Genomic DNA, 56,723 nt, shown 5'->3' on the forward strand with positions numbered 1-56,723 from the left:
CCTCATTCAAAACTCCTGTAGTTGTAGATTCTTACCGGAATCTTACACGTAAAATTTAAAGCCCCACGACTTTACTAGGTTATTACCGTAGCGGCCAAGCAAGCCCGCCGGATGCGGCTTGCGCGCTGAAGAGATCACGCCGGCGCGGTAAAATAGCGGCTCTTTAGAAAAAGGGAATCATGTCCGAAGTCTGGAAACCATCCGTCACCGTTGCCGCCATCATCGAACGCGATGGCCGTTTTTTGATGGTCGAGGAACATAGCGGCGGAGCGCTGCGCATCAATCAGCCCGCCGGCCATCTGGATCCGGGGGAGTCCTTGCTGCAGGCGGTGACGCGCGAGGCGCTGGAAGAATCAGCGTATGAATTCACACCGACGGCGCTGGTCGGCACTTATTTGTCACGCAATGTTTCGTCTTCGCGCGGCGGCATGAGCGTGACTTATCTGCGCTTCGCCTTTGCCGGCCGGCTCGGCGAAAAGCATGAACGCGAACTCGATGCGGGTATTGTGCGCACGATCTGGATGTCGCGCGACGAACTCGCCGCTTGTCAGGATCGCCATCGCAGCCCGCTGGTGCTGCAATGCGTGGAAGACTTCCTGCGCGGCCAGCGCGCGCCGCTGGAGCTGGTGCATACCGATCCCAGCGCAGTCGGGCCATTGAATGACGCGGGCAACATGTCTGCGCAGTGAGTCCGGCCCCTGATTGCTGAAAAAATATCGAATCACCTGTGCGCCGGATCCAACGGCGCACAATTTACAAAGAATTGACCATGAGCAAGAAAAAAGTTGTCATTGGCATGTCGGGCGGCGTGGATTCGTCGGTGTCGGCATGGCTGCTGAAGGAACAGGGTTATGAAGTGATCGGCCTGTTCATGAAGAACTGGGAAGACGACGATGATTCGGAATATTGCTCGACGCGTGAAGACTGGATAGACGCCGTCAGCGTGGCCGACGTGGTGGGCGTGGATATCGAGGCGGTGAATTTCGCCTCCGAATATAAAGACCGCGTGTTTGCAGAATTCCTGCGTGAATATCAGGCCGGCCGTACACCCAATCCGGACGTATTATGCAATGCCGAGATCAAGTTCAAGGCCTTCCTCGACCATGCCATGAAACTCGGCGCGGACTGGATTGCCACCGGGCACTATGCCCGCGTGCGGCAAAATCCGGCCGGCGCATTCGAATTGCTGAAGGCCATGGATGCCAGCAAGGATCAGAGCTACTTCCTGCACAGGCTGAATCAGGCGCAATTGTCCAAGACCCTGTTTCCCCTCGGAGAAATTCACAAGACAGAGGTGCGCAAGATCGCCGAAAAACTGAAGTTGCCCAATGCCACAAAAAAGGACTCGACCGGCATCTGCTTCATCGGTGAGCGGCCATTCCGTGAGTTTTTGAATCGTTACCTCTCTTACCAGCCGGGCCCGATCAAGACGGCCGAAGGCGATACAGTGGGCGAGCATCTGGGCCTGAGTTTCTATACGTTGGGGCAACGCAAGGGCATCGGCATCGGTGGCCTGAAATCGCATCAGAATGCCGACGGCAACAGTGAAGCCTGGTATGTGGCGCGCAAGGATGTGGCAAATAACACACTCTATATCGTCCAAGGCCATGACCACCCTTGGCTGCTGACGCCGAGCCTGAGCGCCGGACAAATGAGCTGGGTGGCAGGTCAGGCGCCGGCCGATTCGGCCTTGTCCGCCAAAACCCGTTATCGGCAGGCAGATGTACCTTGCACCATTACCTCTGGCTCAAATGACTTCTCGCTGCAATTTATAGACCCGCAGTGGGCCGTAACGCCCGGGCAGTCGGCCGTCTTATACGATGGGGACATCTGCCTCGGCGGCGGGATTATCGAAAGTGGCGCGATACCTGACTGATCCTTCGCGCAAGACATCCTGCGCAAATAGTTATTTTTGAACAACGCTCCTGACCGAATCTGCGGCAGGAGCGTTTTCTTTTTCGGGCTCCGATTTCGGGTGTCGCAATCCAATTCGCGGAATCGATAGAAATAATCAATTCTTCCAATTAAAAAGAACTTGCATTCTTCCCTCAAATGACAAATAATCTAAATAAGAATTGTTCGCATTTAATAGGAGGTTATAATGAACCAACTGAACGAACACGGCGTTGAGCGCCGCAACAAGCCAGGCACTACCGCCAATGGCACCCCGATCACTCGCATCAAGAGCCAGGATCTGTTCCGTCAGATGCGTGAGCTTGAAATCGATCATGGCGGTCGGATCTACAAGCTGCGCCTGACGCAACTGAACAAATTGATTCTGACTGCCTGATAAAGGCATTCAGATGACCGTGGATGAATAGATAGGCCAGCCAACGTTGACCGCGCGTTACGTTAGCCAGCAAAGCTAGCCAATTGAGGAGAGTTTGATGGTTACCGACAAGATGAATTCCGCTTTCATGGAACCCAATAGCGCGCCGGCCCAACCAGAATTACTGGTCTCTGCTGTGCTGCATTTGATGTCTCACTACACGGCCAACAATCAGGAAACCCAAAGCTGCGTCAAACTGGCGTCAGTCATTGAGCGACACCTGAAAGCCTTGGCCGATTTGCCTAATCTGGCGCCGGTACTGCGGGCAACTTGCCAGCAACTGTCGGAACAGTGGGCAAACGTGGTGGAACGGACGATGCCGCAGCCTGAGAAATTCAACTTCTTCTCCCGCATAGTCTCTGGCGCGAGATCGATTTAAGGCCTGATAAAGCAGGCGGCAAGGCGTACAATGATCGTATGTGTTTGTAACAACATCTCTGAAGGCAAGATTCATCAGGCGGTAGATGCAGGCATGACTTCCATGGCCGAGTTGCGCAAGCAACTCGGCGTTGGCACTTGCTGCGGCAAATGCCATTCTTGCGCCAAGCACGTTCTCCGCGAATGCCTGAGCAATGCTAACCAAACACATCCAGTCGCTCGACCGATGGTCTTTACACCATCAATGGCCGCAGCGTAATAAATCATGAACGCAATCTCCCCGCCTGTTATGAGTAACAGTAATTTCGCTATTTGGCGTCAGGTCAGGAAAATAGGGCCACTTGGCTTTATCATCATCCTACACCTTGCTTTCTTTTACGCTCTTCAAAGCGGCCTGATCCATCAGGTCGCCAATGCGATCCCGAAAGAAGTGATCGCGACGTTCATTACGCCTGAAAAGGCGCCTGAGCCGGCCCCGCCAAAGGCAGAACCAACACCACCCAAGGTAGTGAAGACAGTGAAGAAGGTGGTAACACCTCCGCCGCCAATTCCTGTAACACAAGCCCCAGCGCCTACCGCAATCAGCGCACCGCCTCAGCCACAGCAACCGCCCGCTGAACCAACACCGCCTGCCGCGCCAGCGCCTGCGCCTGCGGCATCACCGCCGGGTCCGATTCTGCCCAAACAGATCACCTCAGGCATCGAATACATTGAACCTCCTCGCGTAAATTACCCGGCCGTCTCCAAGCGCATGGGCGAAGAAGGCGTGGTTCAGTTCAAGGTGACGGTAAATACCAGCGGCAAAGCCGAAAAGGTAGATATCGTGAAATCGTCCGGTTTCCCGCGACTGGATGAAGAGGCTCGCCGCGCCGTCATGCGCGCGGTCTATAAACCTTACATCGAAGATGGCAAGGCAATCGTTGTTGCGACGACGGGCAGCATTGCATTCAAATTAAACAATTCATAACAGTAGTAAAGGAAGTCATCATGGAAGTTAGTCCGTACGGATTGGAGAGCCTTTGGGCTCAAGGGGATTTCGTCACCAAGGGCGTCGCCGTTCTGCTGGTCGCAATGTCTATCGCATCCTGGTATGTGATCGTCACCAAGGCAATTCAACTGCTGCGTTTCCGCGGCGCGTCGAATGCTGCCGGCCATCAGTTCTGGGATACCACCAGCCTGCCGGAAGGCGTGGCCACACTGGGCACCGACAACCCGTTCGCGGAAGTGGCCAAGGCGGGTGTTACCGCGATGAGCCACCACACTGCGCACAAGGGCCACCTGCACGATCAGCTGTCGGTCAGCGACTGGGTCACCCTGTCTCTGCGCCAGGCAATCGATGAAGCTTCCGGCAAGCTGCAAACCGGCATGGCGGTTCTGGCGTCGGTCGGTTCGACCGCACCGTTCGTGGGTCTGTTCGGTACTGTGTGGGGCATCTATCACGCACTGGTTTCCATCGGCACCTCCGGTCAGGCCAGCATCGACAAGGTTGCAGGTCCGGTCGGCGAAGCACTGATCATGACTGCACTGGGTCTGGCAGTGGCGATTCCTGCGACCTTCGGCTACAACGCTCTGGTTCGCGGCAACAAGACCACCATCGCCAAGTTGAACAAGTTCGGCTTCGACCTGCACGCATTGTTCGTGACCGGTTCGCGCTCGGCGTCGGAAGAGTCGGAGAAAAACGCTAACAAAGCCAAGCTGACAGCTGTTGGGAGAGCGTAATGGCAATGGGATCATTGTCCGATTCGGACGACGACTTCAATCCGGAAATCAATACCACGCCCCTCGTGGACGTGATGCTGGTACTGCTGATCATTTTCATCATCACCATTCCGGTGATGAACCACGCGGTGAAAATCGATCTGCCACGCGCCAGCAATCAGCCTGATGAAGTGAAGCCTGAAAGCGTCAATCTTTCGATTGATGCACAAGGCAAGGTGTTCTGGAATGAAGAAGAAATCGATAGCAACCAACTGAGCCTGCGTATTGCTGCAGCAGCACAGAAGCAACCGCAACCGGAACTGCATCTGCGCGCAGAGCGTACGACTCAGTATGAGAAAGTCGCTCAGGTCATGGCGGCGGCTCAATCCGGTGGACTGTCGAAGATCGGCTTCGTCACCGATCCTGAAAAGAAGTAAAGTAGATCAAGGCAAACGTTTGAGCATCGCTGGCCTTCGTGCCTCCCGGTGAATGCAATGAAACTTCAGCGTTTCATTCGGTGATCAACTTCAAACGCGTGCCTATGAACTACGCGTCTGAAAGCGGCGCTGCAGCGTTATTTCAACCAGCCCTTGAATAAACGCCCAGTCGCCGGAAGACATAAAAAGCCCTCACCTTCGAGTGAGGGCTTTTTGCATTTGATATCCCTTCTTTGTACATTCCGTGCGCGGGAGTCTGGGCGGCCAACATCTGTTTGTCGCATGAGTGAGCAGCGAAATCAAACAATGACAAGAATGATTCGCGCTAATTTATGCTGAAGAAACAAAATGCCTGCGCTATGATGCGTCCGTTCTTGCTTCCGCAAGCTGCCACCACGCTGTGGACGGGCTTCGGCAAGCTTCCCGCATCTTCAAATTCAAATATCAGAGGTTCCTATGAAAGGCGATCCAGCAGTCATCAAGTTGCTCAATGCACAATTGACCAACGAGCTCACCGCGATCAATCAGTATTTCCTGCACGCCCGCATGTACAAGCATTGGGGCTTCGACAAAATTGCGAAGAAGGAATACGAGGAATCCATCGGCGAAATGAAACACGCCGACAAGCTGATCGACCGCATCCTGATGCTCGACGGCCTGCCTAATCTGCAAGCCCTGCACAAGATCATGATCGGTGAAAATACCGAAGAAATGCTGGACTGCGATCTGAAGCTGGAAAAAGCGGCGCACAAGACTGTGAAAGAAGGCGTCGCCACCTGCGAACAACAGGGCGATTATGTGTCGCGTGAATTGTTCCAACTGATTCTGGACGATACGGAAGAGCACATCGATTGGCTGGAAACGCAGCAAGACATTATCAAGAAGATCGGCATCCAGAATTACCTGCAAACTCAGATCACCGGCGAATAATTTCTGCACGCCGCTCGCTGTCGTGACCAAGCTTGAAGAGGTCGCTCTGACCAATCAGGGATGGCCGCAGATAAGCGCCCCTGAATCAGGCAAGTCTGCAAGGCAAACAAAAAAACGCACTCTTATGAGTGCGTTTTTTTATTCCGGAAGCCAATTGCAGACGCATGAACAAGCGAGCATCAGCACCCATCCCCTCAAGCAATCAGAAATCAACGAGCGTCATGCCATTTGGCGGCACGTTGACGACAGATCACAGCTTGGGGGAGGAATCCTTGAACGACGGGCGCTCCATGATCTTTTCGTACAAGCGCAGCAACTCAGGATAGTCCTCACGCCATGATTGATCTGGAAAACGAAACGCCAGCCAGCCCAGCGCACAGCCCACCGCCACATCGGCCAGCGTGTATTGCTTGCCGACGCAGTACGGTTTATCGCCCAAGCCGTTGGCCATCGCCTTCAGCGAAGCTTCGACCTTGCCCCATTGGCGCTTGATCCATTCAGGGCTTTGCTGCTTGGTCGGACGCTGGGTCTTTTCGAGACGCACCAGCACGGCCGCGTCCAGCAAGCCGTCAGCCAGCGCTTCCCAGCATTTCACTTCGGCGCGCTCGCGGCTGTTTTGCGGGATCAGCTTGCCGACCGGGGTCAGCGTGTCAAGATATTCGGAAATCACGCGCGAATCAAACATCGCACCGCCATCGTCCATCATCAGGCAAGGCACTTTGCCCAGAGGATTTGACTGCTGAATCGTGGTCTCGCTACTCCAGACGTCTTCCAGCACGAATTCATAGTCGATTTTTTTCTCCGCCATGACGACGCGTACCTTGCGTACATAGGGGCTAGCGAGTGATCCGATGAGTTTCATAGTATTTATAGTAATAATCCGCGACGATTATAGCATTCAGGAAATTGAGCCCAGACGGTGCGATGCCATAATCCAACGCCGCGCCAATAGCGCGCGATAAGGGCCGCCACAGCCTTATCCTCTGCCGATCCGCTCAGCGGAATCCGAATCAGGGCGCGGCGAATGGTAAAATCTCGCTTCTTACGCAATCCGGGAGTTTTCCGACAAATTCCCGCCTATCTTCAATCACGTTTTTTCCCGCTCCGATCATGTCCCTCTCCGCCCTGTCCGCTCTGTCGCCACTCGATGGCCGCTACGCTTCCAAAACCGACAAACTGCGTCCGATCTTGTCTGAAGCCGGCTTCATGCATCATCGCGTGAAGGTTGAAATCGCCTGGCTGCAAGCGCTGTCGGCAGCTGGCTTTGCTGAAATCAAGCCATTCTCCGCTAATGCCATCGCGCTGCTGGACAAGCTGGCGAGCGACTTCACCGAAGCCGATGCCGCCCGCATCAAGGAAATCGAAGCGGTCACCAATCACGACGTCAAGGCGGTCGAATACTGGCTCAAGGAGCAGGTCAAGGACGTGCCGGAGCTGGTCGCAGCCTCGGAGTTCATTCACTTTGCCTGCACCTCCGAAGACATCAACAATACCTCGCACGGCATGATGCTCAAGGCCGCGCGCGACAGCGTCATGCTGCCGGCGCTGCAAGGCCTGATCAGCAAGCTGACCGAACTGGCGCACGAAAACGCGGCCTTGCCGATGATGTCGCGCACGCACGGCCAGCCGGCCAGCCCGACCACGCTGGGCAAGGAAATCGCCAACGTCGTCGCGCGCCTGCAGCGCTCCGTCAAGCGTATCGCTGCGGTTGAAATTCTGGGCAAGATGAACGGCGCGGTCGGCAATTACAACGCACACCTGTCGGCCTATCCGGAAACCGACTGGGCCGCGTTCTCCAAAGAAGTGGTGGAGCAGCGCCTGGGCCTGGTGTTCAACCCCTACACGATTCAGATCGAACCGCACGATTACATGGCGGAGTTGTTCGACGCCTTCGCACGCGCCAACACCATTCTGCTGGATCTGAACCGTGATATCTGGGGCTACATCTCGCTGGGCTATTTCAAGCAGCGCACCAAGGCCGGCGAAATCGGCTCCTCGACCATGCCGCACAAGGTCAATCCGATCGACTTCGAAAACTCCGAAGGCAATCTGGGCATGGCCAATGCTGTGCTGAAGCATCTGTCGGAAAAGCTGCCGGTCTCGCGCTGGCAGCGTGATCTGACCGACTCCACCGTACTGCGCAACATCGGCGTCGGCTTCGGCTATACACTGCTGGCCTATGACAGCTGCCTGCGCGGACTGAACAAGCTGGAAGTCAATCCGCAACGCCTGGCGGCCGACCTGGACGCGACCTGGGAAGTGCTGGCCGAGCCGGTGCAAACCGTGATGCGGCGCTACGGCATCGAAAATCCCTACGAGCAGTTGAAGGAACTGACGCGCGGCAAGGGCATTTCCAAGGATGCGCTGCGTGACTTCATCAATGGCCTGGCGATTCCGCAGGAAGCCAAGGATCATCTGCTGGCGATGACCCCCTCCAATTACATCGGTACTGCGGTGGAATTGGCCAAGGCAATCTGAACGGACTGACAGCAGATGCCCGGCTGGCGCGAGACAGCACGGGCAAAAACAATCACGCACGAGATAAAACTCGCGTCTGAATAAAACGGTGGAAGAAGCGGCGGAAGCCGCGTCTTCTGCCGTTTTCCATATCCAAGCCTGGAAATTGATGACAGAAACAAGAAAGTAGGCAAAAAATCGCGAAAAAAAGCAAGATTGGATCGAAAAACGGAACAGTGAAATACGGTTTTCGACACTATCTCAGGACACAAAAGCTATCTATACTCGCCTCTTGGCGGAAGAGATATCTTGACGCGCCCTTGACGCAGTACCGCAGCCACCAGCCACGCATGTGCAAGCAAGTCGCGCACAATTGTTCCAACCGCAACAATAAAATCATCACGCTCATGGATCGCTACACCAAACCCGCCGTGCTGCTGCACTGGCTGATCGCCCTCTTGATCATCGCCGCCTTCGCGCTCGGCCTGACGATGGTCAACATTCCAGGCCTGACGCCGACCAAGCTCAAATACTTCTCCTACCATAAATGGATAGGGGTAACCGTGCTGGCGCTGGCTTGCCTGCGCTTGCTCTGGCGCCTCACGCACAAGGCCCCGGCCTACCCTTCGCACATGCCCGCCTGGCAGCAAGCCGTGGCGCACTGGATGCATGTGGTGTTGTATGTGCTCATGTTCGGCATTCCGGTTTCCGGCTATTTTTACAGCCTCTCGGCCGGCGTGCCGGTGGTGTATCTGGGACTGTTTCCGCTGCCGGTGCTGATGGCGCCGAACCCTGAATGGAAGCCGCTGCTCAAAGACATTCATTACTATCTGAACATGGCGCTGCTGGCTTCGTTCTGCCTGCACGTGCTGGCGGCATTGAAGCACCAGTTCATCGATCGCGACAACTTGTTCAAACGCATTCTTCCCTGACGCTTTTTTTACCCTTTCCCTTACCCTTTTCCAAGGACGTTTTATGAAGGCGCAAATGATGGTTCGCACTACTCTGGAAAAAACTATGATCGCCGGTGCCGTTGCCGCTATCGCGCTGGCCAGCTCCGCCGCATTCGCCGCACCGCTCAAAGTCGATGCAGCCAAGAGCACCGTCGGCGCCACCTTCAAGCAATTGAATGTGCCGGTCGATGCCAAACTCAAGAAGTTCAGCGCCGTCATTGATTTCGATGCTGCCAAGCCTGAAAGCTCCAAGGCCAGCGTCGATATCGATGTCGCCAGCTTCGATCTGGGTGATGCCGAATACAACAAGGAAGTGCAAAAGAAAGAATGGTTCAACGCGGCCCAGTTCCCCAAAGCCACGTTCGTCACCAGCTCGATCAAGCCTAGCGCAGGCGCTGCCGCCGGCACCAAGTACGACGTCGCCGGCAAGCTGACGATCAAGGGTAAGAGCACTGACGTCAGCTTCCCGCTGACGGTAAAAAAAGAAGGCGCCACACAGGTGTTTGACGGCACCTTGCCGATCAAGCGCCTGACTTATAACATCGGCGAAGGAGAATGGAAGGACACCAGCATGGTCGCTGATGAAGTCTCCATCAAATTCCATTTCGTCGCGCAGTAATCATCCGCTAGACCCATCACTCCCGATCACCATTATCAAAGGATACGATTCATGAAATTGAGCCACGCTCTCCTCGCTGTTATCGCTGCCGGCAGCGTCGGTACTGCCTTCGCTGCGGATACCTACACCATCGATCCCAGCCACACCTACCCAAGCTTCGAAGCGGACCACATGGGCATGTCGGTCTGGCGCGGCAAGTTCACCAAGAACAGCGGCACCGTGACCCTGGATCGTGAGGCCAAGACCGGCACCATGGAAATCACCATTGATGCAGCATCGATCGATTTCGGCATGCAAAAGATGAACGACCACGCCAAGAGCGCCGATATGTTCGACGTCGAGAAATTCCCGACTGCTGTCTACAAGGGTACCTCGATGAAGTTCGAAGGCGACAAGCCGGTTGCAGTCGAAGGCACATTGACGCTGCACGGCGTGACCAAGCCGCTGACCTTGAAGATCAACAAGTTCAACTGCGGTCAGAACGCGATGCTCAAGCGTGAAGTGTGCGGCGCCGATGCTTCCGCAACATTCAGCCGCAGCGACTTCGGCATCAATTTCGGCGTGCCGAAATTCTCGCCGGAAGTAAAGCTGGCGATTCAGGTTGAGGCGATCAAGAGCAACTGATATTCCTCGCCCGCGCGGCGCTGAAAATCAAAAAGCCGATGCATGAACTGCATCGGCTTTTTTGTTTTCAATTTGTTCCGGATCATTGTGCAGCCCCGCCGGATGCCGCACAATGGCTCGCATTTGCCGGATTGCTGTCCTGCAAAACTTTTTAAAACGCGCTAATCTAGCGCAGCTACATGAGGAAGAAGCAGCATGTCGATAGCCGACCTCCGTAAAGATTACAGCCGCGCCAAGTTGTCCGAACTCGAAGTCGCCGCGGATCCGATTGCCCAGTTTGCAATCTGGTTCGATGAAGCGATCAAAGCAAAAATTCCAGAACCGAATGCGATGAGTATCGCAAGTGTCGGTCTGGATGGAAGACCCTCTTCGCGCATAGTGCTGATCAAGCAATTTGATCATTCCGGCTTTACCTGGTTTACCAACTATGACAGCCGCAAAGGACAGGAAGTAAAACTTTGTCCTTACGTAGCTTTGTTGTTCCATTGGGTCGAACTTGAACGCCAGGTTCGCATCGAAGGGAAGATTGAACGCGTTACCGCAGAAGAAAGTGATAGCTACTTCTACAGCCGTCCGCTGCTCAGCCAGCTGGGTGCCATTGCATCACAGCAAAGTCAGCCAGTAGACCAACGCGAAACGCTGGAACAACAATACGAAATAGCAAAACAGCAGTTCGGAGAACATCCGGTGCGCCCTGACAACTGGGGCGGCTACCGCGTGATTCCGGATCGCATGGAATTCTGGCAAGGCCGGCCATCCCGCCTGCACGACCGCGTGCTCTATACGCGACCTGAAGGTGGTGAATGGCAAAGGCAGCGCCTGCAGCCCTGAACTGACAGCATCGGGGCCGGAAAGCATCACATCACTGCGCGGAGGAAAATCGTGTTTTGGGAAAAGAAGCTTGACGCCTGGGTAGAGCAAATTCGCACCGTATCGGCACTGCCATTACGGCTGGTGCTATGGAATGGACAGCAATACGACTTCAGCACGCAAACGCCGGAAGTCACATTGAAGGTGCCGCAGGCATCCGCGCTGACCTCGCTGCTCAACCCCTCCCTCGCCAATCTCGGCGAGGCTTATGTCGAAGGCAAGATCGACGTCGACGGCCCCGTCAAAAGCATCATCAAGGTGGCTGGTTCGCTGGCCGCCAATTCATTGAGCGGCGACAGCACGCTGAGCCGCTTCGTGCGCAGCGTGAAGCACACCAAGAAAAAAGACGCTGAAGCCATCCGCTACCACTACGATGTTTCAAACGACTTCTACAAGTTGTGGCTGGACGAGAACATGGTGTACTCCTGCGCCTATTTCGAAAACGGCGATGAAGATCTCGCCAGCGCCCAGATCAAGAAAATCGATCACATCCTCACCAAGATCAAACTGCAACCAGGGCAAACGCTGCTGGATATCGGCTGTGGCTGGGGCGCACTGGTGCTGCGCGCAGCGCAGAAATTCGGTGCGAAATGCGTGGGCGTGACGCTCTCCGAAAATCAGTATGCGCTGGCAAAGGAGCGCGTCGAGCGCGCCGGCCTCAGCGACCGCATTGAGATTCGCCTGCAGGATTACCGCGACGTTACCGGCACTTTTGATCGCATCACCAGCGTCGGCATGTTCGAACATGTCGGCCTGAAGAATCTGCCGCTGTATTTCTCCCATATCAACAAACTGCTGGCAGACGACGGCCTGGTGATGAACCATGGCATCACCAGCACAGATGTGGAGAATGGCGAATCCCCGTATGGCGGCGGCGAATTCATCGACAAGTACGTGTTCCCCGCCGGCGAGCTGCCGCATATTGGCCTGGTGTTGCGAACCATGCAGGAAGGCGGGCTGGAAGCCTTCGACGTGGAAAATCTGCGCCGCCATTACGCCAAGACCTGCGGCGTGTGGGCCGACAATTTCGAAGCCAGATCCGATCAGATCAAGAAGCTGACCGATGAAAAACGCTATCGGATCTGGCGCGTGTATCTGGCCGGCAGCGCTTACGCTTTTGAGCGCGACTGGATTTCGCTGTATCAGGTGGTATGCGGCAAATCGAATCGCAGCGCACAGAGTCTGCCTTGGTCGCGCCGCTATATTTACGACGCCGCGTAATCAGTTCGAGCGCTGATTCCACACCATAAAAAAAAGGCATTCGGCTATACGCTGAATGCCTGTTTTTTTTCACGCAGGATCAGAGCTTCCTCCGATCCTGGCGCTGCCAACTATTGCGGACGACTCTTTTCAGTGAATACTTCACGGAATTTATCCAGCTTGGGCGCCACCACAAACGCGCAATATCCCTGGAAGGGATGCTGCTGGAAATAGTTCTGGTGATAGTCCTCAGCCTTGTAATAGGTCTCGACCGGGCTCAGTTCGGTCACGATAGGCGCATCCCAGACAAGCGCCATTTCCGCGATGATCTGCCTGGCGACTTCGTGCTGTTCCTGATCTGCGTAGTAGATCACCGAGCGGTATTGCGTGCCGACGTCATTGCCCTGCCTGTTCAGCGTGGTCGGGTCATGGATGGTGAAGAAAATTTCCAGAAGCTCACGGTAAGTGGTGATTTCCGGATCGAAGCTCAGCTTGACAACTTCGGCGTGGCCGGTCTGCCCGCCGCACACTTGCTCATAATTGGGATTGACGACTTTGCCGCCGGTGTAGCCCGATTCGACCTGCTCGACACCTTTGACTTGCTGATACACCGCCTCAAGGCACCAAAAGCAACCACCACCCAGAATTGCTGTCTTGCTGGCCATATCGCCTCCCTGTTGAATTGCATTGCTTGAAACTTTAACGCAAAAACAAGATTCATGCGGCTCGCTAATGACGACTCCGCATCATGGCAAGCTCAACAAGTGCGAACTGTCGGACAAATTTCAAGCAGGAAGGCTGACGACGCCACGCCAAACGGCCCTTTTGGGATCACATAGCAGCTGAAACGGGCAGTGTTTTGCGCGATCCGTTATCATTCAGGGCATGCACGGTCGGTACTTCATCCGGCTTTCCAGAATCAGATTCACAGGCTTATCGATGCACACAAGCTTTCCGCGCGCGACGACGCGCGAGTTCGACGCCAGCCATTTCCGCCAGGCACTCTCTCAATTCGCTACCGGCGTCACCATCATCACGACCAGATTGGCGGATGGTACTCTGCTGGGCCTCACTGCCAGCTCATTCAATTCGGTTTCGCTGGACCCGCCGCTGGTGCTCTGGAGTCTCGGCACCAAGGCCAACAGCATGCCTGTTTTCTCCGGCAATTCGCATTACGTGATCAACATTCTCGGCGCGGATCAGATTCATCTGGCGGAGCAATTCGCACGCAAATCCGAGAACCGTTTTGAAGGTGTGAACTACTCGCTATCTCGCACCGGCCAACCGATTCTGGACGGCGTTTCGGCCTGGTTTGAATGCCATAACCGCAGCCGCTATCCGGAGGGAGATCACGTGATTTTTGTCGGAGAAGTCGAGCAGTGTGAAGTGACGCCGCAGCCGGGGCTGGTTTTTCACAACGGGAAATTCGCCAAGATCGATGCGACCTGATGATGGATTGCTGAACTACTTCCCCGCCAGATTCAGAAATAAAAAAAGCGCCTTCCGGCGCTTTTTTCTTCACTGATCGAACCGATCAGAACGTGTAGCCAACGGACAGGAAAGTCACGATTGGATTCAAGGTCAGACTGGTTGCCGACTTGACTTGTGTGCCTGTCGGCAAAGTAGTCGTGATGTCCGCATTGGTCTTCAGTGGGATGTACGCAACCGAGAATCCCAGCGACCAGTTCTTGTCGAAGTTATAGGTCGCGCCTACGTTCAGAACCGGTGCCCATGAAGAGCTCAAATCCGCCGACGATTTCGCTGCTCCGGGCACGCCAGTAAAACGTTGCGACAAGGCACTTTGGAACTGGCTGGACAATTCCACATCCGAATACCACACGTACGACACACCCGCGCCGACAAATGGACGGAACTTGCTGTTGCCGTCGCCGAAATACCATTTGGCGACGATTGCCGGACTCCATTGCTTTGCCTTACCCAGCTCGCCCACACCTGCGAGCGTGCCTGTGCCGCTCAGCTTGAAGGTGGGCGGAATGCCGACGTCAGTAGTTACTGCAAAGTTATCGGTGAAGAAGTGCGTGAACGCAACGCCCAGAGTATCCGCATTTCCTACAGTAGCGCCGCTACCTGGCACGGTCGACGCCACCGGGCTGACGACGCGCAAAGTCTCACTGGAGTCCTGCGGAGCCAGATGAAACCAGCCCACGTTCACAGTGTTGCTGCCGGCAGTCTGCGCCATCGCAGGTGCTGCGCATGCGGCCATGACGGACAACGCGGCGATCTTTGGCAAAAGGGAAAATTGTTTCTGCATTTTTGTCTCCAAGAGTGAGGGCTGTGCCCGGTTTTTTGTTCCTGCCTGTGCCCGGGAATTATTGGCGGCGTATGTTCACCGCTTTCATGTCTTCCGTCTTTTATTAAGTAGAGGCGATGGCTGTGCCTCTTTTATTCAGTCTTACATACGTCAAACAAAAAGAACGCGCGTGCTATTCTTTGGCGATACTATGCCAGCTTTAAATTTGTTTGTATAGACGTGTCTGATTTTGACAACCGCTGCAAAAAAGCAGATGTTGTTTTCAAAAAATCGGGGATGAAAATTGCTCAGCCAAGCAGGCGCGCAATGATGCCTGTCGAGTCGAATGCGGCACGCCGCAAACGGTCGTTGATGCCCTGCCAGACTGACGTTGCGGGCAGCGCCTCAACCACGATGAGATCGGCGCCGGCGTGATCCATATCTCGCAGTGCAGCATAAAGATCGTGCGCGTAGGCATGCGGATCGGCGGCCATTTTTACTTCTGCATGGGCCGCCGAAGCCGGTGATTTTCCGTGATGGATCAGTGCAAACCTGTGCCCGTGCGCATGCAATTGCTGCAGCGTTTTTTCCAGAGAATCGGATTCGATTTGCGCCACCGGTGTGCTGGGTGCGTAATGCGCATCCAGCGTACCCGATGCACGCGGCGCCGCAGCATCCGGTAAAGCAGGCGCCTCACCAAGCACCGCCGTCAGCTGGTCGATGCTGATCTGCCCGGGCCTCAGCAACACCGGACCGTGCGTGGCGACGCGCGACAGATCGACGATGGTCGATTCGATGCCGACTTCGCAGGCGCCGCCATCCAATACATAATCGACCAGCGTATCGGCGACGCCGAATTCATCGCGCACATGCTGCGCAGTGGTAGGGCTGACGTGTCCGAATTTATTGGCGGAAGGGCCGGCAACGCCACCTTTGCCGCCGCGGAATTCACGCAGCAAGGCTTGCGCCACGGGATGGGAAGGACAACGCAAACCGACCGAATCCTGACCGCCGGAAACCGCATCGGGGATATGCGCCGCCCGCTTCAGGATCAAGGTCAGCGGCCCTGGCCAGAACGACGCGATCAGACGCCGCGCTTCAACCGGCACCTCAGCGGCCCAATAACTGATATCCGCCTCAGGCGCCAGGTGCACGATGACCGGATGATTGGCCGGCCGGCCCTTGGCGGCGTAGATGTCTGCAATCGCCGCCGGATTCTCGGCGTCGCCGCCGAGGCCGTACACCGTCTCGGTCGGAAACGCGACCAGCTTGCCCTGCTCCAGCTTGCGGGCAGCCAGTCTGACCGCTGCGTGATCGATTGCGAACTCATCCATCTCGTGTTTTCTTCGTCGTATTTTCTGTGCGGCCTCAGATGGCGATGCCGAGAATGCCGCACGCCGCCGTCAACTGTTGCTGCGCGACGTCAACCGTCGCTGCAGTAAAGGTCACATGCCCCATCTTGCGGCCGCGACGCGCCTCCGCCTTGCCATACAGATGCACATGTGCACCCGGCAAGGCCAGCACCTGATCCCAGGCCGGTTCACGCAGCGTGTCGCCATCGAACCAGACATCTCCCAGAATATTCAGCATGACCGCCGGCGAATGCTGGCGCGTATCGCCCAGCGGCAAACGCGCCATGGCGCGCGCCTGTTGTTCGAACTGGCTGGTGACGCAAGCGTCGATGGTGTAGTGCCCGCTGTTGTGCGGACGCGGCGCCATCTCATTGACCACCAGCGAGCCGTCCTGCAGCACGAAGAATTCGATGCACAGCACGCCGACATACGCCAGGCTGCCGATGATCTGCAAGGCGGCCTGCTGCGCCTGCTCGGCCGAAGCCGTCTTGACGTTCGGACCGGGCACGGTGGTGGTGAACAGAATGCCGTCGCGATGCACGTTCTCGGCGATCGGATACACCACCGCATTGCCGTCGGCGCCGCGCGCCACCAGCACCGAAATTTCATAGGCCAGCGGCAGCATTTTTTCCAGCACGCATGTCACGCCGTTCATACCGGCAAAAGCGCTGCGCACTTCGTCCAGCGTGCGCACGCGCACCTGGCCCTTGCCGTCGTATCCCATGCGCGCGGTCTTCAGAATGCCGGGCAGCAGATCGGGCGACAAGGCGGCGATGTCGCTGTCGGCATTGATCACCGCATGCGGCGCAGGCAACACGCCGGAGCGGCTGCCGCATTCGGTGAAGAAGGCTTTTTCGGCGGTGCGATCCTGCGCGATCGACACGCCGCTCGCCGCCGGTGCAACAAAGGTATGCGCCGCCAGCGCAGCCAGACTTTTGGCGGAGACGTTTTCAAATTCGGTGGTCACGGCGGCGCACAAGCCACCCAGCTCGGCCAGCGCTCTGGCGTCGTCATACGGCGCCTGCAACAGGCGATCCGCGACCTGGCCGGCCGGGCAATCCTGCTCGGCCTCGAGTACCGCAACCTTGAAACCCATGCTCTGCGCAGCGTGCGCAAACATGCGGCCGAGCTGACCGCCGCCCATCACGCCCAGCCAGGTGGCAGGCGTGGTTGAAGGAACGGCTGGCGACACATTGCTATCGGACGGCTGGCTCATGTAGGTAATTTCATGTCGAGTGCGACTTGCGTCTGGGTCTTGCGGAAGGCTTCCAGCCTGGCGGCCAATGCATCATCGGTCGTCGCCAGCATGGCGATGGCCGATAAGGCCGCGTTGGCGGCACCGGCTTCACCGATTGCATACGTCGCAACCGGAATGCCCTTGGGCATCTGCACGATGGACAACAGCGAATCCTCGCCGCGCAGATACTTGGATGGCACCGGCACGCCCAGCACCGGCACGATGGTCTTGGCAGCGATCATGCCCGGCAGATGCGCGGCACCGCCAGCGCCGGCGATGATGGCGCGCAGACCGCGTTCACGCGCGCTTTCGGCATAGGCGAACATCTGATCCGGCATACGGTGCGCGGAAATCACCTGCGCCTCATGCGCAATGCCGAAGTCCTTCAGAACCGCTACGGCATGCTGCATTACATCCCAGTCAGAGGAGGAGCCCATGACCACGCCGACCACCGGCTTCACAGTTGCGTTCATGATTCAGTCCTTCAGTTTTTCGCCGGTCAGGCGCTCCAGCGCTTCGCGGTACTTGGCGCCGGTTTTTTCGATGACTTCCGGCGGCAGTGCCGGCGCCGGCGGCGTTTTCTTCCAGCCATCGACGGTTTCCAGATAGTCGCGCACAAATTGCTTGTCGAACGACGGTGGCGAGATACCGACCTGATAGCTGTCCGCAGGCCAGAAGCGCGAAGAGTCAGCCGTCAGCACTTCGTCCATCAGATGCAGCACGCCGGCGTCGTCCAGACCGAACTCGAACTTGGTATCGGCGATGATGATGCCGCGCGTTGCCGCGTAGTCCGCCGCAGTGGTGTACAGCTTGATGCTGATGTCGCGGATGGTATTGGCCAGTTCACTGCCGATGCGTGCTTCCATTTCAGCGAAGCTGATGTTTTCATCGTGCTCGCCCAGATCGGCCTTGGCCGCCGGTGTGAAGATCGGCTGTTCCAGCTTGGCCGCTTGCTGCAGGCCGGCCGGCAATTGGATGCCGCAGACCGAACCGGTTTGCTGATAGTCCTTCCAGCCGGAACCGATGATGTAACCACGCACCACGGCTTCTACCAGAATCGGCTTGAGGCGCTTGGCCACCACGGCGCGTCCACGCACCTGCTCCACTTCGTCCGGCGCCACCACCGACTCGGGCGCAATGCCGGTCACGTGATTCGGCACCAGATTGCCCAGTTTCTCGAACCAGAAATCGGTCATCTGATTCAGGACCTTGCCCTTGCCGGGGATGGGTTCATTCATGACGACGTCGAACGCCGACAGGCGATCGGTGGTCACGATCAGCAACTTGTCGTCGCCGACCGCATAGTTTTCGCGAACCTTGCCGGTGCCCAGAAGTGGCAGGGAAGTGATGGAGGATTTGTAGAGACTGCTCATGATGGTGGTATTCCGTAAAGTCAAAAACCGGGACTGCGCAAGCAAGTCCCGGTCGGTTACTGCGCACGCAGAAATTTACTGCACGATTTGCGCGAGTTCGCCCTTCTTGTATTTCTCGGCAATTTTTTCCAGCGCCAGCGGCTTGATCTTGCCGGCCTGGCCTTCGCAGCCGAATGCCAGGAAGCGCGCCTTGCACACCAGTGCCGCAGCTTCGCGGGCAGGCTTCAGATAGTCGCGCGGGTCGAACTTGGATGGGTTTTCGATGAAGTAACGGCGGATCGCACCGGTCATCGCCAGACGGATGTCGGTGTCGATGTTGATCTTGCGCACGCCGTGCTTGATGCCTTCCTGAATCTCTTCAACCGGCACGCCGTAGGTTTCCTTCATGTCGCCGCCGAATTCGCGGATCTCGGCCAGCAGTTCCTGCGGCACCGACGAGGAACCGTGCATCACCAGGTGAGTGTTCGGAATGCGTGCGTGGATTTCCTTGATGCGATCGATGGCCAGGATGTCGCCGGTCGGCTTGCGCGAAAACTTGTACGCGCCGTGCGAGGTGCCGATGGCAATGGCCAGTGCGTCGCATTGTGTCTTCTGGACGAAATCGGCAGCCTGGTTGACGTCGGTCAGCAGTTGTTCGCGGGTCATCTTGCCGTCCGCGCCGTGGCCGTCTTCCTTGTCGCCCATCATGGTTTCCAGCGAACCGAGCACGCCCAGTTCAGCTTCCACGGTGACGCCGATGGCGTGCGAAAACTCGACCACCTTGCGCGAGACTTCGACGTTGTATTCGTAGCTGGCGACCGACTTGCCGTCTTCGTTGAGCGAGCCGTCCATCATCACCGAGCTGAAGCCCGACTTGATCGCGGCCATGCAGACCGCCGGCGACTGGCCGTGATCCTGGTGCATCACGACCGGGATGTGCGGATAGGCTTCGACCGCAGCCGAAATCAGGTGGCGCAGGAAAGCTTCGCCTGCGTATTTACGTGCGCCCGCGGACGCTTGCATGATGACTGGCGAGCCAACTTCATCTGCCGCCTGCATGATGGCGGTGACTTGCTCCAGATTGTTGACGTTGAACGCTGGCAGACCGTAACCGTTTTCGGCGGCGTGGTCCAGCAGTTGACGCATGGATACGAGTGGCATGATGGAACTCCAGGATAACGATGAAAAATCAGTACTCGCCGACCTTGAGAATTTTCAAGGCATTGGTGCCGCCGACCTGTCCGATCGGCTCGCCCCAGGTTACGACGATCAAATCCCCCTTCTGCACGACGCCTTGCTCCAGCAGCAGGTCTTGCGCGCCCTTGAGCATGGTCTCGGTATCGGCGCATTGCGCCAGTTCGAGGGTATGCACATTGCGGAACAGCGCAGCCTTCTGACGCGTCGCGACATTGGGGGTAATGGCAAAAATCGGTACATCAATATTGTGACGGCTCATCCACAGCGCGGTGGAACCTGACTCGGTCAGCGCAGCAATCGCCTTGACCTGCAAGTGATGCGCGGTGAACAGCGCACCGTAGGCGATGGACTGGTCGACGCGAGTGAAACGTACGTTGAGGAAATCCGCATCCAGGCGGCAATCTTCGGAGCGCTCGGCTTCCAGGCAGATGGCAGACATGGCTTCCACGGTTTCCACCGGATATTTGCCGGAGGCGGTTTCAGCCGAGGTCATCACGGCGTCGGTGCCGTCCAGCACGGCGTTGGCGACGTCGGACACTTCCGCGCGCGTCGGCACGGCGTTGACGATCATCGACTCCATCATCTGCGTCGCGGTGATGGTCAGCTTGTTGGAGGCGCGCGCCATCTTGATCATGCGCTTCTGCAAACCCGGCACGGCCGCGTTGCCCACTTCGACCGCCAAGTCGCCACGCGCCACCATGATGCCGTCGGAAGCGTCGAGGATTTCCTGCAGCAGCGGAATCGCTTCGGCGCGTTCGATCTTGGCGATCATCATCGGCTTGTGGCCATAGGCTTCGCCGGCGACGTTGCCGAGCTGGCGCGCCATTTCCATGTCGGTCGCATTCTTGGGAAACGACACCGCCACGTAATCCGCCTGAAAACTCATCGCGGTCTTGATGTCGTCCATGTCCTTGCCGGTCAGCGCCGGCGCCGACAGCCCACCGCCCTGACGGTTGATGCCCTTGTTGTTGGACAGCTCGCCGCCGATCTTGACCACGGTATGAATCTCATTGCCGAGCACGCGCTCGACCACCAGCACGATCAGACCATCGTTGAGCAGCAGCACGTCGCTGCCCTTGAGGTCACGCGGCAGTGCCTTGTAATCGAGACCGACACGCTCCTGGTTACCCATGGTGCAATCGGCGTCGAGAATGAATTTCTCGCCGTTCACGAGCTGGATCTTGCCGTTTTCAAACTTGCCGACGCGGATCTTCGGACCCTGCAGGTCGGCCATGATGGCGACTTTCTTGCCGCACGCATCAGCCACTTCACGCACCAGCAGCGCGCGGTCGATATGATCCTGCGCCTTGCCGTGGGAAAAATTCAGACGTACCACATCCACGCCGGCCTTGATCATGCGGGTCAGCGTCTCGCGATCGCTGGAAGCGGGGCCGATAGTGGCGACAATTTTTGTTGCTCTGGACATGAAAGCCTTTTTTTGTAGTGTCTCTGGTGTCTCGTCATGCGGTGCACTGCAGGCCCCGCACATCAAACTGAACCGGCTGGAGCCGAAACGCCCTGTGGGCGGCGGTCAAACTCAGCGGCCGCCGCGCCGTTTCGCTCGGATTACTATTATTGCGCGCGCTGCAAGAGGATTTCCACTGCCGGCAGGGTCTTGCCTTCCAGGAATTCCAGGAAGGCACCGCCGCCGGTCGAGATGTAGCCAACCTTGTCGGCGATGTTGTACTTGGCGATGGCGGCCAGCGTATCGCCACCACCCGCAATCGAAAAGCCTGGCGAGGTCGCGATGGCGCGCGCCAGTGTTTCAGTGCCCTTGCCGAACTGGTCGAATTCAAACACGCCGACCGGCCCGTTCCAGACGATGGTGCCGGCCTTGGACAGTTGCTCGGCCAGCAGGGCGGCAGTCTTGGGGCCGATGTCGAAGATCATGTCGTCGTCAGTCACATCCTTGGCATCTTTCACGGTCGCCACGGCGGTCGGCGAGAACTCCTTGCCGCATACCACATCGACCGGAATCGGCACCGAGGCGCCGCGCTTGGCCATCATGTCGATGATGGCCTTGGCTTCATCCAGCAGATCCGGCTCGGCCAGCGATTTGCCGATCTTCAGGCCGGACGCCAGCATGAAGGTATTGGCGATGCCGCCGCCGACGATCAGATTGTCAACCTTGTCGGCCAGCGCCTTGAGAATGGTCAGCTTGCTGGACACCTTGGAACCGGCGACGATCGCCACCAGCGGGCGCTTCGGCTGATTCAGGGCCTTGCCCAGCGCATCCAGCTCAGCGGCCAGCAAAGGGCCGGCACAGGCGATCGGCGCAAACTTGGCAATACCATACGTGGTGGCTTCCGCGCGGTGCGCAGTGCCGAAAGCATCGTTGACGAACACGTCGCACAGCTTGGCGATCTTTTGCGACAGCTCTTCACTGTTTTTCTTTTCGCCCTTGTTCAGACGGCAGTTTTCCAGCAACACGACCTGGCCCGGGGCAACATCGACGCCGTCCACCCAGTCAGCCACCAGCTTGACTTCAAAACCCAGCAGCTCGGACAGGCGCCTGGCGACCGGCGCCAGCGAATCTTCCGGCTTGAACTCGCCTTCCACCGGGCGTCCCAGATGCGAGGTCACCATCACAGCGGCGCCGGCTTCGTGCGCCTGGCGGATCGCCGGGATCGAGGCACGAATGCGCGTATCTTCGGTGATATTGCCGGCATCATCCTGCGGCACGTTGAGATCGGCGCGAATGAAGACGCGTTTTCCTTGAAGTTGCTTGGCAGAAATCAGATCGCTGAGTCGGTTGAATTTCATAGAGTCCAAAATCGAAGGTGGGGCGAAAAATGCGCTATTTTACTCCAGCCAGACCGCTGAACGACGGTTTTCTGGGCCAGAAAGCGATCCTGGGAGATGTCTGTCTGGCGCGCTACAGTAGGGTCGCAAAACAGAATAATTAGCTTTTTTACAAACAAGTCGCCGTCAAATGACGAGACGCAACACTGTGAATAGTGCCATTCCAGTCACGATAGTTCCCAACAAATGGCGCGTTGCAATAAAGAACAGCGCTCCACCGATGCCGGCCAACAGCTTGGGATTGGCCAGATTCAGCGCCAGGACGCCGTCGGCCAGCACCAGATCGGGGATCACGATGGCCGCCATGGCGGCGGCCGGGGCGTAGCTCAAAGCGTGTTTCAGACGCGGCGGTAACTTGACGGCATGACCAAACAGAAAAAAGCCGCTGCGCGTGATCAGGGTCGACAAGGTCAACAAGGCGATTGCCCCCCAGATGTACCACTCGCTCATGCCTGTTCCCTCAGATTTGCGGTGATCGGCTCCTCCGGGCCTTCGCGGCCCTTGCTCTTATTCTGATCATCGCCGCCGGAGCCCTTGTCGCCATCGGAACCCGGCAAAAATTTATCCACCATCATCGCCGTTGCCATCCCCAGCACCATCGCGAACAGCAAACCCAGCCGGTACGGGAAATTGATGGCGGCCACCGCCACCGCGCCGGACACCACCACGCCGGCCAGCGCCGCCAGGTTATTGGTCATCGGGATCATGATGGCGATTAGCGCCATGGTGCCGGCGAAACCGATGTTCCAGCTCTCGGGAATCTGGCTGCCCAGCAAAATACCGATGGTGGCGCCCAACTGCCAGCTGACCCAGCCGGGATAACAGACGGCGGCAAAAAAACCGATCTTGCCGGCCGGCTGATGCACGGTGTGGGCAGGAAAACGCTGCGGGAAGAAGGCCATTGAGATATCGCCGTTGAAGTAGCCGTACCAGATACGGCGATACCAGGGCAGATGCTCGAAATGCGGCGCAACGGCCGCAGAAAAGATGACGAAACGCAGATTGACGATCATCGCCGTCATGTAGATCACCAGCAGCGGGGTGCCCACCGCCAGCAGCGGCAGCACCGCGAACTGCGCGGAGCCGGCATACACCAGCAGGCTCATGCCCAGCGATTGCATGATCGTCATGCCTGACTTGACCATGGCCATGCCCGACACGATGCCCCATGCGAACACTGCCGGCACCGTCGAAGCGCTGGCGCGCCAGCCTTCCTGAAACGTTTCCCGCTCGATCCGGCGTGCTGCCTCCACTGATGGGGCGTCGCCGGACTCGCCTGTCTCCTTCTGCATCGTTATTCCGCTTTGTGCATTATTTTGGAAAGGGTTGCTGCTTTGGCTTTCCTGCAAGCATTTTTACCCAGGGCCTTCATTCTACAGATGAAGCTTTTCGCTCGCTTGAATCCGCTAAAATGGAGCTCTTTTTGGCAGACCCACGGAGAAACAGACCATGTCCATGGCAGACCGCGACGGAAAAATCTGGAAGGATGGCGCCCTGATCGACTGGCGTGACGCCACCATCCATGTGCTGACGCATACGCTGCATTACGGCATGGGGGTGTTCGAAGGCGTGCGCGCCTACCAGACGCCGCAGGGCACCGCAATCTTCCGGCTCAGGGAACACACGCAACGGCTGTTCAATTCGGCCAAGATTTTCCAGATGGAAGTACCTTTCGACCAGGACACCCTCTTCGAAGCGCAACGCCAGGTGGTGCGAGAGAATCAGCTGGAATCCTGCTATCTGCGTCCGCTGATCTGGATCGGCTCGGAGAAGCTGGGCGTGTCCGCCAAGGGCAACAAGATTCATGTCGCCATCGCCGCCTGGCCATGGGGTGCTTATCTGGGCGAAGACGGCATCAACAAGGGCATTCGCGTCAAAACCTCCTCCTTCAGCCGGCATCATGTGAACGTGTCGCTGGTGCGGGCCAAGGCTTGCGGCTACTACATCAATTCGATTCTGGCCAATCAGGAAGCGCTGGCCGACGGCTACGACGAAGCCCTGCTGCTGGACACCGACGGTTACGTGTCGGAAGGCTCCGGCGAGAATGTCTTCATCGTCAGAAACGGCAAGATCTACACACCCGACCTGGCCTCCTGCCTGGACGGCATTACGCGCGATGCGGTGCTGACGATGGCGCGCGACATGGGTATCGAAGTCATCGAAAAACGCATCACGCGCGACGAGATGTATTGCAGCGACGAAGCCTTCTTCACCGGCACCGCCGCTGAAATCACGCCCATCCGCGAGCTGGATCACCGTATCATCGGCAACGGCGCGCGCGGGCCGATCACCGAAAAACTGCAAAGCCTGTTTTTCGACGTGGTCTCGGGCAAGGCGCCGCAGTATCAGCACTGGCTGACCCTGGTGTAAGCCAGGCCAGTTACAAGAACGCAGAGGCAAGAACACAGATACAAGAGATTCAGCAGCAAGCACCATTATTTTCATCACAGCAGTCGTCAATCAACTCACATCAGATAGCAACAGGAACGGAGAAACACCATGAGCCAAGTTCAACAGACCCAGCCAGCTGCAGTTCAACTCGACGGCAAGGATTTGCCGGCCTTCTGCCCGAATCCGAACATGCCGCACTGGTCCTCGCACCCGCGCGTCTTCCTCGAACTGGATGCGCACGGCGCCGCCAAGTGTCCGTACTGCGGCACCCAGTATCAGTTGAAGCCGGGCGCCGTGGTCAAAGCCCACTAAGCTGCAGACTTCGACCTTGCAAGACCCGGAGGGCCGCGGCCCTCTTTCTTTATTCCGGAGATTTACATGCCCAGCGCAAAACTGATCCACGGTTCGCCCGATGAAATCGAGGCCGCGTATTACGATGCGCTGGCGCGCGCCGACCTCGAAGCGCTGATGGCGCTGTGGGCCGATGACGACGAGATCGTCTGCATCCACCCCGGTGCGCAGCGCCTGATCGGCCATGCGGAAATCCGCTCGGTGTGGGAGGACATCCTCTCCAACGGCGGCCTGCATATCCAGCCGCGTCAACTGCACACCACGCACAATCTGATGACGGCGATCCACAGCGTGATCGAAGAAATCAATCACGGCGCGGAACAGCAAAACGACGTGCACGTGGTCGCCACCAATATCTATCTGAAAACTGCACGCGGCTGGCGCATGGTGATGCACCACGCATCAGTCGCGCCCGGCCCGGCGCCGAGCGAAGCGCTGGTCAGCGGTGCCATGCTGCATTGAAACCGGCATTGAATTTGTATTCCTGAATGCAGGTGCGAACCGGGGACGCTCACACAGCCGGGCTTCGGCCCCATCGAAATCGGCAGCATCAGATCAGACACATCAAGCCACAAAGACTTTCCAGACCCATGCCCTACTCTGCTCCCCGCTGGCTTCCCGGCGGGCATCTTCAGACCATCTTCCCGGCCAAGTTCATCAGCAAGCCGCAGGTCAATTACCGGCGCGAGCGCTGGGATACGCCGGACGGCGATTTCATCGACGTCGATTTCGTCGACGGTCAACCGGGGCAGCCGATGCTGGTGCTGTTTCACGGCCTGGAAGGCTCATCCGACAGCCACTATTGCCGCGCCATGATGGCAGCGGTGGCGGCGCGCGGATGGACCGGCGTGGTGCCGCATTTTCGCGGCTGCTCGGGCGAAATCAATCTGGCGCCGCGCTTCTATCATTCCGGCGATGCGCAGGAAGTGGACTGGATACTGCAAAGGCTGAAGCCGCGCCGCGCAGCCATCGCCGCCAGCCGCCTGTACGCTACCGGCGTGTCGCTGGGCGCCAATGCGCTGCTGCGCTGGCTGGGCGAATCGCAGCATCAGGCGGAGTTCATCGACGCTGCATGCGCAGTGTCGGCGCCGCTCGATCTGGCCGGCGGCGGCGATGCGCTGGCGCGCGGTTTCAATCGCGTGTATTCCCACGTATTTCTGCGCACCATGCGCCCCAAATGCCTGCTCAAGCTGGATCAGTTTCCCGGCCTGTTCAGCCGCGACGCATTGCTGCAGGCGCGCGATCTGTACGCCTTCGACAATATCGTGACAGCGCCGCTGCACGGCTACCGCAACACCGATGACTACTGGGATCGCGCCAGCGCCAAGCACATCCTGCATGACATCAAAGTGCCGACGCTGGTGCTCAATGCGCAGAACGATCCCTTCCTGCCGGCGCGCTATCTGCCGCGCAGCGCAGCACCCTCGGTGCTACTGGAGTATCCTGCGGAAGGTGGTCACGTAGGCTTTGCTGCCGGCAACCCGCCGGGCCGGCTGGACTGGCTGCCGCAACGCTTGCTGCGCTTTCTGGAAAGCGGCAACTGATCCACGCTGCCACCGCTGCAGCAACCGCGCTCACCTTCACCAAAGCAGACGCCGACCATCAGCGTCGCACTTGCACGAGACCGCACCGCCCTATGGATGAAATCGTCAGACAAGCCATGGCCAAATGGCCCAACGTGCCGCACTGCTTCGGCTGGTTACGGCTGGATGCGCGCGGCGCCTGGCGCATGCGCGACGAACGGGCACAGCTACTGAATCTGGCCGGCGAACGCATTGTCCATCCGGCGCTGCTCGGCTTCATCTGCCGCAACTACGTGCAGGATGAACAGGGCCGCTGGTATTTTCAGAATGGCCCGCAACGCGTGTATGTGGATCTGGAATTGACGCCCTACATCGTGCGCAATAATCCAGGCGAGATGTTGAGCTTGCAGACCGGTGAAGCGCTTGATCGGGTCGACGCCGCTTGGATGGACGAAGAAGGTCGCCTGTATCTGTCAGGCGGTGAAAAATTCGCGGCGCTGGATGACCGCGATCTGACTGACATGCTGCCCTTGCTGTCCATTGATGGCATGCCGGCCGGCGATGAAGCCTTGCTGGCATGGCTGGAAGCGGCTGACGAGAATCCATCCGCTTCTGGTGGGCGATTGCAAATCCGTTGGCGTGAACAGCTAGTGGATGTGACGCGCGTGAAGCGCGATCAATTGGCCATCCGCTTCGGATTTGATCCCCTGCCGCGCGAAAGCACGCCCGCAGAATAGCGTGCGCGAGCAAGCCGGACTCTGCTCAACCACGTTCCTTGCTTTCCTTCATTTCCTCCTTCCAGCGCTCCTTCCAGTCGCGCTCGCGCGCATCGATCAGCGACTGATCGTAGAAGGTCGCATCCGGCGCACGGCGCGCAATCGTCAGTTGCTCCAGCGCCGCCGGCAAGCTGCCCGACAAGGCGTACGACTCGGCCAGGGCCAGATGCTGCAGCGCCTGCCTGCCCTGCGCCGCGTAAGCCTGGGCCAGCAAATCCTGCAATTGCACTTCCTGGCGATACAGTTGCGTCTGATCACGAAGAAAAGCCACTGCCTCGTCGTAACGACGCGCCGCAATCAAGGCGCTGGCATATTGCCGCGTCAGCACGCGCGACAGCGGGAACTGCTTGCGCATGGCGTCCGCTTCTTTCAGCGCCGCCTGCGCCTGCTTCTTGCCGATCTTGATGTCGATATCGAGACTGACGATCATCATGCTCGGCGCCATCGGTTGCGCCGCAGCCCTGGCCTCTTCGAGATAGATGTCGGCCTTGTCGAAATTGCCCTGACGATAGGCGACATAGGCCAGACCGTATTTGGCCGACATCACTTGCTGCTTGGTGTTTTGCCGCAACTGATTGCTGAAGTATTCATTGGCCTCGCGCAGACCTTGCACCGAATCGTTTTGCAGCACGCGGATGCGCGCCCGCGCCAGATGAAAATCGGGATTGTCGACGCGCTGGCGGTAACGCTGATCGCGGATGCGTCCTTCGATATCGGCGATGCGTTCGGTCGTCAGCGGGTGGGTCAGCAGATACGGGGGCACGGCGTCGCTGAAGCTGCGCGAGGCGGTCTGCAGACGGCCGAAAAAGGTCACCATGCCGGACGGATCGAAGCCACCGTCGCGCATGATCTGCAAGCCGATGCGATCGGCCTCGCGCTCGGCATCGCGGCTGAAATTGAGCTGGCGCTGAATCGCCAGACCGGTGCCGCCCATCATGGTCGCCATGGCGGCATCGCCGCCGGCTTTGGACACCCCGGCCAAAGCGCCCAGCACGATCGCCGCCAGCTGGATCATGGAATTCTGCTTCTGCTGTCCCAGCATGCGCGCGATGTGACGTTGCGCCACGTGGCCGATTTCATGAGATAAGACCCCGGCCAGCTCGGATTCGCTCTGCGACGCCAGAACCAGACCCGAATGCACGCCGATGAACCCGCCCGGCAAGGCAAACGCGTTCAGCATGGGATCGCGCACCATGAAAAAGAAGAAATCGTAACCGGCTTCGCCGCGCACTTCCGGCCGCACCGCCACCAGATTGAGGCCGAAGTTGTTGAGATACTCCTGCACCGGGCCGTCATCGATGTAATCCCGGTCGCGGCGGATGTCATGCATGATCTGCTCGCCCAGCTTGCGCTCCATCAGCGGCGACAGACTTTCACGCTCAGTGTCGCCGAGCGTCGGCAGGTTCTGTGCGACGCTGGCGACCGGCGCGATCGTCAGCGGAATGGTCGGCGCCAACAGCAAAGCAGCCATCAGCAAACGCACCATCTTTGTCCGCAACGGCGAGGAATGATGAGGCGCGGATTTTCTCTTCTGAAAAAATGCTGACTGATACATGTGCGTCGACGGTGAATTCGAAATCGGATTAAAGATGCCTTGCGTTCGGATTGCCGGATGTATTGGCGCTGCCCTGCCCGTGCGTGCGTGCGTACGGTGTACTTTGTCAGTTTTATGTACGGGCCGTATGGCTTGCCAGAAACAGTTTTCTATCTGTGGCGCCGCTGTCTGCCTTTTTGCTTGTCGCTTCCCGCACATGCCTGCGAAGCGGGGCAACAGTAGCGCAACGCGACGCCTGCTATGATACCCGCACTCCACGAACGTTCCTGCGATTTTGCCATCATGACTTCTGCCTCAGACAAAAACACTGCACCTTCCGGCCTCACCCATTTTGACCAGAGCGGACAAGCGCACATGGTCGACGTCGGCGACAAGAACGAGACCCGGCGCATCGCCATCGCCAGCGGCGTCATCCGCATGCAGTTGAGCACGCTGGAAATCATCCTCTCCGGGACCGCAAAAAAAGGGGATGTGCTGGGCATCGCACGCATCGCCGCCATCATGGCCGCCAAGCGCACCAGCGATCTGATACCGCTGTGCCATCCGCTGGCCCTGACGCATGTGTCGGTGGAGTTCGAACCGCATGTCGATCAATCCAGTATCACCTGCACCGCGCGCGTAGAAACCTTCGGCAAGACCGGTGTGGAGATGGAGGCGCTGACCGCCGTTCAGATCGGTCTGCTGACGGTCTATGACATGTCCAAAGCGGTCGACAAGACCATGGTCATGAGCGACATCTGCGTGACGGAAAAACGCGGCGGCAAGAGCGACATCAATTTTCAGCCTTGATAGCTCTCGGCTTGCCGGAATTCCTGCCGCAGAAAAAGAAAAGCGCCTCAAGGGCGCTTTTCTTTTATTGACCGAGCCATCTGATCAGACGCACTCGCCAAACCTGCATGGCATTAGCTGCCGGATCCTCAGACTTATCCACGGCAGATTGCAGGAGCATATTGCGGCTCCATCGTGCCGGCAACGAAACCGGTGTTGACGGTCGCATCCTTGGGCGTTGCCGCCTTCACCTCTTTGGCCGCACATTGCCATTGCACCGAATCGCCGCCGAGAATCGGCGTCAGTGTCAGCGTGCCGCCGTTACCGACATTGGGGCCGTAGCTGATCGTGATCACGCCGCCGATACCTTTCGCAGTCATGTCGCTGACATCGATACCGGTGACGTTTTGCGTCGGCGAAAATGTCGACAGACCGAGCTGTGCCTTAGTGAATACGCCGTTGTTGGCAGTGATCTGCTCAGCCACTGCCAGCTTGTAAGGCGCGACAAGATTGAGACCTTCAGTGACGCGCGTACGCGCAATATAGTTCTGATACTGGGTCGCGCCGATGGTGGCGAGGATGCCGATGATCGCGAGCACGACCATCAGTTCGATCAGGGTAAAGCCTTGTTGCTTGCCCACTTGCTTGTTCTTGCCTACGTTTGCGTGCATTTAAATCCCCGTCAAAAAATGAAATGGCGTTGCCAGTATCAGTAGCGCCCTCAGCGCAGCAAAGCGAATTAATTCCAAAGTATCAGCGTTTGTCATTGTCGGCGATGATATGCGTCAAAAGCATGAAATCCAAGTCCGGCTATTTCTATCACACGCACAAAAATCTTCTGTGCGTCTCATTTCCAAGCGATTGGCGGTCGCGCATGCGACCACCTCATGGCGGCCATATCGCCCGGCTTAGTGCTCGCGCTTCTTGCGATTCAGCGTCAGGCCGATCAGCACGACGCCGATGGCGCCGACCAGTCCCGGCAAACTCAAGTGCAGGTTCATGCCCGGGATGATGAATTCGCTGTCCGGAATAAAGTCCTGTATCCAGCCGCGCACCGCCGGATCGCTGAAAATCATGCCACCGGCCAGATATCCCAGCAAAGCGGCGCCCAGCGTGATGATAACTGGGAATTTTTCCATCAATTTCAAGACCAGCGTGCTGCCCCAGACGATGATAGGAATGCTGACCACGATCCCGAATACCACCAGGGTCAGTTGATGTTCGCCGGCCTGCTCAGCGGCGCTGGCGATGGCGATCACGTTGTCCAGACTCATCACCAGATCGGCGACGATAATGGTCTTGACCGCGCTCCACAACTTGTTGCTGCCGGAAATGTCGGCATGCTCATCTTCTTCGATCAGCAGTTTGATGCCGATCCAGATCAGCAGCAACCCACCCACCAGTTTCAGATACGGCAGCTGCAGCATGGTGACGGCAAAAGCGATCAGCGCAATACGAATCGCGATGGCGCCCAAGGTGCCCCAGACGATGCCCTTCATGCGCAAATTGGCCGGCAGGTTGCGGCAGGCCAGCGCGATCACGATGGCATTGTCCCCGCCCAGCAAAATATCGATGAGGATGATCTGGCCGACCGCGAGCCAGTTCAGATTCGTCAGAAACTCCATGTGCTCCCTTGTTTGATTGCACGGCTGATGCGCGCAGTAATGTGTTTTGCCGTCGCTCGCAGTTCGCGGCACCGCTCAGCGGTAAAAAATGGTCAAGACTGATGTACGGATCGAAAGATCTTCAACGACATCCGAAACGCACGGCGTATCGTGTTGCAGCCTGACGGGGGATAAGCCCTGTGTTGTGCAGCCGTGGAAACCTCGCACGCGACCGCAATAATCATGTTGAAGCAAATACAGCACGTGAACCCGCTTCGTGCCTTGTACTTAGGTCTGGCGCGCTCGCCCAGTGATTGGGCTCGCCCCTGAAGCTGCAGGCTCATCTGCTCGCAGCCCGGTCGACCTGTCAAAAACAACATGGGGAGCCGAAGCTCCCCATGCCGGATGTGCAATTCTTGCGCCTGACTCCGACCTCCGGTCAGAAGCCAGGCTGACGCTGAATTACAGTACCGATTTCAGCAGACGTGCCATTTCGGAAGGATTGCGTGTGGCCTTGATTCCGCACTCTTCCATGATCGCCAGCTTTGCTTCAGCAGTATCAGCACCACCGGAGATCAGCGCACCGGCGTGGCCCATACGCTTGCCCGGAGGCGCAGTCACGCCGGCGATGAAGCCGATGACCGGCTTCTTCATGTTGTCCTTGACCCAGTACGAAGCGTTGGCTTCGTCAGGACCACCGATTTCACCGATCATGATGACGGCGTCGGTGTCAGGATCATCATTGAAGGCCTTCATGATGTCGATGTGCTTCAGACCGTTGATCGGATCGCCGCCGATACCGACTGCAGACGATTGACCCAGGCCCAGCGCGGTCAGCTGACCGACGGCTTCGTAAGTCAGGGTGCCCGAACGCGACACCACGCCGATGCGGCCCTTTTTGTGGATGTGGCCTGGCATGATGCCGATCTTGATTTCGTCCGGAGTAATCAGACCTGGGCAGTTAGGGCCCAGCAGCAGAGTCTTGCTGCCCGACTTTGCCATACGGTTTTTCAGTTCCATCATGTCGCGGACCGGGATGCCTTCAGTGATACAGATCGCCAGATCCAGATCAGCTTCAACAGCTTCCCAGATTGCAGCGGCTGCGCCGGCTGGTGGAACATAGATCACCGAAACAGTCGCGCCGGTTGCCTTCTTGGCTTCGGATACATTCGCGAAAATTGGAATGCCTTCGAAGTCTTCACCAGCCTTTTTCGGATTCACGCCGGCGACGAATGCGTTCTTGCCGTTCGCGTAGTCGCGGCACATGCGTGTGTGAAATTGACCGGTTTTGCCGGTGATACCTTGGGTGATGACTTTGGTGTCTTTATTGATCAGAATCGACATAGCTATTCCTTGTCCTATTATTTACCGTTGGCTGCAGCAACAACTTTTTGCGCAGCTTCTTCCATGCTGTCTGCCGAGATGATCGGCAGGCCGGAGTCGGCCAGCAGCTTCTTGCCGATTTCTTCGTTGGTGCCCTTCATGCGCACGACCAGCGGCACTTTCAGGGAAACAGCCTTGGACGCAGCGATCACGCCTTCAGCGATCACGTCACAGCGCATGATGCCGCCGAAGATGTTGACCAGGATGGCTTTCAGTTCAGGGTTCTTCAGCATGATCTTGAATGCTTCGGTAACCTTCTCTGTTGTTGCGCCGCCGCCCACGTCCAGGAAGTTGGCAGGCTCGCCGCCGAACAGCTTGATGGTGTCCATGGTTGCCATCGCCAGACCGGCGCCGTTGACCAGGCAGCCGATATTGCCGTCGAGGGAGATGTAGGCCAGATCGAACTTGGAGGCTTCGATTTCAGCTGGATCTTCTTCGTCCAGATCGCGGAAAGCGACGATTTCTGGGTGGCGGAACAGCGCGTTGGAATCGAAGTTGAACTTGGCGTCCAGAGCGATGACCTTGCCGTCGCCGGTCAGGATCAGCGGATTGATTTCGGCCAGCGATGCATCGGTTTCCCAGTAAGCCTTGTACAGACCTTGCAGTTGCTTGCGCGCGTCGGCAACCGAAGCGGCAGGCACGCCGATCTTGGTGGCGATGCTGTCGGCATCAGCGTCGGTCAGGCCGGTCGCCGGATCGATAGCGATCTGGTGAATCAGTTCAGGATGGCTTTCTGCCACTTCTTCGATGTCCATGCCGCCTTCGCTGGATGCCATCAGCACCACACGTTGGCTGACGCGATCGGTCACCATCGAAACATACAGTTCCTTCTTGATGTCCGCGCCTTCTTCAACCAGCAGGCGACGCACCTTCTGGCCTTCAGGGCCGGTCTGGTGAGTGATCAGTTGCATGCCCATGATCTGGTTCGCGTATTCCTTGACCTGTTCCAGCGACTTGGCCACTTTCACGCCACCGCCCTTGCCGCGGCCACCAGCGTGAATCTGTGCCTTGACGACCCACACCGGACCACCCAGTGTTTCGGCAGCTTTCACTGCTTCGTCAACGGTCATGCATGGAATACCGCGCGGAACGGTCACGCCGAATTGGCGCAGGATTTCTTTACCCTGATACTCGTGGATTTTCATGGGAGCTTCCCTTTAAACGCTTATTGAATAAAACTTGCCGGATTGAAATTCCGCCGGCAGCGCGAGGCCGCCAGACGAGAATAAGGAGCACCGCCCGCATTGGACCATGCCGCTGAAGAGCGGAATGGCGCCGGACTGACCTGGGCGGGGAGCTGATAGATGCGAAGATTGGGGCATATGCATGCCATCTGTTCGTTGGGTCGCGGTGTTTAGCCGATTTTTGAGCCGATTTGCACTGCTTGTCTCTGTGTTCTTTTGCCAGCTGAAGCAATCAGGCACTGTCCAAAAACGACAACATCCGATTCACTGACACTCGTGCGCCGCAGCAAAAAACCTCCGGATTCTAGCACAGCTCAAGCCGGCTGGCAGCCTCAACCGGCGGCGAGCGAGCTCAACACACCGTCTTGCCTCTACGGAAAATCAGTAAAAAATGGGAGATAGACTGGCGAATCGGCGTCTAAACGCAAGAAAAATGCGGAAAAACTCTCATTTCGAGTCAATCGAACTGTTCGTCATCCGGCAACCAGGCTTTTTTGGCCGCCTGACTGATGCTGCGCTGCGAAAAACCGCGCTGCTGAAGGAAACGCATCTGTTTGGCGCGACTTTCGGCGTCTTCCGGCGCAGCTTTGAACTTGCGCCGCAGGACTTCGATGGCGCGCTGCAATTCATCGGCATTCAACCCCAATTTCAACTCGGCCATCGAATCTGAATCGATACCATGACTTTGCAGTTCGGAAATGATGCGGTGGTTGCCGAAACGCGCGGAACGACGGTGAATCAGCGATTCAGAAAATCGCTCTTGCGAAAGGAAGCGGGATTGTTCGAGCCAATCGAGGAGCGCCTCGATATCGTCGTCATCTTGCGCGTAAGCGGAAAGCTTACGCGCAAGTTCCAGACGACTATGCTCACGTGAAGAGAGATATTTGAGCGCCCGCGCCTTGAGGCTGATCGGAGGTCTTGGCATACCGATCTAGTTCGATGGCGAGGGCGAAACAGCAGTTACGACAGAAAACTGAATTGCAGATACGGTCATCAACGTCCGTAAAGGCATCAGGAAGCAGCAACCGGGGCTTCACCGCCAGCCAGTTGCGGTACACCCAGAGCGATACGTACTTTGTTCTCGATCTCACGCGCCAGCTCAGGACGCTCCTTCAGATAGTTGCGCGCATTGTCCTTGCCCTGACCAATGCGTTCACCGTTGTAGCTGTACCAGGCACCGGATTTCTCCACCACCTTGTGCTCCGAACCGAGGTCCAGAATTTCACCTTCGCGGGATGTGCCTTCGCCATAAAGAATGTCGAAGTGCGCTTCGCGGAACGGCGGCGCCACCTTGTTCTTGACGACCTTTACCTTGGTTTCGCTACCGATGACTTCATCGCCCGACTTGATCGAACCGGTGCGACGAATGTCCAGACGCACGGAGGCGTAGAACTTCAGCGCATTACCGCCGGTGGTGGTTTCCGGGTTACCGAACATCACGCCGATCTTCATGCGGATCTGATTAATGAAAATCACGGTAGTGTTGGTGCGATTGATGCTGCCGGTCAGTTTGCGCAGCGCTTGCGACATCAGACGGGCTTGCAGACCTGGCAGGGAATCGCCCATGTCGCCTTCGATTTCAGCACGTGGTGTCAGTGCCGCCACCGAGTCGATGACGATCAGATCAACGCCGCCGGAACGCACCAGCGCATCGGTAATTTCCAGCGCTTGTTCGCCGGTATCCGGTTGCGAGATCAGCAGATCGGACAGATTGACGCCCAGTCTCTGAGCATAAGTCACATCCAGCGCGTGTTCCGCATCGATAAAGGCGCAGGTGCCGCCGATTTTTTGCATTTCGGCAATGGCTTGCAAAGTCAGCGTGGTCTTGCCCGAGGATTCCGGACCGTAAATTTCAATCACACGGCCGCGTGGCAGACCGCCGACACCCAGGGCGATGTCCAGACCCAGAGAGCCGGTCGAAACGACCTGAATCTCTTCGAGCACGGCACCGTCTTCCATGCGCATCACGGAGCCTTTGCCGAATTGCTTCTCGATCTGCGCCAGAGCAGCGGCTAGCGCCTTGCCCTTTTCAGAATTGTTCGCAGCTTTTTTATCGTCCATAAATCTTCTCTCAGCAAAGGAAGGTAATCAGTTGTGGCCTGAACTGGAAGCCGCAGCCGCAGAGCATCGAATAAATCTCAACACTCCCCTGCAAACTTCACCACTGGCTCCAGCAGGTTTAACGCATAGCCAGCACTGTATAAAAAAACAGTTGTTTGCGCAAGTGGTTTTTTATAACCGCCTCAATTTGCAAGCTCGCCATTATATGAAATGGGCGTCTCGCATTCCATCTCGCGGATATTCTGCGCCAAACTGCCCTCGCATAGCCCGCCAAGGCAAAGAATCAGGCCGGATGGGCAAGATACAACGGAATAAGGCAAAGTTTAGGGCGCTAAACTTGTGACGGATTTCAGCGGTTCTGTTATACATTTCAATCTAGCAATAATTTCAGAGTTGAATCGAGTTTTTATGAGTTTAGTTCCTTTCGCCCGCATCAGCAGCCTGCGCTGCCTGATCATCGACGACATGCCGACCATGCGGCAAAACATGCGCATGCACCTGGGCCAACTGGGTGTGACGCGCGTCGATCAGGCCGCCACGCCGGATGAGGCGATCCGCTTTGCGCAGGCCGGGAGCTATGACCTCATCATCTGCGACTACAACCTGAACAAGGAAAGCAACGGCCAGCAATTGCTGGAATTTTTCCGCACCCAGAACATGCTCTCGCCGACCACCATGTTCATCATGGTGACCGCCGAGAGCGGCTACAGCCTGGTCGCCAGCGCCGCTGAATTTCAGCCGGACGCCTACATGCTCAAGCCGCTGACCGCGACCAAGATCGGCGAGCGAGTCGATCGCCTGCTGGAAAAGCAGAATGCGCTGCTGCCGATCACTGAAAAGATGAAGCGCAAGGATTTCGCCGGCGCCATCGTCGCCTGCGATCAGGTCTTGCAGACCGCGCCGAAATGGATGGTCGACGTGCTGAAAACCAAGGGCACGCTGCTGATCGAACAACGCCGTATCGACGAAGCGCGCAAGGTTTACGACGATGCGCTGGCGCTGCGCGACGATCTGGTGTGGGCCAAGGTAGGACTGGCGCGCTGCAATATCGTCGCCGGCCAGCTGGATGAAGCTAAAGTGCTGGTGCAAGATGTCCTGGCCAGCAACAAGCAGTTCATCGCCGCCTACGATTTACTCGCCCAGATTGATGAAGCCCAGGGCAATGAAGAAGCCGCACTCGATGCGCTGACGCGCTCTTCCGAAATCGTGCCTTCGGCCCGCCGCAGCCGCCTGGTGGGCGACGCCGCCTATCGCACCGGCAATCTGGATCAGGCCAAGGAGGCCTACGGCAAAGTGCTGCAACATACGCGCGGATCGCTGACTGCGCAGCCGACCGACCTTTTGTCGCTGGCACAGGTGCACGTGGATACCGGCGAAGCCGATCAGGCATTGGTGCTGCTATCCAAGGTGCCCAAGCGTTATGAGGATTCCAAGGCATTCAATTCGGCGCAGGCGGCGGTGCAGGCACAGGCCTATGTTCAGCTGGGCGATACGGTGTCGGCGGAACAGGCGTTCGCCACTGCCAAGGAAGCGGCCGGCGGCGAGATATCCGAAACCGCCACCCTGGCGCTGGCCAAGGCGGCATTTTCCATGGGGCGCGAAGAAGAAGGCGCCAAGCTGATCGCCGACGTGGTCAAGTCCGATCACGAGAACAAGACCCTGCAGACGCTGGCGCGCAAGGTGCTGAGCGACAGCGGCAAGGAAGCACTGGCCGATCAGCTGATCGATGGCGCGGTCAAGCAATGCATGGCGATCATCGCCGAAGCCAATGCACTGATGCGCAGCGCCAAGCCGGACGAGTCCCTGGCCAAGCTGGAAGAAGCACTGCACAGCATGCCGGAAAACACCGGCGTGCTGCTGGCCGCAGCGCAGCTGCATCTGCTGTGGATGAGCCAGCGCGGCTGGAATGACGACTACGTGAAACGCGTCAAACGTTATCTTTCTACCCTGGATCGATTGATCCCGGGTAACGAACGGGTCGCCAAGATGCACAAATTTCTGCGCGACACCTTGAGTAAAGTAGCCCCGAAGAACTGAGCATGAATCCCGAACTGGCCGCCATCATCGTGCACGACCTCAAGAACTCGCTGGGAGCGCTTGAGGGAGAATTGCGCGCCTTGTCGGAAGACAGCCCGCGCGCGCATCAGGCACACGTCAACTGCCTGGCGCTGCAGGAAAAGCTGATCGGATTTCTGACCTTGTACAAGGCGTCCTCGCAAGGCCTGCAGGCGCAGATCGAAGCCGTGTCGCCGCAGGATTTTCTGCAGGCGCTCCTGCGCCAGCAAGCCTTCGGCAAGCCCGGTATCAGCATCGGTATCGACACCGCGAATATGCCGCTGCTGGGTTTCTTCGACGAGCACCTGGTGGCGCTGGCGGTGGAAGCAGCATTGCAGAACGCCACGCGCTTTGCGCGCAGCCGCATCGATCTCGGATGTATTGCACAAAATGGCGGCGTAGTTTTTACGGTGCGCGACGACGGTCCCGGCATCGGCACACTGGAAGAAAAACCGTCGACCGGTCTCGGCATGGATCTGTGCCGCGCGATTGCATTGGCGCACAAAAAAGGCGAAGTCGGCGGCTCGGTTACGCTGTCCAATTTGCCAGAGGGCGGCGCTCTGTTCGAGCTGTATTTACCTTGAATTTCTGAATGCAGCTTCTGTGCAGAAAAAAAACGCCGACTCAGTCGGCGTTTTTTCATGGCGGCGGATAGCGGCTCAGACCAGCACGGCATTCACCGAGATATCGGCATTCAATACCTTGGAAACCGGGCACCCGCTCTTGGCCGCAGCTACCGCCTCATTGAATTTCTTTTCATCCTTGTCTTCGAGCTCGACCTTCACTTCCAGCTGAATGGCGGTGATGGTAAAACCGGGATCGGTCTTTTCCAAAGTCACCGTCGCGCTGGTATCAATCTTCTTGGGGCCGAGGCCGGCATGCCCGAGCCGGCTCGATAAATCCATGGAGAAACAGCCTGCGTGCGCAGCCGCAATCAATTCCTCGGGGTTGGTGCCGACGCCATTTTCAAAACGCGTCGAGAACGAATATTGGGTATTGGACAGCGCGCCGCTTTCCGTTGTCAGGGCTCCCTTGCCATCCTTCAATTCGCCATTCCAGACTGCCGATGCTTTGCGTTTCATATTGATGCTCCTTCTCAGGTTGGAGTGCCATGCCGCAAACGCCGGTTCATGCTGCGGGCGTTACGACCCAGCGTTCAATAATGCAGCCATGCAGCCTCTCCGACGATAGGACAAGCGCTTGCAATCGCGTAGGAATTTGCGCAGCCGTGCGCGATGCACACATCGGCAATCGATGAATAGGGAAGATAAGAGCAAAAGCGGCGCTTAAACACACAACAAAAAGCTGAGAGGGATAAACACTGAAGCGGTGAAACAGCGTAGCAGTGCTACTGCACAACAGACACTGAGCTACAGAGGCGATATCAAGCTGACTTGATATGCGATAGGGAGGGAGAAGCTAAAACGGGATTGGCGTCGGATAAATGCAAATAAAAAAACCGCCGGCCGAAGCCGGCGGTAAAACGGACATGGCGACGCTCATCCACTAACCGCCGCCTTCCGCGCCAAACTTAACGCTCTACGCGTAATTCTTTAGGACAATTGCTGGATACCCGCCAGCACCCAGCCGCCTTGGCCGTTTGCAGGTTTCGACAGGTTCCAGATTTCGCTGAACTGTGTCGGCGAGCTGGTCGGTTCTTCCTTGATGAAGCCGAAGAACTTCACGCTCGCCAGATAATCGTTGCCCACGGTTTCCACGCCCAACAGTTCTGCGTCAATGGAAACCACGTCAGTCTGGTTGGCTGCGGCACCGCGCTCCTGAACCTGCAGGCGCAACTCGGCAAACATTTCCGGCGTGGTGAATTCACGGATGTCGTTGACGTCAGCCTTGTCCCATGCCGCTTGCAGGCGGATGAAGTAGGTCTTGGCATTGCGCACGAAACCGACGGTATCGAAATCAGCCGGAATACCGTAGCTGGACACGACTTCAGCCGAGCCGAAACCGCTGCCGCCGAAGCCGCCTTGCGGTGCTGAAGGTGGCTGTGAAGGTTCCAGCAGCGAGCCGATCTTCGGGGTTGCGTTCGACTGATTGTCATCACCGCCGGCGTAGGCCGGACGTGGCTGCGAAGCCTCCGATTTACGACGGAACATGCGGTAGATGAACATCGCGGCCATCGCGATCAAGGCCACCATCAGGATCGTGCTGATCATGCTGGCCAGTGCGCCGCCCATGCCGAAGTGCGACAACAGAGCGCCCAGGCCGAGGCCCAGCAATGCGCCGCCGAGGATGCCCTTCCACGGGCTAGGCTTGGCTGCTGCAGCTGCCGGTGCAGCGGCTGGCGCTGCAGGCTTGGCTGCAGCGGCCTGATTCTGCTGCATCGGGCTCTGGGCCTGACGACTCGCACCGGACGACTGTTTGCCGATCGAGCCGCCGCCGCCAAGGCGCTTCGCCTCAACAGTGGTGAGGCCAACTGACAGGGTCATGACGGCCACTATCAGCGCGACAAATGCTTTTTTCATGCTATCTCCTGAGAAGAAAGTGATGTGATGCGGTCACATCGGCCGTGAAAACTGGATTGGTTCGATTGATGCGTGCAGAGCTGGTTTCGGCGCAAGGCCAAAACAGGAGGTCGCGAACGACAATTGCTTGTTTGAGTAGTTATCAGATGCGCCGGAACGCACTGCTAATGCAACACAAGTAAATGCCGTGAGGCGACAGGGATCAGGCCCGAGGCGGGCGAGCTGCTGGGGGGAGGAACGGAGGCTGGCTGATGGCGTCGTTGCCGAGCATCGGCGCCAGACGCGTTGATTCGGGGATCACAGGCCAGGCTTGCATCAATACCGGCTCGTCGCCGATACCTGCATGGGTAGAGAAATCTTCTCCGCTGTCAGCGTGACCGCTGTTTTCGTCGACATTGCCGAGATCGGCGGCAATGCTATCGCCGATCAGAGCCGCATCAACGGGTGCCACGGCATCGTCTTGCGCCGAAATGCTCAGAGCAGCAGTGTTCAGCATGCGGACCGGATCGGCCCAGGCAGCCTGCTGGCTGCTGGCTGGCTCAACCGTGATGAAGTCCGTCGAGGAAACCGATGCCGCATAGGTCAGCACCGCTGCAAATACTTGCATCGGTAACAAACAGATCAGCAAAAGAACCCAAAGGCGTTTCATCAAAATTTCCAGGCACGAAGGCGACGGATTATATATCAGCTAAACCAAATTCAAAGCGAAATCGGCGCGGCATTGCAAACTCGTAAACCTGCTCACGCCGACTGTTCCTCCCGAGATCGGGATGAAACGCAAAATATCAAGAGCCGTCGCTTGCAGTCGATCGCGCTTATTTGCGGTCAGGATCGGATGTTGTCATCCGGAACACTTTTACGGTGCGCCTTCAAGCCGCTTTGAAACAAGCGCACACCCGCAGAGGCACTCATTTACGTCGCATCAAGCACATTGCATTAGCGTTTGAATTGGTAGATTATGCATAAAAATAACACAATAATTCTATAACACTCGAGACATCGGTCAATTTCTTGACTGAAAAAATTCTATGCGCATCCTCCTTGCTGAAGACGACAGTGTTCTGGCCGACGGGTTGACGCGCTCTCTGCGCCACTCCGGCTACGCTGCCGATTGCGTCAAGAACGGGCTGGAAGCCGACTCTGCGCTCTCCACTCAGGATTTCGATCTACTGATTCTGGATCTGGGCTTGCCCAAGATGTCGGGCCTTGAAGTGCTGCGCCGCCTGCGCGCACGCAACTCACGCTTGCCGGTGCTGATCCTGACCGCCGCCGACTCGGTCGAGCAGCGCGTGCAAGGGCTGGACCTAGGCGCCGACGATTACATGGCCAAGCCTTTCGCCCTGTCCGAGCTGGAAGCGCGCGTGCGCGCATTGACGCGGCGCGGCGCCGGCGGCGGACCGACCGTGATCAAGCACGGCCCGCTCAGCTACGACCAGGTCGGACGCATCGCCTACATCGGTGAGCAGATGCTGGAGCTTTCGGCACGCGAACTGGGTCTGCTGGAAGTATTATTGCAACGTACCGGCCGACTGGTTTCGAAAGAGCAACTGGTCGATCATTTGTGCGAATGGGGCGAGGAAGTCAGCAACAATGCGATCGAAGTCTATGTCCACCGTCTACGCAAGAAAATCGAAGTCGGCGGCGTCCGCATCGCCACCGTGCGCGGACTCGGCTATTGCCTCGAAAAATTGCCTGACTCCGCTGCCGCACATGCCGGCCATGCGATGCCGCCGGTCGCCGGCGTCGCCTGAGGCCGGCATCACGCACGCGCTCTCCCCCCCACCTTTTCTCCACGGCGCTTCGCCGCAGCGGGCGGCAGCATGAGCGAGCTGCCGCAATCCGCAACGATCCCTACCGCTCAGGCGGCGGACAAGGACACCGCCATGCCCGGCGCTGCCACGCCGCGCAAGAAGCGCCGCGCCGCCATTGCAACCCAGCCGGAAGAACGCATCCAGCGTTCGCTGTTCGGCGAGATTCTGGACTGGATGCTCGCCCCTCTGCTGTTGTTGTGGCCGATGAGCATCGCCATCACCTACCTGATCGCGCAATCGATCGCCAATCAGCCCTTCGACCGCGCGCTGGAAGACAGCGTGACCGTGCTGGCACAACAGGTCTCCGAGCTCAACGGAAAAGTGGTGGCGCGGCTGCCGGTCTCGGCACGTGATCTGCTGCGTGCCGACGACGTCGACAATATCTATTACAAGATCAGCGGCCCGCGCGGCGAGTTCGTCGAGGGCGACAACGACATGAGCCTGCCGCCGCCGGATGACGACAAGCAGAACATCGGCACCGTGCAGTTCCGCAACGACATCCTGCACGGCAGCGATGTGCGCATCGCCTACGTGCAGGTCGATCTGCGCCGCACGCAGGCGCAGCGCATGGCCGCGCCCAATACACCGAAACTGGCTACCGTGCAGGTCGGCGAGACGCTGGAAAAGCGCGCGCAACTGGCCAATGAAATCATCAAGGGCGTGATCCTGCCGCAGTTCATCATCTTGCCGGTCGCACTGGCGCTGGTGTGGTTTGCGCTGTCGCGCGGGCTCTCTCCGCTATCCGAATTGCAGCAACGCATTCGCGCCCGGCGGCCGGACGATCTGAGCCCGATCGACTCGCGCCAGGTGCCGGAAGAGATCTCGCCGCTGGTGCGTTCGCTCAACGACATGCTGACGCGGCTGTCGCAGACCATCGTCATTCAGAAACGCTTCATCGCCGACGCTGCACATCAGATGAAAACGCCGCTGGCCGGCATGCGCATGCAATCCGAACTGGCGCTGCGCCAGAGCGATCCGGTGGATGTGCGGCGCTCATTGGAACAACTCGCCAAGAGTTCAGAATCGGCCACGCGTCTGGTCAATCAACTGCTGTCGCTGGCGCGCGCGGAAAACCAGTTGCCGCAGATTTCCAGCTTCGTGCCGATCGAATTGTCGGAGCTGGCGCGCAACGTGGTGCAGGACTGGGTGCAGATGTCGTTCACCCAGCGCATTGATCTCGGTTTCGAACAACCGGGGCATCCGATCATGATCTCCGGCAATCCGCTGATGCTGCGCGAGATGCTCAGCAATCTGCTCGACAACGCGCTGCACTACACGCCGCCCGAGGGCAGCGTGACGGTGCGTGCGCGCAGCGATGAAGCGGCCGGCCTGGCCATCCTGGAAGTGGAAGATACCGGCCCCGGCATTGCCGTGTCGGAGCGCCAGCACGTGTTCGAACGCTTCTATCGCATCCTCGGCACGCCCAGTTCGGGCAGTGGGCTCGGGCTCGCCATCGTGCGCGAGATCGCGCAACAGCATCACGCCGAAGTCGAGCTCAGCCACAATCCGCATTGCGAAGATCCCAAACATCCCGGCTGCCTGTTTCGCGTCACACTGCAACTGACCGCGCGCACCAATTTCATCGACGACATCGGCTGACATGGATCAAAGCCTCTATTCCACTTCCACGCCGGCGTCGCGCGCGCATGCCGCCGACCTGATCAATCACTGGGACAAGACGCGGCGCTACACGCTGGTACTGCTGGCAATCTGGTTCCTGAGCACCTTCGGCATCATCTTCTTTGCACGCGAACTGAATACCATCCATGTGTTCGGCTGGCCGCTATCCTTTTACATGGCAGCGCAGGGCATGCTGCTGATTTATCTGGCGATCGTGGTGCTCTACATGCGCCGCATGAAGCGCATCGAACAATTGATTCAACAGACCCAGCAAACACAACTCAGCAGCGAGCCCGTGCATGGAGAGTGACAAGCAATTCTTCCGGCGCCTGACGCGCTATTACTCCTTCTACACGCTGGGCTTCATCGCCTTCCTCTGCGTGCTGGCGATCCTTGAGCACGAAGGCATGCCGCGCTCGTGGATAGGCTATCTTTTCCTGTTCGTCACCATCGGTCTGTATGCCGGCATCGGCGTCGTCTGCCGCACCTCGGATGTGCCCGAGTATTACGTTGCCGGTCGCCGCGTGCCGCCGCTGTTCAACGGCATGGCGACCGCGGCTGACTGGATTTCCGCAGCGACCTTCATCAGCCTGGCCGGCGGCCTGTATCTGCAAGGCTTCGACGGCCTCGCCTATATCCTTGGCTGGACTGGCGGCTACTGCCTGGTGGCGCTGCTGATCGCACCTTACCTGCGCAAGTTCGGCCAGTATACGATTGCCGATTTTCTGGCGGCGCGCTATCCCGGCCGGCATGGCGGCACCACGATTCGTATCCTCGCGGTGGCGGCCACAATTCTGATTTCCTTCACCTATGTGGTGGCGCAGATCTACGGCGTCGGCCTGATCACTTCGCGCTTCACCGGCATCGATTTTTCAATCGGCATCTTCCTCGGGCTGGCCAGCATTCTGGTGTGCTCCTTCCTCGGCGGCATGCGCGCCATCACCTGGACCCAGGTGGCGCAATACATCATCATTCTGTTTGCCTATCTGATTCCGGTGGTGTGGCTGTCGGTCAAGCACACCACGGTGCCGGCGCCGCAGGTGGCGTATGGCGCAGTACTGCCCAAACTCAATGCGATCGAAAACAGGCTGGCCGCCGATCCCACGGAGCAGGAGATCCGCCAGCTGTTTCAGGCGCGCGCCGATGATTACGAAAGCAAACTGAAGCAGTTGCCGAAGTCATGGGAAGAAGGCCGGCTGGAAGCGCAGCATCACATCGACGAAGTCAAACGCGACACGCGCGCGACGCTGGCCGAAATCAAGGCTGCCACGCGCGCACTGAGCACTTATCCGAAAACCGAGGAAGAAGCGGAGCGGCGCTGGAGCGATGCGCGCAACGCCAATCTGGCGCGTGCACAACCGCCGGTATCGCAGACCGAGCCCTTCCCCGGCAAGGACAAGGAAAGCTCGGACATCAAGCGCAACAACTTCATGGCGATGGTGTTTTGCCTGATGCTGGGCACCGCCGCGCTGCCGCATATTCTGATGCGCTACTACACTACGCCGACCGTGAGCGCGGCGCGCAAGTCGGTATTCTGGACGCTGTTTTTCATCATGCTGATTTATCTCACCGTGCCGGCGCTGACGGTGCTGGTGAAGTACGACATCTACACCTCGCTGGTCGGCAGCAGTTACAACCATCTGCCCGACTGGGTGTATTACTGGGCCAACATCGACAAGCTGAATCCGCTGGTCAACATCACCGATCTCAACCACGACGGCATCGTGCAACTGGGCGAGATCTCGCTCGACGGCGACATCATCGTGCTGGCCATGCCGGAGATTGCAGGCCTGCCCTATTTCATTTCAGGGCTGGTAGCAGCGGGCGGTCTGGCGGCCGCGCTGTCGACCGCCGACGGCCTGCTGCTGACAATCTCGAATGCGCTCTCGCATGACGTGTATTACAAGGTGATCGATCCTAGCGCCTCGACGCAGAAACGCGTGACGATTTCCAAGCTGCTGTTGCTGGTGGTGGCGCTGCTGGCAGCCTACGCCGCTTCGCTCAAGCCGGGCGATATTCTGTCGATGGTCGGCGCTGCGTTTTCACTGGCCGCCTCGACGCTATTCCCGGCGCTGGTGCTGGGGGTATTCTGGAAAAGGGCGAATCAGCCCGGCGCCATCGCCGGCATCATCAGCGGCTTCGTGATGTGCGTGTATTACATGCTGCACACCAATCCCTCATTCGGCGGCAGCGCGGCCAATCAATGGTTCCACATCGCACCGATCTCGGCCGGCGTGTTCGGCGTGCCGGTCGGCATCGCTGCACTGGTCGTGGTCAGCCTGCTGACGCCGCCGCCTGATGAAAGCACGATAGCCCTGATCGATCATATCCGTACGCCATGAGACCAGATTGGCGTAGCAAGCTGGAACAATATTGTCGAGTGCCGCGGCGAGAGCAGAGTCCCTGCGCTCAGAACAGCAAACCCGGGCTTTCGTCTTCAGGCAAGACCGTCACCGCCACCTTCATGGTTTGCTGACCGCCGCCGATCAGCACTCCGCGCAAAGGCGACACGTCGAGAAAGTCGCGCCCCCATCCCAGCGTGATGTGCGCGGTATCCGGGAAGATGCCATTGGTCGGATCGGCGTCGATCCAGAAACCCGGCTGGCCGTCGTGACCGGGACAAAACACCGAGACCCAGGCATGGGATGCATCTGCGCCGATCAGGCGCGGTTGGCCCGGCGGCGGCTGCGTCAGCAGATAGCCGCTGACATAGCGTGCCGGCAGGCCGATCGAACGCAGACACGAGAGCATGAAGTGCGCGAAGTCCTGGCATACGCCGCGACGATTGGCGAACACTTCGGTCACCGGCGTCGATACCGTGGTGGCCGAAGGATCGAAGATAAATTCATTGAAGATGCGCAGCATCAACGCATAAATGCCGTCTTGCAGCGCCAGCCCGGGCGTGAAGCATTCGCTCGCATAGCGTGCAAATTCGCGTTTGGTGCGTACATGCGAGGACTCGAACAGGAAGCTGGCGGCATCGGATTCCTCCGGCGTCAGATGCTGGCCGGCGCGGTAGGACATGGCCGCGGCCACCTCCTCCCACGGCGGCGTTGCCACGAACAACTGGCGCGGCCGCAAGGCCACCCAGGATTCGGCATACACATCCAGACTGGAGTGATCCAGATCCAGCGAAAAGGCCTGCACGTGATTGCCGAAGCTGTCCTGATACTGGCGCACATTGGCCGGCGTCGGCTGAATGTTGATACTGTGCGAAGTGCAGATCTGCCAAGGCAGATCGCGCGGCGTGAGCCGCAGCACCTGATGCGACAGACGCACCGGCTGCGAGTATTGATACGAGGTCTGATGCCTGATCAGATAGGCGACGGAGTTCTGCGACGCATCCTCAACGGCGGGCTTTGCGATGACTGCCGGCGCCATATTTCCCGAACTTTGGCTCTGAGCCTGGCCGCGGCCTGGTCCCTGGCTCTGACTTTGTCCCTGACTCTGATCTGAACCGGCGTTCGCGTTCTCGTTGATATCGGGAATCATCGTCATACCCCCTGGCTGACCGGTGCGGTCAACGGCGTGAAGTAATGCCGCGACAGATCGTCCGACAAGGTGGCGGCGCCGCTGACGGCATCGCGCATCAGATGGCGCAAGGCCTCGTTGGCCTCTTTCATGGTGGCGGAGCCGTGTGCGAAGTCGTTCAGATTCATGGCATTGAGCTGCTCGCTCAGATGCGAAGGGATGCTCATGCTCAGCAAGCCAAGCTGCGATGCAATGTCTTGCAGATAGTGTTGCAGCATGCGGAACTGGTAGGCGATGCCATGCGGATTGCTGACGTCGAACACCAGCAGATGCAAGACCGGCAACCACTCCGGCGTGCGGCGATAGCGCACGCGATAGGTCACGATGCTGCTGGCCGATTCCAGCAACCACGATAGCGCCGCATTCTGGCGCGCCGGCTCGAGCTGCAAGAAGTTATCGAACAGTAGCGCCAGATTGGCCATGCGCTCAATATGACGGCCCACCATCAGGAATTGCCAGCCGGCGTCGCGCGTCATGTCGTCCATCGCATGCCCGGCCAGACAGGAACAGGCATCGATCACATTGCCCAGCACCTGCTGCACGGCGCCGGTGGTGTTGAGGCGCTCATGCACCAGCGCCGGCATGCGGTTGAGCGCGTGCCAGTTGTCCAGCGACAGATGCTCGCGCACCTGATAGGCCGAGTGATACAGCTGGCGCAGTTGAATGGTAACGCTGACCGCTGCCGAGGGATCGACCACCGCCGCATGCAGGCTTTGCTGCAAGCCGGTCAGCGTCGGCCGCGGTTCGGCCTTGGGCATCAGAATGCCGAGCTGGCTGCAGATCCAGCTGACGCTGCCGAGCATGCCGCGGCTTTCGCTCTGGCCGTCGGTCGTATATTGCAAGGTAGTGCGCAAGGTGCGCGCCAGATTGCCGACGCGCTCGGCGTAACGCCCCATCCAGAACAGATTTTCACCGGCGTGCGAAGAGACGTCGACGGTGCTGTGAATGGTGAGACTGGACGGTGCGGCCACGATATCGCTGTCGCCGGTATCGTCGCCGTCGCTGCCGTCATGATTGGCGTCTGCGTCACCGGACTCAGGCACGGGGCTGCGCAATATCCACACGTCCTTGCTGGTGCCGCCCTGCTGCATCGATACTTCGTCGCGATGCTGACGCGGCGCCACGCGCGTCAGTCCGCCCGGCATCACTTCATAATTGCCTTCGCCGTCCGCCACTGCAAACACGCGCAGGCTGACGGTGCGATTCATCAGACGGTAATCGCCGCTGCGCGACAGCACCGGCGCCTGCGACAGGCGCACCCACTCCTGCGCGGCATAGGCATGCGGCTGCGCCTGCAGACTGTCGATCAGGCGACGGCGCGCCTGGCCGGTGACATTGTGGCCGAACACCGGCTGCGCGCGCATCGAGGAAAACGCCGGCACGATCACCAGCTCATCCAGATTGGCCAGGGTGTAGTCAAGCGCGGGTTTTTCACCGCACCACCACGAGGCGACCGCCGGCAGCATCAGCGTTTCGCCGAGCAGACGTTCGCTGATGGCAGGCAGGAAACCATGCAGCGCCGTCGATTCCAGTACGCCGCTGCCGAGCGCATTGGCGATCAGTACATTACCCAGTCGCGCCGCCTGTGTCAGACCGGGAATACCGAGCGCCGAGTCGGAACGCAATTCGAGCGGATCGCAATAGTCATCATCCATGCGACGCAGGATGGCGTGTACCCGACGCAGACCATTCAGGGTCTTGAGAAAGACCTGATCGCCGCGCACGGTGAGATCGACGCCTTCCACCAGCGGAAAGCCTAAGGTATGCGCGAGAAAGGCGTGTTCGGAATAAGTTTCGTTGTAAGGACCGGGGGTCAGCAGCACGATCAGCGGCACCTCGCCCTTGGTCGGCGCCAGCTTGGTGAGCGTGGCGCGCAAGGTGTGGAAGTAGCCGAGCAGCGGCTGCACGTGCATGTCGCGCAGGGCTTCCGGCATGGCGCGCGCCATGATCTGGCGATTCTGCAAGGCATAACCGGCGCCGGACGGCCCTTGGGTACGATCCGACACCACCCACCATTTTCCATCGGCGGAACGCGCCAGATCGATGGCGTAGGAATGCAGATGCACACCGCCGGGCGGCTGCACATGACGACAGGGCCACAGATAGCCGCGCTGGCCGAACACCAGCGCCGGCGGCAGCAAGCCTTCGCTCAGCAGCTGCTGCGGGCCATACAGATCGCCCAGCACGGCATTGAGCACGCGGGCGCGCTGCGCCACGGACTGCGAGAGGAATTGCCACTCTTCGGCGGAGACGATCTGCGGCAGCAGATCCAGCTCCCAGGGACGGTTGACGCCTTGCGGATCGGCGTAGACGTTATAGGTGACGCCGTCGGACGCAATCGCATCGCGCACTTCGGCCGCGCGCCGGCGCAACATTTCCGGCGACAGGTTTTCCAGCTGATCGATCAGCGTCCGCCAGTGGGGACGCAGGCGGCCATCGGGCTGCAGCATCTCGTCGTAGCGATCGCTGCCGGACGGATAGCTTTCCAATAAACGCTGGGGCATAAAAAGTCAGACTGCAGCGGTGGCCGCATTGACGCAATGTCGATGACATCCGTCAGCGCCGCCACCGGCATAAGTTAAAAGTAGCGTAAGTCTAACGTAAAAGGAAACTCGGCCGACGCTCTGGAAGGAACGACGTCAAGCTTGCCCGGCGTGTGATTGAGACGGAAATAGCGCGCCAGACGGCGGCTTTCGGCCTCGAAGGCGTTGACCGGGAAGGTCTCGTAACTGCGTCCGCCCGGGTGTACCACGTGATACTGGCAACCGCCCAGGCTGCGGCCGTTCCAGGTATCGACCAGGTCGAAGGTCAACGGCGAATCGACCGTGATGGTCGGATGCAGCGCCGATGGCGGCTGCCAGGCGCGGTAACGAATGCCGGCCACGAACTCGCCGACCACGCCGGTAGGCTGCACCGGCACCGAGACGCCGTTGCAGGTCAGCACATAACGATCCGAAGCCATGCCGGAGATCTTGACCTGCACGCGTTCCAGCGAAGAGTCGACGTAACGCGCGTTGCCGCCGGCCGTGCTTTCTTCGCCCAATACGTGCCAGGGTTCGAGCGCGGTACGCAATTCGATCTGCATGCCCTTGACCACATAGTCGCCGATCTTGGGGCAGCGGAATTCCATATGCGGCGCGAACCATTCAGCCTTCATCGGATAGCCGGCATCCTGCATGTCATCCATGACATCCTTGAAATCCTGCTCGATGAAATGCGGCAACAGGAAACGGTCATGCAATTCCGTGCCCCAGCGCACCAGCTTGGCCGGCTTGTAAGGCGTCTTCCAGAAACGCGCCACCAGACCGCGCAACAGCAACTGCTGGGTCAGGCTCATGCGTGCATGCGGCGGCATTTCGAAAGCGCGCAGCTCAAGCAGGCCGAGCCGGCCGGTCGAACTGTCGGGCGAATACAGCTTGTCGATGCAGAACTCGGCGCGGTGCGTATTGCCGGTGACGTCGATCAGCAGATTGCGCAACAGGCGATCCACCAGCCAGGGCGCGCAACCACCGTTGGCCATTTGTTTCTCCATCTCGACGAAGGCCAGCTCGATTTCCACGGTGGAGTCGTTGCGTGCCTCATCGATACGCGGCGCCTGCGACGTCGGGCCGATGAACATGCCCGAGAACAGATACGACAGCGATGGATGGTTATGCCAGTAGGAAATCAGACTGCGCAGCAGATCCGGCCGCCGCAGGAATGGCGAATCGGTGGTGGTGATGCCGCCCAGCACCATGTGGTTGCCGCCGCCGGTGCCGGAGTGATGGCCGTCCAGCATGAACTTTTCGGTGGTCAGTCGCGACTCGCGCGCCGCTTCGTAGAGGTGCGTGGTCTGCTCGACCAGTTCAGCCCAGTTGTTGGCCGGCTGAATATTGACTTCGATCACGCCCGGATCCGGCGTGACGCTGAACTTGCGTACACGGGGATCGTTGGGAGGCTCATATCCTTCCATCAGCACCGGCTGCTTGATTTCTTCGGCCACGGCTTCGATGGCAGCGACCAGTTCCAGATAGTTTTCCAGCCTGGCCAGCGGCGGCATGAACAGATACAGCACACCGTTGCGCACCTCGGCGCACAAGGCGGTGCGGGTGATGTTGTTGGCCGAGGTGAATGCCTCCGGCGCGACTTCGCTGCTGGCGACGCTGGCTTTGCCGACCGGATTGCTCGACAAGGCGGCGCCCAGACTGCGTGCGCTGCCGCCGGCGCCGAGGCCGACTGCGGCCATGCCGGGTCCGGCCTTGACCGGGTTGAATGGATTGAGGGTGGCATTGCTGCCGATCGGCTCCAGCGGACCGCTGAACTGGCGCCGGATTTCGGCAGCACTCGGCAACGGCCGGAATTGCTGCGCGGGATCGGCGGCATGCACGAACGGGAAGTCGCCCTCCTTGACCCAGGGCAGCGAATCCAGCGGCAGACGATAGCCCATGGGCGAATCGCCGGGATACAGATAGCAGCGCTCGCTGCGCAGGAACCAGGAACCGCTTTGCCAGCCCATGTCGTCATCGCGGCGCGCCAATGGCAGCACATGCCCGACCGAGCTTTGCAGGCCCTGCGTGAAGACGCGCATCAGGCGCTTGCGCTCCTGCTTGTCGTCCACCCGCGAATCGAAGGGATCGACATTGCCCGGCAGACGGCGCTCGCGCCACATGTAATAGAAAACGTCTTCGTAGGCCGGGAAGATATTGTCGCGGTCCACGTTCAGACGCTGCGCCACGCGATGCAGGAAATGGCTGGTGACGATCTTGTCCTGCACGTTAGGCTTGGTTTCATCGCCGATCAGTTCGGGATTCATCCAGATCGGCTGACCGTCGCGGCGCCAATAGCAATTCAGCGCCCAGCGCGGCAACTGTTCGCCCGGATACCACTTTCCCTGACCAAAATGCGGCAAACCCTGGATCGCGTACTTGTTGCGCATGCGGTGATACAGATCGGCCGCCAGCGGCTTCTTGGTATCGCCCAGCGCAGCGGTATTCCATTCCGGCTCGTCCGGAAAATCCAGCGCCACGAAAGTCGGTTCGCCGCCCATGGTCAGACGCACGTCGAGCTGGTTCAGATCGGCATCGATGGCGTGGCCCAACGCTTCGATCTCGCGCCATTGTTCTTCGCTGTAGGGCTTGGTCACGCGCGGCGCTTCCCATATGCGCTTGACGCTCATCAGATGCTCGAACTCGACTTCGCAAGGATCGACCAGGCCGCTGACGGGTGCCGCCGAGCTTGGCTCAGGCGTGCACGACAAAGGAATGTGACCTTCACCGGCGAACAAGCCGGAAGTCGGATCGAGACCGACCCAACCGGCGCCAGGCAGATAGACTTCGCACCAGGCGTGCAGATCGGTGAAATCGGCTTCGGGGCCGGAAGGGCCGTCCAGCGATTTCTGATCGGCCGTGAGCTGGATCAGATAGCCGGAAACGAAGCGCGCCGCCAGGCCGAGATGACGCAGCAGTTGCACCAGCAGCCAGGACGAATCGCGGCAGGAACCGGAACGCAGTTCCAGCGTTTCTTCCGGCGTCTGCACGCCCGGCTCCATACGGATGGTGTAACCGATATGGTTGGCCAGCTTTTGATTCAGTGCGACCAGGAAATCTTCGCTGCGCATCTTTTCGCGCGAGATGCCTGCCAGGAATTCTTCGAACTGCGGCGTCAGCGGCAAGGTCTTGCGATACGGCGCCAGTTCGTTCTGCAGCTCTTCTGCGTAATCGAAGGGGACTTGCTCGGCATAAGGCTCGAGGAAAAAATCGAAAGGATTGATGACCGACATCTCGGCGACCACATCCACTTCAATTTTGAATTCAGTCGTTTTTTCCGGAAAGACCAGACGCGCCATGTAATTGGCTTCAGGGTCTTGCTGCCAGTTGATGAAATGAGGTTCAGGCAGGATGCGCAGCGAGTAGCTCAGGATGCGCGTACGGCAGTGCGGTGCGGGACGCAGGCGGATGATTTGCGGTCCCAGATTGATCGGACGGTCATATTGGTACGACGTGACATGGTTCAGCGCCACATGAATTGACATGAAAATCCTTTACGACTGGCAATAGTTGAACGGAATCGATAAGCGATAGGCATCTGGAAATTTCACGATGTCATATCAAAATTTTTTGATCGCCTGATGCCCGCGCGGTGCCAGTTACAGCAAGGCTATGCTAATTGCCTATCGAGACTGCTGGCGGGCAACTTGTTTCATCTTTGGTGCATATTAATGAAATCTCGCAGGCGTGGGTAAATTTCCTTATCCCAGCGACGGCCGTTGAATACGCCGTAATGCCCCACAGCTGTCTGCACATGGTGCAAACGCATGTAAGGACGGATGCTCGTGCACATTTCTTGTGCAGCCAGAGTTTGTCCGACTGCACAGATATCGTCTTTTTCTCCTTCGATGGTGAACAAAGCAGTGCGGCGTATCGCCTTCAGGTTGACCTTGCTGCCCTGAAACATCAGTTCGCCCAACGGCAATGCATGCTCCTGGAACACGACGCGCACGGTTTCCAGGTAAAACTCGGCAGGCAGGTCCGACATGGCGAAATACTCTTCATAGAAGCCTTTGATGGGGTCGGCCTTGTCGTGATCTTCTTCCACCAGCAGGTTGTAAAGATTACGGAAGGCATCCACGTGCCGGTTCAGATTCATGTTCATGAACGCGGCCAGTTGGATAAAACCCGGATAGACCCTGCGCCCGCCGCCACGATGGCGCTCCGGCACGGTACTGATCAGATTCTTCTCAAACCATTCGATAGGCTTGCTCTTGGCCAACTCGTTGACGGCGGTAGGGTTGACGCGCGTATCCAGCGGCCCAGCCATCAGGGTCATGCTGCTGGGCTGCGCCGGATGGCCCGACTCCGCCATGACTGCCACGGCGGTAAGCGCCGCCACGGTAGGCTGGCAGACCGCCAGCAAGTGCGCGCCGGGGCCGAGCTTCTCAAGAAAACGCACCACGTGCCCGACGTATTCATCGAGGCCGAAGCGGCCGCAATCAAGCGGAATGTCGCGCGCGTTCTGCCAGTCGGTGATGTAGACGTCATGATCGCGCAGCAAGGTCTTGACGGTGCCGCGCAGCAAGGTGGCGAAGTGGCCGGACATCGGCGCCACCACCAGCACGCGCGGCTGCGCATCTGAAGTCTCTTTCTTGAATCGCAGCAGGCTGCCGAACGGGGTCTGATCCACCACTTCTTCGCGCACCGCCACTGTGCGACCGCCATCTTCTACGCTGGGAATATCGAAAGGCGGACGGCTATGTGTGAGCTGGGTGCGGGAAAAAACCTCGCAGGCCGCAGCCATTTTACGAAAGACCGGATTGACCGGCATGCCCGGCCAGGTAGCGCCGAACATCGGCGCCATGGCCCGCGCCGATGCGCGCAGCGGGTCGGTGGCATCAGCGTACTGCTGGTAGATCTGATAAGTATTGATCATGAAACGCTTGTCCCCGCAGAGTTTTCCGGCTTGTGTCCGCTTATTGCTTGCTTTGGTGGCTTGTTGCGGGCCTGTTGGTGATCTATTACTGATCTGTTGCTTGTTTCCTTTCGCTTGCTGCTCTTTATTGCGATGCAATAGTCATGCCACGCACCTGAGCTGGCACGACGTTTGCAAGTAACCATGCTGCATGGAATTGCAGGTCTCGCTTGCCCTCTCTTGTCTTGAATGAGCAGACGCAAGACGAAGAGATGATTGCTCGGTTTTCTTCTGCCGAAGCGTCAAGATTTATCGTGCTCAAAGTCAATAATTCACATACTGATAAAGGACTGACATGCCTAAGACGACTTTGCGCATCACCAGCAAAAATTATTCTTCTTGGTCGCTGCGGGGATGGCTGCTGGCCAAATTTGCCGGTCTATCCTTTCAGGAAGATATCGTTCCGCCGGACGATCCGGATGCACGCGCAGAGATTCTTCTGCTGTCTTCATCGATCCTGGTGCCCAGCCTCAAGCACGGCAGCATTCTGGTCTGGGACACGCTGGCCATTGCCGAATATCTGAACGAGATCCGGCCCTCGGCCAAACTGCTGCCGTCGGATCAGGCCGCGCGCGCGCATTGCCGCGCCATCTGCGGCGAAATGCATTCCGGCTTCAGCGCCTTGCGTTCGGCGCTGCCGATGAATCTGAAAGGACACTTCCCCAACTTCAAGGTGTGGTCGCGCGCCGAAGCGGATATTCAACGCATCACCGCGATCTGGAAGGAATGCCTCGCCACTTACGGCGGACCGTATCTGTTCGGCGAGCAGCGCACCGTGGCCGATGCCATGTATGCGCCGGTGGTAACGCGCTTCGTCACCTACGACGTCAAGCTCGATCCGGTCTGCTCGGCGTACGGCAAACGCATCATGGCGATGCCTGAAATGCAGGAGTGGATTGCCGACGCTCAACTGGAACCTGAGGACGAAGAGCTGGACGTGGAATTCTGAGATGCTGAGTGCGGATTCCGCCGCATTCATTGTTGAAGCTGTATGCACTGACCAATGCGGGACGCCGCAGAAAGGGTGGTAGCGATGAATACGATAGCTGAATCCGCACTAGCGGAAAATGTGTTTTCCCACGTCTGCGATGGCGACACGCAGTATGAGAGCGGAGGCTTGCGGGACTTCTTCCTGTACCGCGATCTCGGCATTGCTGCCGCCACCGGCGGTCAGGTCATCGCCCAACTGGTGAAGGCCAACATGGCGCCCGAGACCGGCACCGGCTGGCATCGGCACGAGGCCAATTTCCACATCGTCATCATGCTCAAGGGCTGGGCCCGCTTCATGTACGAGGATCAGGTAACGCTGGTGAAGACCGGCGACTGCGTGCATCAGCGGCCGGGCATCGTGCACTTTCTGTTCGACTATTCGCCCGACATGGAATATCTGGAAATCGTCAGTCCGGCCGACTTCACCACGGTAGAAATGCCGGCGCCCTGCCCGGTCCCGCCACCCACGCCATGGAACTGAAACCCTGACAATATTTGACCGTAACTTGAT

The 56,723-nt window shown here is 58.4% G+C and carries 56 protein-coding genes; 30 read left to right on the forward strand and 26 right to left on the reverse strand.

Annotation, left to right across the window (positions count from 1 at the left end):
- Positions 1-179 precede the first annotated feature (179 nt).
- The 9 genes from PQR62_RS08635 to bfr all read left to right on the forward strand — a co-directional run bounded on the left by PQR62_RS08635 (position 180) and on the right by bfr (position 5,772).
- Positions 180-689 (forward strand): NUDIX hydrolase, encoded by a 510-nt coding sequence (locus tag PQR62_RS08635; protein WP_408156884.1) that lies wholly within the window; start codon positions 180-182, stop codon positions 687-689.
- 80 nt (positions 690-769) lie between these two features.
- Entirely contained in the window at positions 770-1,876 is a 1,107-nt protein-coding gene (mnmA, locus tag PQR62_RS08640; RefSeq protein ID WP_408156886.1) for a tRNA 2-thiouridine(34) synthase MnmA, read from the forward strand.
- Positions 1,877-2,101: 225 nt separating this feature from the next.
- Positions 2,102-2,290: a hemin uptake protein HemP gene (gene hemP / locus PQR62_RS08645; protein WP_408156888.1), complete on the forward strand. Its 189-nt coding sequence runs from the start codon at positions 2,102-2,104 to the stop codon at positions 2,288-2,290.
- Positions 2,291-2,387: 97 nt separating this feature from the next.
- The gene (locus PQR62_RS08650) at positions 2,388-2,708 is read left to right on the forward strand and encodes a hypothetical protein (protein ID WP_408156890.1); all 321 of its coding nucleotides are present in this window, start codon (positions 2,388-2,390) and stop codon (positions 2,706-2,708) included.
- Between the two features lie 30 nt (positions 2,709-2,738).
- Positions 2,739-2,966 (forward strand): (2Fe-2S)-binding protein, encoded by a 228-nt coding sequence (locus PQR62_RS08655; RefSeq protein WP_408156892.1) that lies wholly within the window; start codon positions 2,739-2,741, stop codon positions 2,964-2,966.
- A gap of 6 nt (positions 2,967-2,972) precedes the next feature.
- Positions 2,973-3,674, forward strand: a complete 702-nt coding sequence (locus tag PQR62_RS08660) for an energy transducer TonB (RefSeq protein WP_408156894.1) — start codon at positions 2,973-2,975, stop codon at positions 3,672-3,674.
- Positions 3,675-3,694: 20 nt separating this feature from the next.
- Positions 3,695-4,426, forward strand: a complete 732-nt coding sequence (locus tag PQR62_RS08665; RefSeq protein ID WP_408156896.1) for a MotA/TolQ/ExbB proton channel family protein — start codon at positions 3,695-3,697, stop codon at positions 4,424-4,426.
- On the forward strand, positions 4,426-4,842 hold the full coding sequence (locus tag PQR62_RS08670) for an ExbD/TolR family protein (protein ID WP_408156898.1): 417 nt from the start codon (positions 4,426-4,428) through the stop codon (positions 4,840-4,842). Before PQR62_RS08665 ends, PQR62_RS08670 begins: the two co-directional genes overlap by 1 nt.
- A 456-nt stretch (positions 4,843-5,298) precedes the next feature.
- Positions 5,299-5,772: a bacterioferritin gene (gene bfr / locus PQR62_RS08675; RefSeq protein ID WP_408156900.1), complete on the forward strand. Its 474-nt coding sequence runs from the start codon at positions 5,299-5,301 to the stop codon at positions 5,770-5,772.
- 250 nt (positions 5,773-6,022) lie between these two features.
- On the opposite strand, the gene PQR62_RS08680 is transcribed toward bfr, so the two are convergent.
- Positions 6,023-6,634 (reverse strand): glutathione S-transferase family protein, encoded by a 612-nt coding sequence (locus PQR62_RS08680; protein WP_408156902.1) that lies wholly within the window; start codon positions 6,632-6,634, stop codon positions 6,023-6,025.
- 248 nt (positions 6,635-6,882) lie between these two features.
- On the opposite strand from PQR62_RS08680, the gene purB reads away from it, so the two are divergent.
- From purB to PQR62_RS08710, 6 genes are all read left to right on the forward strand, one after another.
- The gene (gene purB, locus PQR62_RS08685) at positions 6,883-8,250 is read left to right on the forward strand and encodes an adenylosuccinate lyase (RefSeq protein WP_408156904.1); all 1,368 of its coding nucleotides are present in this window, start codon (positions 6,883-6,885) and stop codon (positions 8,248-8,250) included.
- A 386-nt stretch (positions 8,251-8,636) separates the two neighbouring features.
- Positions 8,637-9,161, forward strand: coding sequence for a cytochrome b (locus PQR62_RS08690; protein WP_408157871.1), 525 nt, complete (start codon positions 8,637-8,639; stop codon positions 9,159-9,161).
- A gap of 85 nt (positions 9,162-9,246) precedes the next feature.
- The gene (locus tag PQR62_RS08695; RefSeq protein WP_408156906.1) at positions 9,247-9,801 is read left to right on the forward strand and encodes a YceI family protein; all 555 of its coding nucleotides are present in this window, start codon (positions 9,247-9,249) and stop codon (positions 9,799-9,801) included.
- 51 nt (positions 9,802-9,852) lie between these two features.
- Positions 9,853-10,425, forward strand: coding sequence for a YceI family protein (locus tag PQR62_RS08700; RefSeq protein WP_408156908.1), 573 nt, complete (start codon positions 9,853-9,855; stop codon positions 10,423-10,425).
- A 195-nt stretch (positions 10,426-10,620) separates the two neighbouring features.
- Positions 10,621-11,256 carry a pyridoxamine 5'-phosphate oxidase gene (gene pdxH, locus PQR62_RS08705; protein WP_408156910.1) on the forward strand — a complete coding sequence of 212 codons (636 nt, stop codon included), beginning with the start codon at positions 10,621-10,623 and terminating at the stop codon, positions 11,254-11,256.
- Between the two features lie 51 nt (positions 11,257-11,307).
- A complete protein-coding gene (locus PQR62_RS08710; protein ID WP_408156912.1) occupies positions 11,308-12,516 on the forward strand; it encodes a class I SAM-dependent methyltransferase in 1,209 nt (402 codons plus the stop codon).
- A gap of 110 nt (positions 12,517-12,626) precedes the next feature.
- Here the strand turns inward: PQR62_RS08710 and msrA are convergent, their stop codons facing one another.
- Positions 12,627-13,160, reverse strand: a complete 534-nt coding sequence (gene msrA / locus PQR62_RS08715; protein ID WP_408156914.1) for a peptide-methionine (S)-S-oxide reductase MsrA — start codon at positions 13,158-13,160, stop codon at positions 12,627-12,629.
- 274 nt (positions 13,161-13,434) lie between these two features.
- On the opposite strand from msrA, the gene PQR62_RS08720 reads away from it, so the two are divergent.
- Positions 13,435-13,944, forward strand: a complete 510-nt coding sequence (locus PQR62_RS08720; protein ID WP_408156915.1) for a flavin reductase family protein — start codon at positions 13,435-13,437, stop codon at positions 13,942-13,944.
- Positions 13,945-14,029: 85 nt separating this feature from the next.
- Here the strand turns inward: PQR62_RS08720 and PQR62_RS08725 are convergent, their stop codons facing one another.
- From PQR62_RS08725 to PQR62_RS08770, 10 genes are all read right to left on the reverse strand, one after another.
- A complete protein-coding gene (locus PQR62_RS08725) occupies positions 14,030-14,767 on the reverse strand; it encodes an OmpW/AlkL family protein (RefSeq protein WP_408156917.1) in 738 nt (245 codons plus the stop codon).
- Positions 14,768-15,054: 287 nt separating this feature from the next.
- Positions 15,055-16,080: an L-threonylcarbamoyladenylate synthase gene (locus tag PQR62_RS08730; protein WP_408156919.1), complete on the reverse strand. Its 1,026-nt coding sequence runs from the start codon at positions 16,078-16,080 to the stop codon at positions 15,055-15,057.
- A 34-nt stretch (positions 16,081-16,114) separates the two neighbouring features.
- Positions 16,115-17,314 (reverse strand): 5-(carboxyamino)imidazole ribonucleotide synthase, encoded by a 1,200-nt coding sequence (locus PQR62_RS08735; RefSeq protein WP_408156921.1) that lies wholly within the window; start codon positions 17,312-17,314, stop codon positions 16,115-16,117.
- The gene (purE, locus tag PQR62_RS08740; protein ID WP_408156923.1) at positions 17,311-17,808 is read right to left on the reverse strand and encodes a 5-(carboxyamino)imidazole ribonucleotide mutase; all 498 of its coding nucleotides are present in this window, start codon (positions 17,806-17,808) and stop codon (positions 17,311-17,313) included. Before purE ends, PQR62_RS08735 begins: the two co-directional genes overlap by 4 nt.
- 3 nt (positions 17,809-17,811) lie before the next feature.
- Positions 17,812-18,708, reverse strand: a complete 897-nt coding sequence (locus tag PQR62_RS08745) for a phosphoribosylaminoimidazolesuccinocarboxamide synthase (RefSeq protein ID WP_408156925.1) — start codon at positions 18,706-18,708, stop codon at positions 17,812-17,814.
- A gap of 75 nt (positions 18,709-18,783) precedes the next feature.
- Positions 18,784-19,848 (reverse strand): class II fructose-bisphosphate aldolase, encoded by a 1,065-nt coding sequence (gene fba / locus PQR62_RS08750; protein WP_408156927.1) that lies wholly within the window; start codon positions 19,846-19,848, stop codon positions 18,784-18,786.
- A gap of 28 nt (positions 19,849-19,876) precedes the next feature.
- Positions 19,877-21,310, reverse strand: coding sequence for a pyruvate kinase (pyk, locus tag PQR62_RS08755; protein WP_408156929.1), 1,434 nt, complete (start codon positions 21,308-21,310; stop codon positions 19,877-19,879).
- 146 nt (positions 21,311-21,456) lie between these two features.
- Positions 21,457-22,647 (reverse strand): phosphoglycerate kinase, encoded by a 1,191-nt coding sequence (locus tag PQR62_RS08760; protein WP_408156931.1) that lies wholly within the window; start codon positions 22,645-22,647, stop codon positions 21,457-21,459.
- A 165-nt stretch (positions 22,648-22,812) separates the two neighbouring features.
- The gene (locus tag PQR62_RS08765) at positions 22,813-23,136 is read right to left on the reverse strand and encodes an AzlD domain-containing protein (RefSeq protein WP_408156933.1); all 324 of its coding nucleotides are present in this window, start codon (positions 23,134-23,136) and stop codon (positions 22,813-22,815) included.
- Positions 23,133-23,978 (reverse strand): AzlC family ABC transporter permease, encoded by an 846-nt coding sequence (locus PQR62_RS08770; RefSeq protein ID WP_408156935.1) that lies wholly within the window; start codon positions 23,976-23,978, stop codon positions 23,133-23,135. Before PQR62_RS08770 ends, PQR62_RS08765 begins: the two co-directional genes overlap by 4 nt.
- Before the next feature lie 157 nt (positions 23,979-24,135).
- Between PQR62_RS08770 and PQR62_RS08775 the strand changes: the two genes are divergently transcribed.
- The 5 genes from PQR62_RS08775 to PQR62_RS08795 all read left to right on the forward strand — a co-directional run bounded on the left by PQR62_RS08775 (position 24,136) and on the right by PQR62_RS08795 (position 27,688).
- A complete protein-coding gene (locus PQR62_RS08775; RefSeq protein WP_408156937.1) occupies positions 24,136-25,056 on the forward strand; it encodes a branched-chain amino acid transaminase in 921 nt (306 codons plus the stop codon).
- 129 nt (positions 25,057-25,185) lie between these two features.
- Positions 25,186-25,389 carry a zinc-finger domain-containing protein gene (locus tag PQR62_RS08780; protein ID WP_408156939.1) on the forward strand — a complete coding sequence of 68 codons (204 nt, stop codon included), beginning with the start codon at positions 25,186-25,188 and terminating at the stop codon, positions 25,387-25,389.
- Positions 25,390-25,455: 66 nt separating this feature from the next.
- Entirely contained in the window at positions 25,456-25,890 is a 435-nt protein-coding gene (locus tag PQR62_RS08785; protein WP_408156941.1) for a YybH family protein, read from the forward strand.
- A gap of 128 nt (positions 25,891-26,018) precedes the next feature.
- Positions 26,019-26,972 (forward strand): YheT family hydrolase, encoded by a 954-nt coding sequence (locus tag PQR62_RS08790; RefSeq protein ID WP_408156943.1) that lies wholly within the window; start codon positions 26,019-26,021, stop codon positions 26,970-26,972.
- A 92-nt stretch (positions 26,973-27,064) separates the two neighbouring features.
- Positions 27,065-27,688 (forward strand): DUF2946 family protein, encoded by a 624-nt coding sequence (locus PQR62_RS08795; protein ID WP_408156945.1) that lies wholly within the window; start codon positions 27,065-27,067, stop codon positions 27,686-27,688.
- 25 nt (positions 27,689-27,713) lie between these two features.
- Here PQR62_RS08795 and PQR62_RS08800 read toward each other — a convergent pair whose 3' ends face one another.
- Positions 27,714-29,213 carry a beta-barrel assembly-enhancing protease gene (locus PQR62_RS08800; protein ID WP_408156947.1) on the reverse strand — a complete coding sequence of 500 codons (1,500 nt, stop codon included), beginning with the start codon at positions 29,211-29,213 and terminating at the stop codon, positions 27,714-27,716.
- 351 nt (positions 29,214-29,564) lie between these two features.
- On the opposite strand from PQR62_RS08800, the gene moaC reads away from it, so the two are divergent.
- Positions 29,565-30,071, forward strand: coding sequence for a cyclic pyranopterin monophosphate synthase MoaC (moaC, locus tag PQR62_RS08805; protein WP_408156949.1), 507 nt, complete (start codon positions 29,565-29,567; stop codon positions 30,069-30,071).
- Positions 30,072-30,205: 134 nt separating this feature from the next.
- Here the strand turns inward: moaC and PQR62_RS08810 are convergent, their stop codons facing one another.
- The 6 genes from PQR62_RS08810 to recA form a co-directional block, all read right to left on the reverse strand.
- Positions 30,206-30,721 carry a pilin gene (locus PQR62_RS08810; RefSeq protein WP_408156951.1) on the reverse strand — a complete coding sequence of 172 codons (516 nt, stop codon included), beginning with the start codon at positions 30,719-30,721 and terminating at the stop codon, positions 30,206-30,208.
- Positions 30,722-30,958: 237 nt separating this feature from the next.
- The gene (locus tag PQR62_RS08815; RefSeq protein ID WP_408156953.1) at positions 30,959-31,675 is read right to left on the reverse strand and encodes a TerC family protein; all 717 of its coding nucleotides are present in this window, start codon (positions 31,673-31,675) and stop codon (positions 30,959-30,961) included.
- A gap of 441 nt (positions 31,676-32,116) precedes the next feature.
- A complete protein-coding gene (gene sucD / locus PQR62_RS08820) occupies positions 32,117-32,998 on the reverse strand; it encodes a succinate--CoA ligase subunit alpha (protein ID WP_408156955.1) in 882 nt (293 codons plus the stop codon).
- A 17-nt stretch (positions 32,999-33,015) separates the two neighbouring features.
- Positions 33,016-34,182: an ADP-forming succinate--CoA ligase subunit beta gene (sucC, locus tag PQR62_RS08825; RefSeq protein WP_408156957.1), complete on the reverse strand. Its 1,167-nt coding sequence runs from the start codon at positions 34,180-34,182 to the stop codon at positions 33,016-33,018.
- A 496-nt stretch (positions 34,183-34,678) separates the two neighbouring features.
- Positions 34,679-35,146 carry a recombination regulator RecX gene (gene recX, locus PQR62_RS08830; protein WP_408156959.1) on the reverse strand — a complete coding sequence of 156 codons (468 nt, stop codon included), beginning with the start codon at positions 35,144-35,146 and terminating at the stop codon, positions 34,679-34,681.
- Positions 35,147-35,232: 86 nt separating this feature from the next.
- A complete protein-coding gene (gene recA, locus PQR62_RS08835) occupies positions 35,233-36,282 on the reverse strand; it encodes a recombinase RecA (RefSeq protein WP_408156961.1) in 1,050 nt (349 codons plus the stop codon).
- Positions 36,283-36,690: 408 nt separating this feature from the next.
- Here recA and PQR62_RS08840 point away from each other — a divergent pair, with 408 nt between their 5' ends.
- Together PQR62_RS08840 and PQR62_RS08845 are read left to right on the forward strand one after the other, a co-directional pair.
- Entirely contained in the window at positions 36,691-38,319 is a 1,629-nt protein-coding gene (locus PQR62_RS08840) for a tetratricopeptide repeat protein (RefSeq protein WP_408156963.1), read from the forward strand.
- 2 nt (positions 38,320-38,321) lie between these two features.
- Complete coding sequence (locus tag PQR62_RS08845) at positions 38,322-38,921, forward strand: sensor histidine kinase (RefSeq protein WP_408156965.1); 600 nt, start codon at positions 38,322-38,324, stop codon at positions 38,919-38,921.
- A gap of 75 nt (positions 38,922-38,996) precedes the next feature.
- On the opposite strand, the gene PQR62_RS08850 is transcribed toward PQR62_RS08845, so the two are convergent.
- From PQR62_RS08850 to PQR62_RS08860, 3 genes are all read right to left on the reverse strand, one after another.
- A complete protein-coding gene (locus PQR62_RS08850; protein ID WP_408156967.1) occupies positions 38,997-39,419 on the reverse strand; it encodes an OsmC family protein in 423 nt (140 codons plus the stop codon).
- Between the two features lie 471 nt (positions 39,420-39,890).
- Positions 39,891-40,817, reverse strand: coding sequence for a Tim44 domain-containing protein (locus PQR62_RS08855; protein WP_408156969.1), 927 nt, complete (start codon positions 40,815-40,817; stop codon positions 39,891-39,893).
- 202 nt (positions 40,818-41,019) lie between these two features.
- Positions 41,020-41,466: a hypothetical protein gene (locus PQR62_RS08860; protein ID WP_408156971.1), complete on the reverse strand. Its 447-nt coding sequence runs from the start codon at positions 41,464-41,466 to the stop codon at positions 41,020-41,022.
- Positions 41,467-41,845: 379 nt separating this feature from the next.
- On the opposite strand from PQR62_RS08860, the gene PQR62_RS08865 reads away from it, so the two are divergent.
- The 4 genes from PQR62_RS08865 to PQR62_RS08880 all read left to right on the forward strand — a co-directional run bounded on the left by PQR62_RS08865 (position 41,846) and on the right by PQR62_RS08880 (position 46,590).
- Complete coding sequence (locus PQR62_RS08865; protein ID WP_408156973.1) at positions 41,846-42,568, forward strand: response regulator; 723 nt, start codon at positions 41,846-41,848, stop codon at positions 42,566-42,568.
- Between the two features lie 69 nt (positions 42,569-42,637).
- Complete coding sequence (locus PQR62_RS08870) at positions 42,638-44,227, forward strand: sensor histidine kinase (protein WP_408156975.1); 1,590 nt, start codon at positions 42,638-42,640, stop codon at positions 44,225-44,227.
- A 1-nt stretch (position 44,228) separates the two neighbouring features.
- On the forward strand, positions 44,229-44,558 hold the full coding sequence (locus PQR62_RS08875) for a DUF4212 domain-containing protein (protein ID WP_408156977.1): 330 nt from the start codon (positions 44,229-44,231) through the stop codon (positions 44,556-44,558).
- Entirely contained in the window at positions 44,548-46,590 is a 2,043-nt protein-coding gene (locus PQR62_RS08880) for a VC_2705 family sodium/solute symporter (protein WP_408156979.1), read from the forward strand. The genes PQR62_RS08875 and PQR62_RS08880 overlap by 11 nt, the downstream gene beginning before the upstream one ends.
- Positions 46,591-46,657: 67 nt before the next feature.
- On the opposite strand, the gene PQR62_RS08885 is transcribed toward PQR62_RS08880, so the two are convergent.
- The 4 genes from PQR62_RS08885 to PQR62_RS08900 form a co-directional block, all read right to left on the reverse strand.
- Positions 46,658-47,629 carry a transglutaminase family protein gene (locus PQR62_RS08885; protein WP_408156981.1) on the reverse strand — a complete coding sequence of 324 codons (972 nt, stop codon included), beginning with the start codon at positions 47,627-47,629 and terminating at the stop codon, positions 46,658-46,660.
- A gap of 113 nt (positions 47,630-47,742) precedes the next feature.
- Positions 47,743-50,283, reverse strand: coding sequence for a circularly permuted type 2 ATP-grasp protein (locus tag PQR62_RS08890; protein WP_408156983.1), 2,541 nt, complete (start codon positions 50,281-50,283; stop codon positions 47,743-47,745).
- A 74-nt stretch (positions 50,284-50,357) separates the two neighbouring features.
- Positions 50,358-53,789, reverse strand: a complete 3,432-nt coding sequence (locus PQR62_RS08895; RefSeq protein WP_408156985.1) for a transglutaminase family protein — start codon at positions 53,787-53,789, stop codon at positions 50,358-50,360.
- Positions 53,790-53,956: 167 nt separating this feature from the next.
- Positions 53,957-55,183 carry a polyhydroxyalkanoate depolymerase gene (locus tag PQR62_RS08900; RefSeq protein ID WP_408156986.1) on the reverse strand — a complete coding sequence of 409 codons (1,227 nt, stop codon included), beginning with the start codon at positions 55,181-55,183 and terminating at the stop codon, positions 53,957-53,959.
- A 334-nt stretch (positions 55,184-55,517) separates the two neighbouring features.
- On the opposite strand from PQR62_RS08900, the gene PQR62_RS08905 reads away from it, so the two are divergent.
- On the forward strand, positions 55,518-56,171 hold the full coding sequence (locus tag PQR62_RS08905) for a glutathione S-transferase family protein (protein WP_408156988.1): 654 nt from the start codon (positions 55,518-55,520) through the stop codon (positions 56,169-56,171).
- Between the two features lie 84 nt (positions 56,172-56,255).
- Positions 56,256-56,693 (forward strand): cupin domain-containing protein, encoded by a 438-nt coding sequence (locus tag PQR62_RS08910; RefSeq protein ID WP_408156990.1) that lies wholly within the window; start codon positions 56,256-56,258, stop codon positions 56,691-56,693.
- The last annotated feature ends 30 nt before the right edge of the window (positions 56,694-56,723 follow it).

This window comes from Herbaspirillum lusitanum (genome assembly GCF_046025995.1).
Taxonomy (GTDB): domain Bacteria; phylum Pseudomonadota; class Gammaproteobacteria; order Burkholderiales; family Burkholderiaceae_D; genus Herbaspirillum; species Herbaspirillum lusitanum_A.

Bases quoted from the DNA above. Each gene is read 5' to 3' on its own strand.
- PQR62_RS08855 (WP_408156969.1), bottom strand. From the start codon at position 40,817: ATGAAAAAAGCATTTGTCGCGCTGATAGTGGCCGTCATGACCCTGTCA.
- msrA (WP_408156914.1), bottom strand. From the start codon at position 13,160: ATGGCCAGCAAGACAGCAATTCTGGGTGGTGGTTGCTTTTGGTGCCTT.
- PQR62_RS08870 (WP_408156975.1), top strand. From the start codon at position 42,638: ATGAGCGAGCTGCCGCAATCCGCAACGATCCCTACCGCTCAGGCGGCG.
- PQR62_RS08765 (WP_408156933.1), bottom strand. From the start codon at position 23,136: ATGAGCGAGTGGTACATCTGGGGGGCAATCGCCTTGTTGACCTTGTCG.
- bfr (WP_408156900.1), top strand. From the start codon at position 5,299: ATGAAAGGCGATCCAGCAGTCATCAAGTTGCTCAATGCACAATTGACC.
- PQR62_RS08700 (WP_408156908.1), top strand. From the start codon at position 9,853: ATGAAATTGAGCCACGCTCTCCTCGCTGTTATCGCTGCCGGCAGCGTC.
- PQR62_RS08885 (WP_408156981.1), bottom strand. From the start codon at position 47,629: ATGGCGCCGGCAGTCATCGCAAAGCCCGCCGTTGAGGATGCGTCGCAG.
- fba (WP_408156927.1), bottom strand. From the start codon at position 19,848: ATGCCACTCGTATCCATGCGTCAACTGCTGGACCACGCCGCCGAAAAC.
- moaC (WP_408156949.1), top strand. From the start codon at position 29,565: ATGACTTCTGCCTCAGACAAAAACACTGCACCTTCCGGCCTCACCCAT.
- PQR62_RS08760 (WP_408156931.1), bottom strand. From the start codon at position 22,647: ATGAAATTCAACCGACTCAGCGATCTGATTTCTGCCAAGCAACTTCAA.
- PQR62_RS08845 (WP_408156965.1), top strand. From the start codon at position 38,322: ATGAATCCCGAACTGGCCGCCATCATCGTGCACGACCTCAAGAACTCG.
- PQR62_RS08800 (WP_408156947.1), bottom strand. From the start codon at position 29,213: ATGGTGCGTTTGCTGATGGCTGCTTTGCTGTTGGCGCCGACCATTCCG.
- PQR62_RS08635 (WP_408156884.1), top strand. From the start codon at position 180: ATGTCCGAAGTCTGGAAACCATCCGTCACCGTTGCCGCCATCATCGAA.
- PQR62_RS08735 (WP_408156921.1), bottom strand. From the start codon at position 17,314: ATGAGCCAGCCGTCCGATAGCAATGTGTCGCCAGCCGTTCCTTCAACC.
- PQR62_RS08680 (WP_408156902.1), bottom strand. From the start codon at position 6,634: ATGAAACTCATCGGATCACTCGCTAGCCCCTATGTACGCAAGGTACGC.
- PQR62_RS08695 (WP_408156906.1), top strand. From the start codon at position 9,247: ATGATCGCCGGTGCCGTTGCCGCTATCGCGCTGGCCAGCTCCGCCGCA.
- PQR62_RS08880 (WP_408156979.1), top strand. From the start codon at position 44,548: ATGGAGAGTGACAAGCAATTCTTCCGGCGCCTGACGCGCTATTACTCC.
- recA (WP_408156961.1), bottom strand. From the start codon at position 36,282: ATGGACGATAAAAAAGCTGCGAACAATTCTGAAAAGGGCAAGGCGCTA.
- PQR62_RS08860 (WP_408156971.1), bottom strand. From the start codon at position 41,466: ATGAAACGCCTTTGGGTTCTTTTGCTGATCTGTTTGTTACCGATGCAA.
- pdxH (WP_408156910.1), top strand. From the start codon at position 10,621: ATGTCGATAGCCGACCTCCGTAAAGATTACAGCCGCGCCAAGTTGTCC.
- PQR62_RS08810 (WP_408156951.1), bottom strand. From the start codon at position 30,721: ATGCACGCAAACGTAGGCAAGAACAAGCAAGTGGGCAAGCAACAAGGC.
- PQR62_RS08795 (WP_408156945.1), top strand. From the start codon at position 27,065: ATGGATGAAATCGTCAGACAAGCCATGGCCAAATGGCCCAACGTGCCG.
- PQR62_RS08895 (WP_408156985.1), bottom strand. From the start codon at position 53,789: ATGTCAATTCATGTGGCGCTGAACCATGTCACGTCGTACCAATATGAC.
- pyk (WP_408156929.1), bottom strand. From the start codon at position 21,310: ATGTCCAGAGCAACAAAAATTGTCGCCACTATCGGCCCCGCTTCCAGC.
- sucC (WP_408156957.1), bottom strand. From the start codon at position 34,182: ATGAAAATCCACGAGTATCAGGGTAAAGAAATCCTGCGCCAATTCGGC.
- PQR62_RS08730 (WP_408156919.1), bottom strand. From the start codon at position 16,080: ATGGATGAGTTCGCAATCGATCACGCAGCGGTCAGACTGGCTGCCCGC.
- PQR62_RS08785 (WP_408156941.1), top strand. From the start codon at position 25,456: ATGCCCAGCGCAAAACTGATCCACGGTTCGCCCGATGAAATCGAGGCC.
- PQR62_RS08815 (WP_408156953.1), bottom strand. From the start codon at position 31,675: ATGGAGTTTCTGACGAATCTGAACTGGCTCGCGGTCGGCCAGATCATC.
- PQR62_RS08745 (WP_408156925.1), bottom strand. From the start codon at position 18,708: ATGAGCAGTCTCTACAAATCCTCCATCACTTCCCTGCCACTTCTGGGC.
- PQR62_RS08670 (WP_408156898.1), top strand. From the start codon at position 4,426: ATGGCAATGGGATCATTGTCCGATTCGGACGACGACTTCAATCCGGAA.
- PQR62_RS08790 (WP_408156943.1), top strand. From the start codon at position 26,019: ATGCCCTACTCTGCTCCCCGCTGGCTTCCCGGCGGGCATCTTCAGACC.
- recX (WP_408156959.1), bottom strand. From the start codon at position 35,146: ATGCCAAGACCTCCGATCAGCCTCAAGGCGCGGGCGCTCAAATATCTC.
- PQR62_RS08655 (WP_408156892.1), top strand. From the start codon at position 2,739: ATGATCGTATGTGTTTGTAACAACATCTCTGAAGGCAAGATTCATCAG.
- PQR62_RS08905 (WP_408156988.1), top strand. From the start codon at position 55,518: ATGCCTAAGACGACTTTGCGCATCACCAGCAAAAATTATTCTTCTTGG.
- purB (WP_408156904.1), top strand. From the start codon at position 6,883: ATGTCCCTCTCCGCCCTGTCCGCTCTGTCGCCACTCGATGGCCGCTAC.
- hemP (WP_408156888.1), top strand. From the start codon at position 2,102: ATGAACCAACTGAACGAACACGGCGTTGAGCGCCGCAACAAGCCAGGC.
- sucD (WP_408156955.1), bottom strand. From the start codon at position 32,998: ATGTCGATTCTGATCAATAAAGACACCAAAGTCATCACCCAAGGTATC.
- PQR62_RS08650 (WP_408156890.1), top strand. From the start codon at position 2,388: ATGGTTACCGACAAGATGAATTCCGCTTTCATGGAACCCAATAGCGCG.
- PQR62_RS08775 (WP_408156937.1), top strand. From the start codon at position 24,136: ATGTCCATGGCAGACCGCGACGGAAAAATCTGGAAGGATGGCGCCCTG.
- PQR62_RS08660 (WP_408156894.1), top strand. From the start codon at position 2,973: ATGAACGCAATCTCCCCGCCTGTTATGAGTAACAGTAATTTCGCTATT.
- PQR62_RS08770 (WP_408156935.1), bottom strand. From the start codon at position 23,978: ATGCAGAAGGAGACAGGCGAGTCCGGCGACGCCCCATCAGTGGAGGCA.
- PQR62_RS08690 (WP_408157871.1), top strand. From the start codon at position 8,637: ATGGATCGCTACACCAAACCCGCCGTGCTGCTGCACTGGCTGATCGCC.
- PQR62_RS08910 (WP_408156990.1), top strand. From the start codon at position 56,256: ATGAATACGATAGCTGAATCCGCACTAGCGGAAAATGTGTTTTCCCAC.
- PQR62_RS08725 (WP_408156917.1), bottom strand. From the start codon at position 14,767: ATGCAGAAACAATTTTCCCTTTTGCCAAAGATCGCCGCGTTGTCCGTC.
- PQR62_RS08875 (WP_408156977.1), top strand. From the start codon at position 44,229: ATGGATCAAAGCCTCTATTCCACTTCCACGCCGGCGTCGCGCGCGCAT.
- PQR62_RS08665 (WP_408156896.1), top strand. From the start codon at position 3,695: ATGGAAGTTAGTCCGTACGGATTGGAGAGCCTTTGGGCTCAAGGGGAT.
- PQR62_RS08780 (WP_408156939.1), top strand. From the start codon at position 25,186: ATGAGCCAAGTTCAACAGACCCAGCCAGCTGCAGTTCAACTCGACGGC.
- mnmA (WP_408156886.1), top strand. From the start codon at position 770: ATGAGCAAGAAAAAAGTTGTCATTGGCATGTCGGGCGGCGTGGATTCG.
- PQR62_RS08900 (WP_408156986.1), bottom strand. From the start codon at position 55,183: ATGATCAATACTTATCAGATCTACCAGCAGTACGCTGATGCCACCGAC.
- purE (WP_408156923.1), bottom strand. From the start codon at position 17,808: ATGAACGCAACTGTGAAGCCGGTGGTCGGCGTGGTCATGGGCTCCTCC.
- PQR62_RS08840 (WP_408156963.1), top strand. From the start codon at position 36,691: ATGAGTTTAGTTCCTTTCGCCCGCATCAGCAGCCTGCGCTGCCTGATC.
- PQR62_RS08720 (WP_408156915.1), top strand. From the start codon at position 13,435: ATGCACACAAGCTTTCCGCGCGCGACGACGCGCGAGTTCGACGCCAGC.
- PQR62_RS08890 (WP_408156983.1), bottom strand. From the start codon at position 50,283: ATGCCCCAGCGTTTATTGGAAAGCTATCCGTCCGGCAGCGATCGCTAC.
- PQR62_RS08865 (WP_408156973.1), top strand. From the start codon at position 41,846: ATGCGCATCCTCCTTGCTGAAGACGACAGTGTTCTGGCCGACGGGTTG.
- PQR62_RS08850 (WP_408156967.1), bottom strand. From the start codon at position 39,419: ATGAAACGCAAAGCATCGGCAGTCTGGAATGGCGAATTGAAGGATGGC.